Origin of the sequence: Microbulbifer taiwanensis (genome assembly GCF_014904815.1) — a bacterium.
Classification (GTDB): Bacteria; Pseudomonadota; Gammaproteobacteria; order Pseudomonadales; family Cellvibrionaceae; genus Microbulbifer; species Microbulbifer taiwanensis.
The window spans coordinates 1-57105 of sequence record NZ_JACZFR010000052.1 but is presented as its reverse complement, the minus strand read 5'-3'; the positions used below and the strand labels follow the sequence as shown (position 1 = coordinate 57105).

54 protein-coding genes and 1 tRNA gene (1 of these 55 only partly in view) are annotated in these 57105 nt (G+C 59.9%); 39 read left to right on the top strand and 16 right to left on the bottom strand.

Going from position 1 to position 57105, the window contains the following annotated elements; all coding sequences use genetic code 11:
* The 5 genes from IG627_RS17410 to IG627_RS17390 all read right to left on the bottom strand — a co-directional run.
* A protein-coding gene (locus IG627_RS17410) for a Bax inhibitor-1/YccA family protein (RefSeq protein WP_193193978.1) crosses the window boundary here: on the bottom strand, positions 1-616 show its 5' portion. The gene continues 62 nt to the left of window position 1, outside the view; 616 of the gene's 678 nt are visible here — the first part of the coding sequence; it begins with the start codon at positions 614-616; the stop codon falls past the left edge of the window.
* A gap of 61 nt (positions 617-677) precedes the next feature.
* Positions 678-3128, bottom strand: a complete 2451-nt coding sequence (locus IG627_RS17405) for an endonuclease/exonuclease/phosphatase family protein (RefSeq protein ID WP_193193976.1) — start codon at positions 3126-3128, stop codon at positions 678-680.
* A 10-nt stretch (positions 3129-3138) separates the two neighbouring features.
* On the bottom strand, positions 3139-4413 hold the full coding sequence (locus tag IG627_RS17400; protein WP_193193974.1) for a glycosyltransferase: 1275 nt from the start codon (positions 4411-4413) through the stop codon (positions 3139-3141).
* Positions 4413-6653 (bottom strand): glucosidase family protein, encoded by a 2241-nt coding sequence (locus tag IG627_RS17395; protein WP_193193972.1) that lies wholly within the window; start codon positions 6651-6653, stop codon positions 4413-4415. The genes IG627_RS17400 and IG627_RS17395 overlap by 1 nt, the downstream gene beginning before the upstream one ends.
* Entirely contained in the window at positions 6653-7360 is a 708-nt protein-coding gene (locus tag IG627_RS17390) for a TVP38/TMEM64 family protein (protein ID WP_193193970.1), read from the bottom strand. Before IG627_RS17390 ends, IG627_RS17395 begins: the two co-directional genes overlap by 1 nt.
* 245 nt (positions 7361-7605) lie before the next feature.
* Between IG627_RS17390 and IG627_RS17385 the strand changes: the two genes are divergently transcribed.
* Entirely contained in the window at positions 7606-8352 is a 747-nt protein-coding gene (locus IG627_RS17385; protein WP_193193968.1) for a TorF family putative porin, read from the top strand.
* Positions 8353-8415: 63 nt separating this feature from the next.
* Here IG627_RS17385 and IG627_RS17380 read toward each other — a convergent pair whose 3' ends face one another.
* Positions 8416-8823, bottom strand: coding sequence for a YybH family protein (locus tag IG627_RS17380; protein WP_193193967.1), 408 nt, complete (start codon positions 8821-8823; stop codon positions 8416-8418).
* A 158-nt stretch (positions 8824-8981) separates the two neighbouring features.
* Between IG627_RS17380 and IG627_RS17375 the strand changes: the two genes are divergently transcribed.
* The 10 genes from IG627_RS17375 (at position 8982) to IG627_RS17330 (ending at position 17563) form a co-directional block, all read left to right on the top strand.
* Positions 8982-9266, top strand: coding sequence for a hypothetical protein (locus IG627_RS17375; protein WP_193193965.1), 285 nt, complete (start codon positions 8982-8984; stop codon positions 9264-9266).
* 551 nt (positions 9267-9817) lie between these two features.
* The gene (locus IG627_RS17370; protein ID WP_193193963.1) at positions 9818-10396 is read left to right on the top strand and encodes a hypothetical protein; all 579 of its coding nucleotides are present in this window, start codon (positions 9818-9820) and stop codon (positions 10394-10396) included.
* 610 nt (positions 10397-11006) lie between these two features.
* Positions 11007-12281 carry a tyrosine-type recombinase/integrase gene (locus IG627_RS17365; RefSeq protein ID WP_193193961.1) on the top strand — a complete coding sequence of 425 codons (1275 nt, stop codon included), beginning with the start codon at positions 11007-11009 and terminating at the stop codon, positions 12279-12281.
* A complete protein-coding gene (locus IG627_RS17360; RefSeq protein ID WP_193193959.1) occupies positions 12278-12796 on the top strand; it encodes a hypothetical protein in 519 nt (172 codons plus the stop codon). The genes IG627_RS17365 and IG627_RS17360 overlap by 4 nt, the downstream gene beginning before the upstream one ends.
* A 119-nt stretch (positions 12797-12915) precedes the next feature.
* Positions 12916-13119, top strand: a complete 204-nt coding sequence (locus tag IG627_RS17355; protein WP_319024595.1) for an AlpA family transcriptional regulator — start codon at positions 12916-12918, stop codon at positions 13117-13119.
* A gap of 83 nt (positions 13120-13202) precedes the next feature.
* On the top strand, positions 13203-14078 hold the full coding sequence (locus IG627_RS17350) for a phage NrS-1 polymerase family protein (RefSeq protein ID WP_193193957.1): 876 nt from the start codon (positions 13203-13205) through the stop codon (positions 14076-14078).
* 1 nt (position 14079) lies between these two features.
* Complete coding sequence (locus IG627_RS17345) at positions 14080-15579, top strand: DNA primase family protein (RefSeq protein ID WP_193193955.1); 1500 nt, start codon at positions 14080-14082, stop codon at positions 15577-15579.
* Positions 15580-15992: 413 nt separating this feature from the next.
* The gene (locus IG627_RS17340; protein ID WP_193193953.1) at positions 15993-16838 is read left to right on the top strand and encodes a hypothetical protein; all 846 of its coding nucleotides are present in this window, start codon (positions 15993-15995) and stop codon (positions 16836-16838) included.
* A 178-nt stretch (positions 16839-17016) separates the two neighbouring features.
* Positions 17017-17208: a hypothetical protein gene (locus IG627_RS17335; protein ID WP_193193951.1), complete on the top strand. Its 192-nt coding sequence runs from the start codon at positions 17017-17019 to the stop codon at positions 17206-17208.
* A complete protein-coding gene (locus IG627_RS17330; protein WP_193193950.1) occupies positions 17198-17563 on the top strand; it encodes a hypothetical protein in 366 nt (121 codons plus the stop codon). The genes IG627_RS17335 and IG627_RS17330 overlap by 11 nt, the downstream gene beginning before the upstream one ends.
* A gap of 1006 nt (positions 17564-18569) precedes the next feature.
* Here the strand turns inward: IG627_RS17330 and IG627_RS17325 are convergent.
* The 4 genes from IG627_RS17325 to rne form a co-directional block, all read right to left on the bottom strand.
* A complete protein-coding gene (locus IG627_RS17325; RefSeq protein ID WP_193193948.1) occupies positions 18570-18812 on the bottom strand; it encodes a hypothetical protein in 243 nt (80 codons plus the stop codon).
* A complete protein-coding gene (locus tag IG627_RS17320) occupies positions 18809-19405 on the bottom strand; it encodes a hypothetical protein (RefSeq protein ID WP_226865370.1) in 597 nt (198 codons plus the stop codon). Before IG627_RS17320 ends, IG627_RS17325 begins: the two co-directional genes overlap by 4 nt.
* A gap of 572 nt (positions 19406-19977) precedes the next feature.
* Positions 19978-20065, bottom strand: a tRNA-Ser gene (locus tag IG627_RS17315).
* Between the two features lie 118 nt (positions 20066-20183).
* Positions 20184-23087: a ribonuclease E gene (gene rne, locus IG627_RS17310; RefSeq protein WP_193193945.1), complete on the bottom strand. Its 2904-nt coding sequence runs from the start codon at positions 23085-23087 to the stop codon at positions 20184-20186.
* An 842-nt stretch (positions 23088-23929) separates the two neighbouring features.
* Here rne and rluC point away from each other — a divergent pair.
* Positions 23930-24955, top strand: a complete 1026-nt coding sequence (gene rluC, locus IG627_RS17305; RefSeq protein ID WP_377484215.1) for a 23S rRNA pseudouridine(955/2504/2580) synthase RluC — start codon at positions 23930-23932, stop codon at positions 24953-24955.
* 8 nt (positions 24956-24963) lie between these two features.
* Positions 24964-25608 carry an HAD-IA family hydrolase gene (locus tag IG627_RS17300; RefSeq protein WP_193193942.1) on the top strand — a complete coding sequence of 215 codons (645 nt, stop codon included), beginning with the start codon at positions 24964-24966 and terminating at the stop codon, positions 25606-25608.
* Between the two features lie 18 nt (positions 25609-25626).
* Here IG627_RS17300 and IG627_RS17295 read toward each other — a convergent pair whose 3' ends face one another.
* Positions 25627-26313 (bottom strand): Maf family protein, encoded by a 687-nt coding sequence (locus IG627_RS17295; RefSeq protein ID WP_319024594.1) that lies wholly within the window; start codon positions 26311-26313, stop codon positions 25627-25629.
* 14 nt (positions 26314-26327) lie between these two features.
* On the opposite strand from IG627_RS17295, the gene IG627_RS17290 reads away from it, so the two are divergent.
* The 21 genes from IG627_RS17290 to IG627_RS17190 all read left to right on the top strand — a co-directional run bounded on the left by IG627_RS17290 (position 26328) and on the right by IG627_RS17190 (position 44116).
* Positions 26328-26870, top strand: coding sequence for a YceD family protein (locus IG627_RS17290; protein WP_193193939.1), 543 nt, complete (start codon positions 26328-26330; stop codon positions 26868-26870).
* Positions 26871-26945: 75 nt separating this feature from the next.
* Complete coding sequence (rpmF, locus tag IG627_RS17285; protein WP_069947959.1) at positions 26946-27137, top strand: 50S ribosomal protein L32; 192 nt, start codon at positions 26946-26948, stop codon at positions 27135-27137.
* A 3-nt stretch (positions 27138-27140) separates the two neighbouring features.
* A complete protein-coding gene (gene plsX / locus IG627_RS17280) occupies positions 27141-28154 on the top strand; it encodes a phosphate acyltransferase PlsX (protein WP_193193938.1) in 1014 nt (337 codons plus the stop codon).
* A 43-nt stretch (positions 28155-28197) separates the two neighbouring features.
* A complete protein-coding gene (gene fabD / locus IG627_RS17275; protein ID WP_193193936.1) occupies positions 28198-29142 on the top strand; it encodes an ACP S-malonyltransferase in 945 nt (314 codons plus the stop codon).
* Positions 29143-29183: 41 nt separating this feature from the next.
* Positions 29184-29939: a 3-oxoacyl-ACP reductase FabG gene (fabG, locus tag IG627_RS17270; RefSeq protein WP_193193934.1), complete on the top strand. Its 756-nt coding sequence runs from the start codon at positions 29184-29186 to the stop codon at positions 29937-29939.
* Between the two features lie 225 nt (positions 29940-30164).
* Positions 30165-30401 (top strand): acyl carrier protein, encoded by a 237-nt coding sequence (gene acpP, locus IG627_RS17265; RefSeq protein ID WP_067080870.1) that lies wholly within the window; start codon positions 30165-30167, stop codon positions 30399-30401.
* A 196-nt stretch (positions 30402-30597) separates the two neighbouring features.
* Positions 30598-31839: a beta-ketoacyl-ACP synthase II gene (gene fabF / locus IG627_RS17260; protein WP_193193932.1), complete on the top strand. Its 1242-nt coding sequence runs from the start codon at positions 30598-30600 to the stop codon at positions 31837-31839.
* A gap of 61 nt (positions 31840-31900) precedes the next feature.
* Complete coding sequence (locus IG627_RS17255) at positions 31901-32671, top strand: aminotransferase class IV (protein WP_193193930.1); 771 nt, start codon at positions 31901-31903, stop codon at positions 32669-32671.
* Positions 32668-33750, top strand: a complete 1083-nt coding sequence (gene mltG, locus IG627_RS17250) for an endolytic transglycosylase MltG (RefSeq protein WP_319024593.1) — start codon at positions 32668-32670, stop codon at positions 33748-33750. The genes IG627_RS17255 and mltG overlap by 4 nt, the downstream gene beginning before the upstream one ends.
* A gap of 14 nt (positions 33751-33764) precedes the next feature.
* Positions 33765-34388, top strand: coding sequence for a dTMP kinase (gene tmk, locus IG627_RS17245; RefSeq protein ID WP_193193928.1), 624 nt, complete (start codon positions 33765-33767; stop codon positions 34386-34388).
* Positions 34389-34440: 52 nt separating this feature from the next.
* Positions 34441-35457, top strand: coding sequence for a DNA polymerase III subunit delta' (locus tag IG627_RS17240; RefSeq protein ID WP_193193926.1), 1017 nt, complete (start codon positions 34441-34443; stop codon positions 35455-35457).
* 136 nt (positions 35458-35593) lie between these two features.
* Entirely contained in the window at positions 35594-35947 is a 354-nt protein-coding gene (locus IG627_RS17235; RefSeq protein WP_193193924.1) for a PilZ domain-containing protein, read from the top strand.
* A 22-nt stretch (positions 35948-35969) separates the two neighbouring features.
* Positions 35970-36746 (top strand): TatD family hydrolase, encoded by a 777-nt coding sequence (locus IG627_RS17230; RefSeq protein ID WP_193193922.1) that lies wholly within the window; start codon positions 35970-35972, stop codon positions 36744-36746.
* Between the two features lie 30 nt (positions 36747-36776).
* Positions 36777-37400, top strand: a complete 624-nt coding sequence (locus IG627_RS17225; protein ID WP_193194012.1) for a dUTP diphosphatase — start codon at positions 36777-36779, stop codon at positions 37398-37400.
* A 133-nt stretch (positions 37401-37533) separates the two neighbouring features.
* Positions 37534-38514 (top strand): malate dehydrogenase, encoded by a 981-nt coding sequence (locus IG627_RS17220; RefSeq protein ID WP_193193920.1) that lies wholly within the window; start codon positions 37534-37536, stop codon positions 38512-38514.
* Positions 38515-38718: 204 nt separating this feature from the next.
* Complete coding sequence (locus IG627_RS17215) at positions 38719-39240, top strand: DUF2244 domain-containing protein (RefSeq protein WP_193193918.1); 522 nt, start codon at positions 38719-38721, stop codon at positions 39238-39240.
* An 82-nt stretch (positions 39241-39322) separates the two neighbouring features.
* On the top strand, positions 39323-39799 hold the full coding sequence (gene bcp, locus IG627_RS17210; protein WP_193193916.1) for a thioredoxin-dependent thiol peroxidase: 477 nt from the start codon (positions 39323-39325) through the stop codon (positions 39797-39799).
* 440 nt (positions 39800-40239) lie between these two features.
* On the top strand, positions 40240-40686 hold the full coding sequence (locus IG627_RS17205; RefSeq protein WP_073270827.1) for a helix-turn-helix domain-containing protein: 447 nt from the start codon (positions 40240-40242) through the stop codon (positions 40684-40686).
* 110 nt (positions 40687-40796) lie between these two features.
* Positions 40797-41129, top strand: coding sequence for a preprotein translocase subunit YajC (yajC, locus tag IG627_RS17200; protein WP_193193914.1), 333 nt, complete (start codon positions 40797-40799; stop codon positions 41127-41129).
* A gap of 65 nt (positions 41130-41194) precedes the next feature.
* The gene (locus IG627_RS17195; protein WP_193193911.1) at positions 41195-42205 is read left to right on the top strand and encodes a D-cysteine desulfhydrase family protein; all 1011 of its coding nucleotides are present in this window, start codon (positions 41195-41197) and stop codon (positions 42203-42205) included.
* Between the two features lie 252 nt (positions 42206-42457).
* Entirely contained in the window at positions 42458-44116 is a 1659-nt protein-coding gene (locus IG627_RS17190; protein ID WP_193193909.1) for an alanine/glycine:cation symporter family protein, read from the top strand.
* A 67-nt stretch (positions 44117-44183) separates the two neighbouring features.
* Here IG627_RS17190 and IG627_RS17185 read toward each other — a convergent pair whose 3' ends face one another.
* A complete protein-coding gene (locus tag IG627_RS17185) occupies positions 44184-46316 on the bottom strand; it encodes a M4 family metallopeptidase (protein WP_193193907.1) in 2133 nt (710 codons plus the stop codon).
* Between the two features lie 554 nt (positions 46317-46870).
* Positions 46871-48205 (bottom strand): glutamine synthetase family protein, encoded by a 1335-nt coding sequence (locus IG627_RS17180; RefSeq protein WP_193193905.1) that lies wholly within the window; start codon positions 48203-48205, stop codon positions 46871-46873.
* Positions 48206-48464: 259 nt separating this feature from the next.
* Here IG627_RS17180 and IG627_RS17175 point away from each other — a divergent pair, with 259 nt between their 5' ends.
* From IG627_RS17175 to IG627_RS17160, 4 genes are all read left to right on the top strand, one after another.
* Positions 48465-49772 carry an NAD(P)/FAD-dependent oxidoreductase gene (locus IG627_RS17175; RefSeq protein ID WP_193193903.1) on the top strand — a complete coding sequence of 436 codons (1308 nt, stop codon included), beginning with the start codon at positions 48465-48467 and terminating at the stop codon, positions 49770-49772.
* 169 nt (positions 49773-49941) lie between these two features.
* Positions 49942-52275: a TonB-dependent receptor gene (locus tag IG627_RS17170; RefSeq protein WP_193193901.1), complete on the top strand. Its 2334-nt coding sequence runs from the start codon at positions 49942-49944 to the stop codon at positions 52273-52275.
* A gap of 128 nt (positions 52276-52403) precedes the next feature.
* Entirely contained in the window at positions 52404-53084 is a 681-nt protein-coding gene (locus tag IG627_RS17165; protein WP_226865362.1) for a TetR/AcrR family transcriptional regulator, read from the top strand.
* The gene (locus IG627_RS17160) at positions 53084-53986 is read left to right on the top strand and encodes a 5'-nucleotidase (protein WP_193193897.1); all 903 of its coding nucleotides are present in this window, start codon (positions 53084-53086) and stop codon (positions 53984-53986) included. The genes IG627_RS17165 and IG627_RS17160 overlap by 1 nt, the downstream gene beginning before the upstream one ends.
* Before the next feature lie 115 nt (positions 53987-54101).
* On the opposite strand, the gene IG627_RS17155 is transcribed toward IG627_RS17160, so the two are convergent.
* Positions 54102-54809 carry a helix-turn-helix transcriptional regulator gene (locus tag IG627_RS17155; protein ID WP_193193895.1) on the bottom strand — a complete coding sequence of 236 codons (708 nt, stop codon included), beginning with the start codon at positions 54807-54809 and terminating at the stop codon, positions 54102-54104.
* A 67-nt stretch (positions 54810-54876) separates the two neighbouring features.
* Positions 54877-55296 (bottom strand): VOC family protein, encoded by a 420-nt coding sequence (locus IG627_RS17150; RefSeq protein WP_193193893.1) that lies wholly within the window; start codon positions 55294-55296, stop codon positions 54877-54879.
* 222 nt (positions 55297-55518) lie between these two features.
* Between IG627_RS17150 and cysB the strand changes: the two genes are divergently transcribed.
* On the top strand, positions 55519-56490 hold the full coding sequence (cysB, locus tag IG627_RS17145) for an HTH-type transcriptional regulator CysB (RefSeq protein ID WP_193193891.1): 972 nt from the start codon (positions 55519-55521) through the stop codon (positions 56488-56490).
* A 92-nt stretch (positions 56491-56582) separates the two neighbouring features.
* Here cysB and IG627_RS17140 read toward each other — a convergent pair whose 3' ends face one another.
* Complete coding sequence (locus IG627_RS17140; protein ID WP_193193889.1) at positions 56583-56855, bottom strand: hypothetical protein; 273 nt, start codon at positions 56853-56855, stop codon at positions 56583-56585.
* Positions 56856-57105: the final 250 nt, after the last annotated feature.

The following is a 57105-nucleotide window of genomic DNA, read 5'->3' as shown; positions in this document are numbered from 1 at the left end:
GGTAGAGACGGGTGGTGGCCATCAGGTAGTTGGTCTCACCGCCGTGAATGATCGCGCTGGTGTCATACAGGATGAAGCCCGAGAACAGCAGGGCGATAACACCGCTCAGTACCACGCTGGCCAGCGGCATATGAACGCCGAAGAAGCTCGCAATCATCATGCCCAGGGCGCAGACCAGTACCGCGATCAGGCCCACGAACAGGAAGCCGCCCATAAAGCTGAAGTCCTTGCGGGTGGTCAGCACATAGGCGGACAGGGCGAAGAAGATCAGCGCGGTGGTACCCAGTGCCTGCATGACTACCTGGCCACTGCCGGCGGAAATATAGTAATTCAGCACGGGGCCAAGGGAGGCGCCCAGCAGACCGGTGAAGGCGAAGACCACGCCGATACCGGCGGCAGAGTTGGCGGTGCGCGGCAGAACGAACCAGACCAGCACTATGGCAGCGATGGAGCAGATCAGGCCCATGCCGCGACCCATACCCAGCGCCAGCGCGATGCCAGCGGTTACGGCACTGAAAAGTACGGTCATTGCCAGTAGGGCGTAGGTATTGCGCAGTACCTTGGCCGTTTCCAGGCGGTCCAGCGCTCCGGATTGTGAATAGACTTGCGGCTGCATTAGCGACTCCTGCTAGTGAATAGTTGGATGAATCATATAGGTGGGGGACGGGACCATCAAGTCATTGGCTGGATGCTCCGGTCTTCTTCCATTTCCCGATCCTCGGCAGCTGGATATCTGCAATGAGCGGCAGGTGATCCGAGGTGACTCGGGTCAGCTCGTTGCGCGGTACCAGGATTCTTTTCACCTTCAGGTGCCGCTCGGCGAAGATGTAGTCGATACGCACCTGGGTCATGCGGCTGGGAAAGGTGCCCTGGGGCTTGTGTCGCGGCGCGTGCAACTGCACGTCGTGCAGCCGGCCGCACAGGCGTTTGTACTCGGCGGAGCTGGGCAGGGCGTTGAAATCTCCCAGTAGTATCTTGGGGCCGCTGCACTCTGTGTGTGACAGCCACTCGGGGCCGAGCAGGGCGTCCACCTGGCGCAACCGCTCGGCCTTGTCGAGACCCAGGTGGGTATTGAGAATCTGTATCTTCTCGCCGTTCAGCTCCACTTCGATCCAGATGGCGCCGCGGGGCTCGTCCACCGTGGGTACCAGGCGGACGCCGCTGCGCGGCGGCGGCCCGGGGAGAATGTCCTTTTTGACCAGGCGCATCGGCAGGCGCGTGAGAATGGCGTCGCCGTAGAGTTCTTCTTCCATATGAATGGCCGGGTGGAACTGGTATTCCATGGCCAGGTACCTGGCGATCTGCTCCGCCTGGTCCACACCGCCGCTGCGCGGCCGGGTCACGTCGAGCTCCTGCAGTGCGACCACATCCGGCTGGTAGCGGGCGATGATGCGGGCGACGCGGCGCGGCGAGTATTTACCGTCGAGGCCCAGGCAGCTGTGCACGTTGTAGGTCATCACCCGCAGGGTTCTGGAGCTCTGCGGGCGCGGCATTGGCGGTGCCGGTTCCATCTCCTGCAGGAAGCGCTGGGCGGCGAGCCTGAGGTCCTCGGCGCGCCAGTGGCCCTGTTCCGGTGGCGGGAAATCCGCCGGTAGCAGGGCAAAGGCGTGGGTCTCATTGGGGCCGGGACCGCCGTGGCTGCCGTTTTCCACGGCAAAGGTCATGGGCTTCTCGCCGGCGCACCAGCCGCACATCACGAACTCACCAGCGTCCGGGTGCCGGCACAGGCGCGCCAGGTCTATCGCCGTCTCCTCGATGAAAGGGTGGTCTTCGCCCAACAGACGCGGGCCGTCTTCCGGCAGCCGCACCGGGCCCTCCTTGCACCAGCCGAGAACCGACGCATCTGTTTCCGGTCCGGATCGGTACAGGACCAGTGGAATCCTGGCTTTCTCCACGATCAACCGCGCCACGTCGGCCGGCGGCGTTCCGTTCAGATCCAGGTTGTAGAGCATGGCCACCGGACCCAGACCGGTCAGGGCCAGGGGCGACTGGCTGTGCGGATGATCCGGGGAGTCGCCGGGAATAAATTTCCCGATCCACTCGGCGCCGAACATGCGCGCGGGTTCCAGCTGCACGCCGCGGCGGCCGGCGGAGCGGTAGTCGCTGAGGCGGTTGGGCAATTCCGCCAGGGCTTCTGCCAGAGCGTCGCCGAGGCTGCGACCATGGCGGCTTTCGTAGGCCTCCGTGTGCTCCTGGCCGTGGTCGGAGAAGATCCACACATCGTAGTGGCGTCGCTCGGATCGGTGCGCGGCGCGCCAGATGCGCCCTATGGCGTCGTCGATGCCTTTCAGGGTCCAGTGGGCGAAGGCGGAGTCGGGGCCACGGCGGTGGGACTGCTCGTCGTAGCCGAGCAGGTTAATGTAAATCACCGGCAGACCGCGGGCGATATCTATCTTGACACCAAAGGTGCACAGCTCGCGCATCAGTATGGTCACCGCCACGCGGGTGGGCACGAACATCAACTCGCGCCAGAAATCCTGACCCTGGATAACCCCACGCACCAGGTCCACCAGCGCCAACACCGTCTCCACCACCAGCAGGCCGAGGGTGCGCAGCAGGCCCCAGATATTGCTGAGCAGCAACAGCAGCACCTTCCAGGGGCTGGCCTCACGCAGGGACGGCCCCCAGCCCTGGGAGGCGGGGCAGAAGTGGGCCTCGCCGTCCTCGGTGCCGGCGCGGAACAGGCTCAGGTAGCAGCTGCCGCCCTTCAGCAGTGGATCGGAGACGATCTTCTTCAGGCGCTCTTCCACCAGCGTGGCCGCCTCGGGATCGTACATGCGCACCAGCTGTTGGGTGTCGCGCACCATAAAGGCGAAGGCCGGCACCACGGCGCGCTGGCCGTAGAAGAGTTCCGCCTGCACTGCCGGAGTAGTGGAGGGCACGCCGGGAAACAGGTGTTCCAGGTGGTAGTGCTCCTTGCGGATCAGTCGGCGCAGGAAGGGCATGCGCTTTTTCGCCAGCGCTTTCTGCAGCTGCGGATAGGCGAGACCGTCCACCTGGATCAGCACCAGGCCGTGGGCGCTGGGGTGGCTCTCGCTGGTGGGCAGCTTGAGCAGTCGCGCCATCCACTCGCTGCGGCTGAAGCGGCGGCGCCAGCGGCGCAGGGCTGTCTCAATGCGCGTCAGCATGGCCGGAGGCTCACCGCGGTGTCGTATTCTGGAAGGCGGCTCCGGCGGCGGCGCCCACGCCCTCGAGGATTTCCCACTGGGCGCCGATCAGCTTGCCGAGGCGCTGCCACTGGGCGTAGAGGGAGTCGTCCAGGGGCCAGTTGTGCTTGAGCAGGGGTTCGTAGAGTTCCAGCGCGCGCCCGGCGCAGTTTTCCATGGAAAAGTCCTCGGCGGTGCGCCGCGCCTCGACGGTGAGTTGGCGACGGCGCGACTGTGGCAGTTTGTAGAGCCATTGCAGCGCGGCGGCAAAATCGGCGCGATCCTCACGCTTGAGCAGACGGCCGTTGCCGCCGTCGCGCACCACTTCGCGGGTGCCGTTGGCGTCCAGGGCGATCACGGGCACGCCGGCGGCCATGGCCTCGGTCAACACCATGCCCTGGGTCTCGCTGGTGGAGGCAAATACAAAGCCGTCCATGGCGCAGTAGGCGTCGCGCTGCTCTTCGCCCCGCAGTGTGCCCGACATATGGAGGCGCGCGCCCAGGCCGCGGCTGGCAAAGAGATTGCCGATCTGCGTCCCTGTGGGCCCGCTACCCACAAGGAGGAAATGTACATCGGGGTGCCCCTGCATGAACTCCGCCACCGCGGCGGCGAGAAACTCCAGGTTTTTCTCCGGTGCCAGCCGGCCCAGGTGGCCGAGCACAAAAGACGATTCCGGGATGCGGTACTTTTCGCGCGCCTTTTTGCCGTTGCCGCCGCTGAATTTCTCCAGCTGGACCCCGGTGGGGACTTCGGCAATAGGCGTTTTCACGCCCCGTTCGCGCAGCAGTTCGGCGATGCTGGTGCTTGGCGCAAATACCAGGCTGGCCAGATTCGCGTAGCGGCTGGCCAGCTCGATGACAAATCGTTTCAGTGCCTCTGAGTCGGCCGGCACATAGTGTGTGTAGCGTTCGTAGAGGGTGTGGTGGGTGAACACCAGCGGCAACTCCCGCGAGCGCGCTATGCGCAGTGCGGTCATGCCGAGCAGGAAGGGATGGTGTGCGTGAACGATATCCGGACGGAACTCGTCGAGCCGCTCACTCAGGTGACCGGAAAAGGGCAGGGCCACGGAGAAGTCACTGCCGTTGAAATTCTGGATTGCGTGAATACGCACCACGTCTTTTTCGTCGCTGATCTTTTCGGCAAATTCCGGCGCGACTATCAGTACCCGGTGCCCGCGCCGGCGGTATTCATCGCTAAAAGCCGCCACAGAGCGCGCTACGCCGCCCACGTGGGGCAGGTAGGTATTGGTGAGCATGACGATATTCACTATGCCGACAGCTCCACATGGTCCAACTCCGGCACGGCAGTAGCCGGCTTGAAGCCGAGTGCACGCACCTCGATCGGCGGCGCATCCCGGTACCAGTCCGCGCTCCAGGCCACCCTGGGACTGGCGCCGGGGGTGATCTCCAGGGTGATCTTGCCGAAGCGGGTGAGTGCGGGGCCGAAGCGGATTGGCTCCTGTGCCGCCTCGTCTGCCAGCCACTGCGGTGGCAGTCCGGATGCCAGCACCAGGGTGTCTCCCTCCTCGCGCACAAAGCAGTTGCGCTGCATGGCCACCCACTCGGCCGCGGCCCAGGCGTGCTGGCCGTCGCCCATACAACCGCCGAGGGAGTGCGGGTGTATGGCTTCGGGCCACTGGCCGGTGGGGGATGCGAGCCGTGCCACGCTGCGCATCAGATCCAGGCAGCGGGGATCGCCGGCGCGCAGGAGTACCTGGGCGATATGCAGCGTCAGGTAGGCGTTGATGCCGGAGTGGATCATGTCCTGGAAAAAGCCCCCGCTGACGAAACAGTTGTCGATCAGATAGTTCGCCAGGTCGGTGAGGCGCGGGTCATCCGGTGGATACAGCTGCAACGGGTAGCCGGCGGTGATGGACCCTATGGCACCGGCATCGAGGCGCCGGTTGGGGGAGGCGGGCATCGCCGGCCTGCCCAGGCGCTCCATGGCCGCGGCCAGGCTCTCGTCAATGGTCTGCTGGAAATCGTTGGCCTGGGCGTTAAAGGTGTGGGCGTCGTTGGCGAGGCCCTCGCGTTCGCAGATATTTGAAGCGGCGTGCAGACCGGCGACGCCCCAGAAGTCGTCCCAGTAGTAGCAATCGTTGGGCCCCAGGTGCTCGGCGCTGAAACCCGCCGGCAGCAGGCCGCCGCAGCGGCTGCCGTCCTTGGGCAACCGCTTGCCGGTGATCCAGCTGGCGCCGCGCAATATCGGGTCGCGCCAGGCAGTTTTCAGCGGTCGGTTGGTGAGTTGGCAGTAGAGATCGAAAATCCACAGTGCCTCGCCGTTGGAGTCCCACTCGCCATCCTGGGAGTGGAAGAAGCCGTCGCGCTTCTGCCGGTGGGGGAACTGGTCCAGCGCCCGCTCGGCCCGCTCCACCAGGCCGGCCTGCAGCAGCGACTGGATCATAAAGGCGGCGTCCCTGAACCAGAAGCGCTTGTAGGTGTAAGGGCCCGGGTAGACATCCCTGGGTGAGTGCAGCACCAGGGTGCGAATAGCGGCGTCATACAGGAACTGGAACTGCTCGTCCGGCACCGACATGGCACAGTGGTGTTGCAGGCTGTCCGGCCAACCAACGGGCTTGTGGCTGCCTCGCCTGTCGCTGTGCAGCGGAATCCTGACGCCGATATGCACCGGCTCACCGGCCTCGATACGGAACAGCGCCGCCGCCGAGGCCATGCCCACTTCGCATTCGCCGTGCACGCGGCCGCCCTTGTCCTGCAGGTGCAGGTAGATGTCACCGTGACGGTAGTCGGAGGCCAGGTGTTTATCCACCGGCCGCTCGAAATCCACTGCGAGCTTGTCTTCGACCAGCCAGTGGCGACGGTTGTCGTCCAGGCGCACCTTGTGTACGAAAGCGACACCCTCGGGGTTACAGGGGCGCAGTGCCACTGCCAGCCAGCCGCCGTCGGTGCTCTCGGCTTTCAGGTCCAGTAAACAGTGGGCACCGGCGCTGTCCCTTTCCACCCGCGCGCAGTTGTGCAGCTTAAGGTTGCCCTGTGCCGATTCGGTGACGACGGAAATATTCTCGTCCATTTCCAGGCGCTGATCACAGTCTTTCAGCTTTGACGGAATCAGCTGCTCGCCGTTCGCGCCTATCACCCAGGCGTCAATCGACCAGCCGTCGTAGTGAGGGGTCAACATGCCGCGGGGATCCACCACCGGCATCTCCTCGCAGTCCGGCACACCCACGGCCGTCCAGTTGCGGTGGCTGAGATTGCAATGGGTAATGGAAAAGGCGCGCGGAATAAAGGACTCGTCGCGGGGGTCGAACTGACGCTCTATCCAGTAGGGCCATACCCAGTCGAGATTGTGCTGAATGACCTTGCTGTTGATCAGCGCGCGAGCGTGGAAGATGGCGCCGGCACGCAGCAATTCGATCGGCTCGCTCACTTCCGAGGGCTCGGCGAAACGCTGCAGGCGTGCCATTAGCGCTAGCGGGTCCAGGAATCCGTGCGAGGTGGCAAACCTGCGCACGAAGAATCGCCAGGGGAGCCATTTCATCCAGGGCATCACAGATCCTCGCTTTCTATTTTTTCCTTGAGCGCACGGCGCGCCATTCGCGTCAAGCCGATAACCGCTATCACCGCCAGTACGAATCCCACTCCGTAGAATGCCCACTGTGCCGGTGTTCGTTCATCCAGTTGCCCCATTGTAGTGAGGTCGGCGGCAATGGAGCCGAGGTAAACATTGTGCAGTGTGATCGGAATAATCCCCAGAGCGTTGCCGAGCACGAAGTCCCACAGGCGCACCGGAGTCAACCCGAAAAAGTAGTTGGAGAGCTTGAACGGAAACAGTGGCACCAGGCGTGTCAGCATGACCATTCTCCAACCCTCCCGACGTATGACCTCACCGATTGTCGGCGGCTTGATGTGGGACATCAGCCAGCGGGAGGGGCGCTCACCGAACAGGTAGCGGGCAATCAGGAAGGCGAGGGTGGCGCCCAGTACCGTGCCGGCAATCACCAGCAGGGTGCCCTTGACCACGCCGAACACAAAGCCCGCCCCCATGGTGAAAATCACCCCGGGCGCCAGCACCACTATGGCCACCGCGATAATCAGGATAAACAGCAGGCTGGCCTGCCAGCCACGCGCCTCCAGCCACTGGAGCACCTCGATGATGCGGTCATCGAGATCGAAGTAGAACAGCAATCCGACGGCGACGGACACCGCCAGGGTGCAAGCCAGGATGAGCCATACCGCTGAATACTTTGCCGTCATGCCACCGCTCGCAATCGATTCGAATGCGCATAAATGGTTATTGCCAATTTATAGACTAGCCAACCGCGACAGATTGCGGGTATGAACGCCATTGACGACTGGACCGACCGGTCCCGGCGACAGGGACGACACTTTGGGGGCGGGATCTTGAATATTGCAGCCCAGTGACTATACGCATTGCAGGGAAAAGAAGGACTGCCGCAACTTATCCCGCCAATGGAATGGCGATATTGAAGGACCATTGTATGAAGTGTCCGAATTTAAAGGCGTTGGCACCGGGCTGTTTTGCCCTGGTCGTTGGCGGCGGGTCGGCCTACGGTGCCGAGGAAAACGGAAACGGTTTCCTGGACAATGTCAGCGGCAGTCTGCTGTTCACCACCGACTATATGTTCCGCAGCATTTCCAACTCCAACAATCGCCCCGCGGTCCAGGGGGACATGAACTGGTCCCACGACAACGGTATCTATATAGGGCTCTGGTTATCCAATACCGATTTCGGTGGCACGGGCAACAGTATGGAGTTGGACCCCTATATCGGCATAGCCCGGGATATCGGCGAGACGAACTTCAGCTTTGATCTTGGCTACTGGTCCTACAATTACCCGGGCTCCAAGTCCAATCTCGACTACGCCGAAATTTACCTGACGCCGAGCTATTCGAAGGACAAATTAAGCATCAGTCCCAGCTTCTGGTACGCAGATAACTATTTCGGTGAGGACTTTCTCGATGAAGTGTCCGCCTTCGCCTATGAGGTTACCTTGGGCTACGATCTGCCGCGCAATTTTTCCATTTCCGGCCGTATCGGTGAGCAGACCTTTGAAGGCAGATTCGACTTCCTGAACTTCGCTTACTACGACGTAGGAGTTACCCAGACCTGCGGCGACTTCTCTTTCGACCTGCGCTGGTACGATACTGACGGCGTGGATTCATTTTTTGCGAGTCCAAAGTTGACTGATGGGCGTTGGGTGTTTGGCGTGACACGCAATTTCTAGAGAGCATGGTGGTTTTCCGCCGCCCGGCTACCTGGTCTTTGCGCCGGTAGCCGGGTCACAGCTTCAGCGTGGAAGGAGGGCGTCGGCGTGATGTGCCACAATTTTCCACTGGCCAGAATCCCTGTGTAAAACGGAGGTTTCGCGCACCTGGTGTTCCCCCTCGGCGCCGGTGTCCTCCTTCAGCAATGCACGCCCCAGACTATGGATCACTGCGACATCACCGATCATATGAATGTGACTTTCAATTTCCTCGGTAAATCCGCCGCGGGAGTCCCTGGCCTGTTGCTGCCAGTCTTTCCAGATATTGTTCCAGCCAATGCATATGCTTCCCATTGCCGATAGATAGGTGGCATCCTCAGCGTGGGAGTAGATCTCCGAAAATGGCCCGGGATCACCTTCCAGCATCGCGTTCAGTGCGGCATACCATGCATCTTTCATTCCGAGAATTTCCGCTTCCTGTTTGGCGTCCATAGATCCTTCCTGAAAATTTACATCTGTGTGCAATCTTAGAGGAAGAATCTGATGTGGTCCTCCAAATCTCTCCTCTTAATTGTCTCCAGAATCAGCAACAGATCAAAATACCTGTCTATGGTTGGACGCAACGAGTTACCCACTTTTGAGGAGGAGTCATGCGACTGATGATGCAAGTCTTGATACCGGTGGATAAGGGGAATGCCGGGGTGGCCGATGGATCCCTGCCGGCGGCTATCGAGGAGTTTGTTAAGGCGGCCAATCCGGAAGCCGCCTATTTTCACCTTTCGGATGGGAAGCGGGCGGCAACATTCATTTTTGAAGAGAAAGAGCAGGCAAAGCTGGTGGAATACAACGAGACATTTTTCGAGGTTATGAACGCGGAAATCTGCATACAGCCTGTGCTCCTTCTCGAGGAATTGCGGGGGAATCTGGCGCGTTGAGATGGACGTAAACAGAGGGGCGGGGGTGGAAAATAGCTGCCATCGAAGTGGGCGAGATGTTGAATTAATTTTGAGTGAGACTTGTTCTGCGCCAACTGCCGGTGGCTTCATGCATCAGTGCTATCCTTACCCGCAGCTTGAGGAGGCGGCCTGTAATTTGAACGCTCTTCTCTGGCGGCTTCTTCGATCAATGTACTGCTGATTGAGGAAATCTACAACTGTGTCGGCCCATGAATAAATACCTTGCGGGATGATTCATTAATCTGTCATAAAAAGTAGATAGAGGGGATTATTTTGCTTGATAGAGCGTCAGGTGATATTCGGTGTGTGAGAAGACTTCAAGTCTTGAGTAATGAAAACATGCCGAATTCGTTGCAGAAAGGTGTGTTGAGGAGCTGGTGAACTCGTCAGAAGTTGCAAGGGAGGTGCCAGGAATAAAACGCGGAAAGGAGGTTGAAAATTCAGAGTGACTTTGCAGGATCGTGCAGGTATAGCGGCCTGCACTTTGGGGTATGTCGATAGGTTTCAGGGTAAAAGTAAGGATGTTGACAATGAAGAAGGGTTTTTTGTTTCTGCTGGTCGCGCTCATTTCAGGTTGTACCAGCGTTCTCGAAGGATGGTATGGTGAAACTAAACCTATGATGTCGTTCTCTGAATTGAGTCCAGCGGGCAGTGATGGGAAATCTCCAAGTTCAAGGCTTTTCGTATGGAGCCCAAAAAATAGCGTCGCATTTGTAAACCAGGACGGAAGTGGGTGTATTCAGGGCGCTGAGGTATTCCATGAGAAAAGTGGGAATGTGAATGTCAGCAATGAACTCTTGGGGGTTCTAAAGGGGCTCGATGTCTCAAATAAAAGTTCAGAAGAAGAGAAGGCTTTAGCACTTACTATTACAAATGAAATAGTGTCGCTCCGAAACAATACGGAAAGAAATACCTATTTGGGTATTGGCATGTTTGGACTGTGCCAGCTTCAAGCCAATGGCGGCCTCGATACAGCCGAAGTAATGGAGTTGACGGGGCTCCTGATCAATAACGCCATTGATATAAGGACACCTACAACGCCCTCAGTGCCCAACCAGGATTTGTCACCAGATAGAGGGAATGGCGAAGTCATGGCGGGCGTTGAATAGTTTGGTCTCCAAGCTGCGCCCTCTGGCTCGAACGGGGGTTCTCATTCAGACCTGCCTCACTGCCATACGAGGAAACCCGGCATAAAGCCGGGTTTCCTCGTATGGCGGCGGGAGCAGGGATTGGCTTCGCTGCGCTCGCTGGTCTCCGGGCTGCGCCCTTCGGCTCGAACGGGGGTTCTCATCCAAATCCTGCCCCACCGCCATACAAAAAAACCGGTATAAAGGCGGCTTTCCTTGTATGACAGTTGGGGCAGGGATTAGCTTCGCTGCGCTCGCTGGTCTCCGGGCTGCGCCCTCCGGCTCGAACGGGGCTCCCCACCCACTTCCTCCCCCACCCCCATAAAAAAAAACCCGGCAAAAGGCCGGTTTTTTTTGTATGGCGGTGGGGCAGTCCTCCAAATTAGTTTCTGGTAAGTTCCAACAAAATCCAGCAATGCAAAGCAATCACGGGGCCTGTAGACTATCTTGAATCCAAGGACGTCTAAGGCCTTCCGCCTGTTTCTGACTCAAAGTGGGGGAACAGGTGGGGGAACAGAGAGTTAGGCGGAGTAATTCAGAAACACCCCGAGAAGTGGGGGCGAACCCAACCAGCGGAGGAGTGGGGGAACAGATGGCCAAACTGAAACCCAAGCAGGTCGAAAATTTATCCACACCGGGTACCTATGAAGATGGCGACGGGTTGCGCCTGGTCGTTAAGGCCAACGGCAGTCGTAGTTGGGTTTTTCGTTACCAGCTGAACGGGAAACGCCGGGAAATGGGCCTTGGCTCTGTTCCGGCCGTCAGCCTCAAGCAGGCCCGTGTGTCCGCGGCGGCGCAGCGCGGGCTGATCCTGAACGGCGTTGATCCAGTTGAGGAGCGAAGAGCGCAGCGGGCCGCGATGCTGCGGGCATCGAAGGAGAAGACACAGCCGAGCTTTTCGGAGCTGGCTCGCGCCTATATCGAGGCGCAGCGGCCGGGCTGGAAGAGCGCCAAGCATGCCCAGCAGTGGGAGAACACCCTCGAGAAATTCGCCTTCCCCGTGATCGGACGGAAGCAGGCCGCCGAGATAACCACAGAGGATGTTCTCGCCGTACTCACGCCGATCTGGCATAGCAAGCCGGAAACCGCGCGCCGAGTGCGAAACCGAATAGAGATCATCCTGAACGCCGCGAAGGCACAGGGACTGCGCCAGGGCGAGAATGTCGCCGCTTGGCGTGGGCACCTGGAGCTGCTATTGACCCGGCAGAAGCAGGGCACCCGCGGCCACCATGCCGCTCTCCCGTGGAAACAGGCCCCGGAATTCTGGAGCGCGATAGCCACGCATGAAGACCTGAGCGCGGCGGCGGTGCGGTTGACGATATTGACCACGCTGCGAACTGCCGAGGTGCTTGGGGCTACGTGGAAAGAGATTAACCTCGAGGGCAAAATCTGGATGGTTCCCGGTGAGCGCATGAAAGCCGGCAAGAACCATCGGGTCCCGCTTTCGCCAGCCGCGGTAGCTGAACTAAAGCGCCTCCCCCGTGTGGAATCCTGTGATTACTTATTCCCCGGCGCCAGGGCAGGGCGGCCACTTTCCAACATGGCCATGCTAATGAAAATTCGAGGCCTGGACGAAATAAAACATGCTGAAGACAGCATTGGGTGGCGTGACGAAAACGGCAGCGTGATCACCATGCACGGATTTCGCTCCGCATTTCGGGATTGGGCAGCGGAATGTAGCAAAGCGCCGAATCATGTTTGCGAAATGGCCTTGGCGCATACCATCGGCGATGACGTGGAAGCGGCCTACCGTCGTGGCGATCTGCTGGAACTGCGGCGGCAGCTAATGCGGGAATGGGCTGATTTTGTAACGGCTAGCCGGAAAGGAAAAATTTTGGAATTCCACACAAGGGAGGTAACGGCGTGAGAGAGAATATAAAAGAGCTTTTAATCAAATTTGATTCAGTCGCTTTGGACGCTGATTCTGCATTAGAGCGGATTAAGGAGGCTGGATTGGCTGAGGAGTTTGAGACGATACGCGGCTATATGCACGCGGCCGTAGTCTTAATTAATAACCAATCGTTTCTGCTGGCGTCCGCAGTCGAGGAGATAGATAAACACCGGGACCCTGAAAACCCAAATGGGAATTTCCGTCTGCTAATTGAGCGCCTCGCAACGCAGCTTTCAATTGACGCGAGTGCCGCGCGCGCGCGCACATGTGGCGCCGAAGGTGGACGGAAAGGGAGGCAGTATGATCAGTTCCGTGAGTTCGCACGTAGAGAAGTGCGGGATTGTGGGGATTTAGATAAACGGGGGGCCAGGGCTGAAATTGTCAGAAGAGCACTCGCTAGGTGCGGCGAAGGGCCGAAACCGACACCGAGGCAGGCAGAGAATATAGTTTCCGGGTTGGTTGCCGCGCATTTGGATGCTGTGTCGCAGTAGCCCGCCCTTTCCGAAATAAGGCCCCTAACTTCCGAAATAAGGCCCCTCCGTGCGTTGTTTGAGGCCGCTCCTCCCACCATAGTGCTAGCGTTCTTTCTCGGAAATCCTCGGAGCTAGCCGTGACTACTGAAACAATCTCTCCCCGAATCCTTCGCCTGCCGGAAGTGCAGAGCAAAACAGGGCTTCCCCGGTCCGCTGTTTACGAGCTAATGAGCAAAGGCGACTTTCCCAAAAATGTGAAGCTTGGGCCTCGTGCCGTTGGCTGGGACAGTCGTGAAATTGACGCCTGGATACGGGGCAAGCTTTCCCAACGCCGCGCATAAAAGAAAAAGCCCCTGAGTGGCGAGACTGCAGGGGCTTGAGCGATGGAATTTGTCACCCGATCCGAAGCAAGAAGCAGGTGCCCATGAATCATACCACATCCGAGGCGTCAACACCCAACCGCCACCTAGTGTGGAGACGTGTCCCCGGCACACCTAAGGTCAAGAAAATACCGATCGACCCCCGCACCGGGACGCCCTTTCTCAAGGGCGGCGACTGGCAGGGCTCCCCGGACGAGCACTGCACAGATTACGCGACGGCTGCGACGGTTGCCCGCGCGTTAGGTCCTGAGTACGGCGTGGGGCTGTTTTTCTACGAAAATGACGGTCGTTTTCTGATCGACCTGGACCACTGCCGCGACCCGCAGACCGGCGCACTATCTGAAGAAGCTGGCGAGATTATCGCTCGCTTTCCTGGCTGCTATTACGAAGTCAGCACCAGTGGAACCGGTATCCACATTATCGGGACTGGGCGCCCCAGTCGGCCCCATCGCAATCGCCGCGGCAACGTGGAATTTTATACAGGCGGCCGCTTCGTAGCTCTGACGGGCACCAACGCCAGCGGGGATATTTCGACGCTCGCGCCCCCTGAGGCCCTCGACTGGCTGGTTGAAACTTATCTACATCTAGACCACGACTCCGCGCCCAACGGCGCCGAATGGACAACCGAGCCAGACCCGGCATGGACACCCCTGACGGATGAGGAAATCATCGAAAAAGCCTGCAGCGCTACGAGTGGCGGTGCCGTATTCGGTGGCCGGGCGACTTTCTGGGATCTGTGGACAGCCAACGAAGACGCACTGGCCCGCGCCTATCCCAGCGCTACAGGGGATATATACGACCGGAGCAGCGCAGACGCCGCTCTTGCCCAACACCTTGCGTTCTGGACCGGCCGCAACTGCGAGGCTGTGCACCGGCTGATGTGGCAATCGGCCCTGGTGCGGGACAAGTGGAATCGCTGATATGGAATACCTACGCCGCACAATTTCAAACGCCGTGGCCCGACAGCAGACGGTTTATTCCGTCCAGCAGCAGTCCCCCAGTGTGGAATCATCGCCTGCCCCCATCGTACTTGGTGAACCACTCCCGCTACTACCTTTTCCGGAAGTCGCCCCCGCGCCCACCCACAATAGCGGCGACCATTTAACAAATGCGCTACAACTGCTTTCCGGCACGTTTGGGAATCGCCTTGGAATTCTGGGCGGTGCGCTTCATTGGTTCAACGGGTGCGCCTGGGAGCCGGTACCAGATAGCGACTTGCGGGCGGTTATGGCCCGTGCACTTTCCAGCGGCCCGAAAGCGGTAACGCACAATCTACTGAGCGGCACTTTGCAAGTGCTGAAGGATCAAGCCCCACGGATCGGAACCCCAGACCCTACGGAACCTGTGGCGTTTTTCTTGAATGGCGCCCTGGAATTAAGTACCGGTTCTTTACGCCCGATTTGCCCCGCGGATCGGAATACCCGCACCCTATCCGTGAACTATGATCCCGCTGCGATCGCGCCTCGGTTTTCGGCGTGGGTCGCCGAAATATTCTCCAACGAGCCCGCACGTATCGCGCTGGCACAGGAGATTTTCGGTTGGACCTTTTGCCGGGCGAGCCTCGGGCTACACAAAGCCGTTCTTCTGATCGGTCCGCAGCGCGCAGGCAAAGGGGTTTTACTGGCCATTCTCGAAGCGCTGCACGGTGGGGCGCCTGGCGCTGCGGCTTTCACACTGGGGGAACTGGATAACCCTAAAGTTCTGTCGAGCCTTGCCCGTGCGCACGTCGGCATTGATTCAGATGCGGTAGGTCCAGCGCCTCGCAATGCGCGCGCCGTCCTCGGCCTATTCAAACGAATCACCGCCGGGGAAAGCGTGGATATTCCACAGCTCTACCAGCAACACGCCCTGAGCGCTCCGATTCCGACGAAACTGTTTTTCGCGTGCAACTCGGCCCCCACCCTGTGGGATGACAGCGCCGCCGCGGCCCACCGCTTCGTGCCGCTCGTATTCGATCAAAGTTTTATCGGCCGCGAGGATCCCACGCTGGTGCAGCGCCTGCAGGGGGAACTCCCGGGCATTGCCGCGTGGGCGGTCGAAGGCTGGAAACGCCTTGCCGCGCGTGGCCGATTCGAGCTGCCGCAATCTTCCCTCGATGAACTGGCCACCCTGGCGGCTCCCGACGGCAGCATGGCTGAGTTTATCGATACGGTATTGATCTGCGGACCCGATCACAGAGCCAGCGACGAGACGCTCTGGGGGGCATACCGCCTGTGGGCAGCTGGGAACGGCTACCAGCAAATGCCGCGGCGGCGCATGCTGACCGCCCTGGCTGATGCGCTGCGCTGGAAGGGTGCGCGGCGGGCTGCATCGGTGCTGGTAGATGGAAAACGGATGCGTGGCTTTTACGGCGTGGGGGTGACGGAATCCACGGGGGGAGCTGTCGGAAATGTGGCCCCATTTCCTGGGCCGAGCCGGTGAGAAACGCGCAGCAGGTATGCTGCAAAACTGCTGCAAAAACTGCTGCGTCTCCAAAAATCGAAAATTTTGGGAATTTTTAAAATCCCTGAAAATTTTCAAGGCGCGTTTTTCCACAGAGCCTTGCTGCAACTGCTGCATATTTTGGCCGTTTTGCTGCGTAACTGCTGCGTAATCCTGGAACGCTTTAGACAGTATCAGACAGATATGGATTATCTACGCAGCAGATGCAGCAGTTTTTCTATAGGAAGTAACGTACAGAGAAATATGTATGTGCATATACAAAGTATCCAACATATTAAGAAAAACTGCTGCATTCGCTGCAACTGCTCCCCTGTGAATTTCCCAGTGGGGGGATGAGGTTTTCAAAACGGTCAATTGTGACCACAACACTAGCGCTACGGAGGCGCAAATCAATGGACGACAAGTTAACCGAAATTCGGCAGCGAAAAGCCGAGACCGAAGTGGAGTTACAGGCTCTGGCGCCGGCCCCGGACCTTTCGGATATCGACCAGATAGCCAGCAAGCGCGCACAACTGCGTGAGAAACTCACCATACTGGAGCGGGCCGAGAAGCTGGAGCAGGAGCGCCTGGCCGCCGAGGCCGCTGCAGACCGTGCCAAAAGCCGCAAGACGCTGTTAGAGGGCATCGCCGACGCAGCCGACCAAGCCCTCGAGGAGTACAACAAGCTCACGAATAAAGCCGTCAAACTGATCGACCAACTGGCCAGAACGCTGGCGGACCGCGAGGATGCTCTTACCCCCGCTTCTATCGGCCTCGATACTCCCGATATTGTGGGCTTGCTATCCACTGACGATAGGCACAGCTTGCGCGAAAGCTTGAAACGCTCCGTTGTGCCTGTGGGTGACCGGGCGATCTCTGCAACCTGGGTGCAGGCGGTAATGAGCGCTACTGAAGATATGCACCTGAGGCGGCAGCTCTTGGGCTTGATCCCGTCGCCGGGGCCACACGGCAAGTCCCTAAGCGCGGGCAGCGCCATACTGGCCGAGACAGCCCGCGGTATGGCTAGCAGGACCACCGAAGAGCAGCCTGCAACCACGGCCGACGGGGACCAATCGCAGCAGGCGCCGGCCGCGCCAGTACCCGGGGCGGTCCACCAGCAGGCCGATTTGAGGGCACCGGCACCCCGCAAGCTCGCTTTCGATGAGCGGACAGGGATGGCGGTTCCTGCGGATGGCGAACTATCGAAGCCCGCCGCCCGGCCTGAGCCGCTCCGCCAGCGCATAGACCCCCGCGGATAACATTGAATGGTGCCGGTCACTAAACCTGCCGGCGCCGAACCTGGTTCATAGCGGCCCAGACTTGCCGCGAGACCGGCGGCGCACGCGAATAACCTGCGACTACACTGTGGATTCGGCAGCTTCGCCGAAACCCCGCCCTATTGTGAGCGGGGCACTACCCATCTAAGAGGATGCACCCATGAACCATGACGAGCTTGATAAATTCAGAGCCGAAAACCCTGAGTTGGCCGAGGCAATCCGCGGCATCGGCATCGCTACGGAAAGAACCCGCCTCATTCAAGGCGCCGCAGCTGCTGCTAGCCCGGCAGAAAAACTTGATATTTATCGACAGCTAACCAATACAGAGAAGGACCTCCCCTATGGACATTAGAGCGCTGAAGCAACAGAGCCCCGCTCTTTATGCAGACCTCCTCCTTCAAGGAATCAATGCGGAGCGCCAGAGAGTCACTGCTATATTGAACGCTGCTCGAGAGTATGGAGCTGTAGAGGAAGCTATCATCGCTGTCGAAGGTGGCCTAGTCCTAGACAATCAGACTCACGACTTGCTTATTGCCATTGGCGACGCCAATGACGTCTTTCAGAGCGCGCTCGAGCGAGAAGAGGCTAACGGCTACACAAATTCCCAAGCCCTGGGGCGCCCCCGTGTGGAAGAAGCCAACCGCCGCTACCAGAAAGCAGTTAAGCGGCTCGAAGAAACTATCGCGTCGAGAAGATCATTAACTTAAGCGCCGTTATGCTTAATTTTGGCGCGTTTTCATAGATTTTGGCGTCAAAATATCACTTTCTGGCGCGAAAAGGTACTGCGGAGCCCCCCACCCCGGCCGGAGTTTTCATTGTGACCGACCGGTCCTCGCACAAAAGTTAAGTTTCCTTAACACATTAAGTACCTGGCCTTAATAGTTTTTAGCAATTTGGAGCGAAATTTACCCGGATGGGGAGGGCTCCCGACGACGCACCACTGTGGGCACGCTGCCGACCACCCGGGGGGGGGCCATCGCTCCGACGGCGACCCGGCTTCGCGCCGGGATCGCCACATTGCCGGGAACCAGGCGGCCCCGCGGCCTGACGGCGGGCACCCCCCGTGGCGACGCTGACCGCGGCTGGGCGGCCGGGCCCCCCTCCGTTAGCGGTGACCGCGCCCGACCCCCAAAACCCGCTCCGGGAGCTGCCGGCCGCGGGCCGCTCCGACTGAAATCGCAGGACCACGGGCCAACGCGAGCCGCTGTTATCCACCGAGCCAAGTAGCACACCCGCTACGGTTTTCGATTTTCTCGTTACTGCAAAAATTTAGGAATGCTGTATGGAAGTACAGCGCTGTGTAGAAATTGAGGTAAATATAAGAATATTAGGCGGCTATCTATAGGTCCGGATAGATCGGCAGAAATAGCCGATAACGAAATAAAATCCCTGGATTCTAACGCTTAGAATCTGTATAACATTTCGTTATTCGTGCAAAATTCTATTAAATTACCACACATGTGGATTTATTCACATGTGGGATTATTTAAAGACTGAATTAAAATCCATGCCTGAAAGTATCCACAGGTTTGGCTCGCCGCACCGCGTGATTGCGGTCTAGCCTCTGTGGCCGGGCGCCACCTCGGCGGCGGCGTTCCGCTCGGCTCGAATATCAATCTGGGACGGCGTTAGTGCCGGCGCATTTTGGCGGCCGTGCAGGCGAGGGCGGCCGATGCCGGGAGGGTACACGGAAGCGTCGAGGATGCGACAGGCTCAGTCTTTTTTCTTCTTCGGAACTAGCCGCGGCTTTCTCTCCTCCGGGCGGTACTCTTCCAACTCGTCCGGGAATGCCTCGGCGTCGGTGGACGTTAGAGACTCCTCGCTTCCGGAGATTGCTCCGCGCTCATCGAAATCAGCCGGGCCATTCTTGAATAGCTCTTTACTTCTGGCCTCGGCGCGCTCGAGGAGCCAATCATCAAACTCTTTGGTGCCGGGTTTCGGTCGATGCTGTTTCATGCCAGATCCTTGAAGCAGTAATTGCCCCGCCGGTCATAGGTAAAGCCGCGCCCCTTTGCCAAGTAGTGCGCCCGCACCTTGTCATTGATCGGGTTCATAATTCGCAACTGTACCACCCCTATCACATCCGCGTAGGCTTCGGCGGCTGCGATTGTGATATCGGTAATCAAGCCGGTAAGCGGCGTCTCTTCTGGGCTGGCTTCGATAAAGTCCAGTCGCAATTTATTGTCGCTCCATGTGGGTCTGCCAATGGAAAGGCCGCACAGGAACAGGTCGCGGTACCAGACGGCAAGCTCGAAGCGCTTTGGGTGGAGCCGGACATAATCTGAAACCAAATCCGACCAATCCCAAGTCACTTGCCTGAATGGTGAATCGTCCCAGCTCTTCGCTTTCAGCCGTGTGTGGAGGTCTATTCCGGCGAGCCGGACAGACTCACGCAAGCTTATAGCCTGCCCCTTACCGTTCGACATGATGCGCGGCAGTGTCGTTGCCGCAAGGTTCCGCGCGCTGTCTCTCAATGTTTCGTATTTATCTTCTGCGAATTTATGAGTCGCTTTCATCCTTGTAAGCCCTTGGTCTGATTTTTTCGCCATTACAGCAAAGCAGGCACCCATAGTAAATAAGCGAGAAGAGGGCGCGATCGTAGGCCCAAGAAATCCACGGGGGAGCTTGGGGGCTCAGTCCAATTGTGGGAAGGCTGGGGGAGATTGCCGCTAGTGCGCTGAACGGGTCCACCGACCAGTTACGGCTTTCCTCTGCGACCGAGGGGTGCCCTCGGCACTTCTCCAGCAGTCCGGACGAAATGCAGCACAGACGAGGCGTCCGGGTGTCCCTGGGCGGTCGGCTTGCGGTCTGCTTTTTCTCCCGGGAATTCAGTTCCTACGCCCCTGGCACAATATGGGTACTGAGCACAGACGCGTGTGCCGGGGCGAGCTGAAGCGTCCATGGGAGGAAGGCACTGTGCCGCAATGCCGGGTCCCCCGCGGTGCTTTCTGCGGTCGGGCTGGCCATACGGCGCCGGCAGCCTACACCCCCACTGTGAAATTCCAGCTACTCGTTCCCCCACATACTGGCAAGGAGTTTTACAGTGGTGGGGGAACAGATGGGGGAGCAAACACAGCAGGCATAAAAAAGCCCTGAAAAATCAGGGCCTTACGTTCAGAAATGGCGGTGGGGCAGGGATTCGAACCCTGGGACCTGTTACAGTCAACGGTTTTCAAGACCGCCGCTTTCGACCACTCAGCCACCCCACCAGATTGTCCGGCGCATTATACCGGGCGAGTTTTCCGGTACAAGGGTGCGGACGATTTTTTTAGCTAGTTCAATGAGTTAGCTGGTTAATAAACCAGCTAACTCACTTGAAAACCCGCTTTAACTAGCCTCCGCCGAGTTGTTGTCGACGCTATCGTTCGCCTGCACTGGCTGACGGGCGACGCGGGGGTCGTTGGTCGGGCGGGACAGCGGGCGCGGTTTGTGCTCGATGGCTGCGGGCTGGGCAGTGTCCAGGGGTTGCAGCTGGCCGAGATCCCGGTGCTCAGTGACGATTGCGAGTTCGCGCAGCGGCTGCGGGTTCACCCGCGGGTCGTTGCCGGCGCGTCCGCGGGGTGCTTCGGCTACCGGTTCCGACGTGACTGCAGTTTCCACTTCCACTGCGGCTACCTCTTCCTTCTCTGCGGCAGTTTCGGTCACTTGGGCAACTTCCGCTTCGGCCGCTGTCTCTGCCGGAGAGGCTTCCTCTGCGACTTCTGCGACTTCGGATTTCACTTCCTCGGGCGTGGCCGCCTCTTCCGCTACCGGCTGCAGTTCGGGCTTTTCAGTTGCAGCTACAGGTGCCTTCTCTTCTGCAACCTCAACCGCCGGCTGCTCTGCCGGAGTTTCCGAGGGCAGGGGCGCTTCGGTGATCTCAGCTGCCTTTGCGGCTTCCGCAATCGGCTGCTCGGGCTTTTCGGCCTCGACAGCTTTCTCAGGCTTCTGCTCGGCGGGTGTCGGAGCTATTACCTGTGGCTCGCGGGTCGCAGCGATTTTGGCTTCGGACTTTTTGCTTTCGCCCTCGGCTTCATCTATGGCTTCATTGACCTCGCGCTCCAGTTCCTCCTGGCTCTGGGCCACAGCTGCTGCAGCGGCATTGTCTCCGCGGCGGCCGCGACGGCGGGCCTGGGGACGACCGCGCACATTGCTGGGGCGGCGGGCAGGGCGCTGTTCGCTGGTTTCCTCTACCTGTTCGGTGCTCTCAGCAGTGACTTCGGTTTCTACAGCTGGAGTCTTGCCTTCTTCGCGTCGACGCCTGCCCTCACCGCCACGGCGGCGGCGCCTGCGGCGCTGGCCTTCACCGGTCGCGCGCTCCTGTCCGGTTTCGCGGCTCTCTTCGGCTTTGGCCTCGCGTATAGGGGAGCGTTTCTCTTCCTTGCGCTCTTCACGGCGAGCGTCGCGCTTGCCTTCCTGTTTGCCTTCGTCGCGCCGATCCTCGCGGCGGCGGGAGGGGCGACTGCCGCGAGCACCGCGACCGCTGCGCTGGCCGCGGCTGCGCTGCTTCTGGTAGTCCTTGCCGCGGCCCTTGGTCTTCTTGTGCTTCCTGGTCTTGTCGCCTTCGCCCTCAAACAGTCCGGCGATGGCGCTGATCAGGCGACTGAACAGACCCGGCTCGGGTTTTTTCTCCGGTGCCGGTGTGGGGGCCGGAGCCGTGTGTGCAATCTGCTGGACGGCCGGTTGCGTTGGAGCGCGAGTCGGCTCCTCTTCCTTCTTGGCGATGGTTTCTTCAACGGTGCCGGAAATCTTGTAGGAGGTTTCCACGGTACCGGTCTCGTCGTCGCGCAGGCGCTGGACTTCGAAGTGTGGTGTCTCCATCTCGGCATTGGGCACAACGACCACGCGGGTGTTGTTGCGGGACTCGATCTGGGAGATGGTCTTGCGCTTTTCGTTCAGCAGGTAGGTGGCGACGTTCACGGGAGTGATCGCGCGGATCTCTGCGCTGCGCTCCTTCTTCGCCTCTTCTTCCACCAGGCGCAGTATGGACAGGGCCAGGGACTTGGTGCCGCGAATGGTGCCCTGGCCGCTACAGCGCGGGCAGACACGGAAGGTGGTTTCACCCAGGGAGGGGCGCAGGCGCTGGCGGGACATTTCCAGCAGGCCAAAGCGGGAGATGCGGCCTATCTGTACACGGGCGCGATCCATGCTCAGCGCCTTCTCCATGCGCTTTTCCACTTCGCGCTGGTTGCCCTTGTTCTGCATGTCGATAAAGTCGATGACCACCAGGCCGCCCATATCGCGCAGGCGCAGCTGGCGGGCGATCTCGTCCGCAGCTTCCAGGTTGATATTGCGCGCCGTCTCCTCGATGTCGCCGCCTTTGGTGGCGCGGGAGGAGTTGATGTCGATGGATACCAGGGCTTCGGTCACGTCGATCACGATGGAGCCGCCGGAGGGCAGTTTCACTTCGCGCTCGAAGGCGGTCTCTATCTGGCTCTCGATCTGGTAGCGATTGAAGAGCGGAATGGCGTCTTCGTAGTACTTCACCTTGTTGGCGTAGTGGGGCATCACCTGGCGCGCAAACTCCGCAGCCAGCTGGTAGGCACCCTTGTCGTCGACGATGACTTCGCCGATATCGTCGCGCATATAGTCGCGAATCGCGCGGATGATGACGTTGCTCTCCTGGAACAGGAAGTGCGGCGCCTTGGAGGTGTCAGCTTCCGTCTTGATTGCATCCCAGAGCTGCAGCAGATAGTTGAGGTCCCATTGGAGCTCTTCGCCGCTGCGGCCGACGCCCGCAGTGCGCACGATAATGCCCATACCGGAAGGTACTTCTACGGCGGAAAGGGCGTCGCGCAGATCGGAGCGCTCGTCGCCCTCGATGCGACGGGAGATGCCGCCGGCGCGCGGGTTGTTCGGCATCAGCACCAGGTAGCGGCCAGCGAGACTGATAAAAGTGGTCAAAGCTGCGCCCTTGTTGCCGCGCTCTTCCTTGTCCACCTGCACAATGACTTCCATGCCCTCCTTGACCACATCCTTGATCTTGATGCGGCCCTCGATGTCCTTGGGCTGCTTCATGAAATATTCGCGGGAGATCTCTTTCAGCGGCAGGAAGCCGTGGCGCTCTTCACCGTAATCGACAAAGGCAGCTTCCAGGGAGGGTTCTACGCGGGTGATCTTGCCCTTGTAGATATTGGCTTTTTTCTGCTGGCGGGTGCGGTTTTCGATATCCAGGTCGTAGAGCCACTGGCCGTCGACCAGGGCTACGCGCAACTCTTCGGGCTGAGTTGCATTGATCAGCATTCTCTTCATGCGTGTCTTGTTTCCTTGCGTTGCGCAAAGGCAGGACACCGAAGTTCGCAGGCTTGTTGATTGGCTGCCTCACGGACAGGACCGTGGGGCCGCAGGGACTCCGGGAGGCGCTGCCCACAGCCGACAGCAAAACCTATACGGGTGGGGCAGGGCGGGGTTCAGCCCGGTTGTCACACTGCTTTAACTCTGGATACGCGCAAATGGCGCAGTATCTGTTGGTACTTTCTAGTTTTAGTACCTGTACCTTTAGTACCTTTTATTGCGTACTACCCAGTTCTGGCTTGGCGCCTTTTGCAATAGCATTCAGGCTCTTTCCGGCTGGGCGCCGCCCTCTGGTTGTTGCGGGCGGCGAGGTTTGCGTCTTTCGTTCGGCTCTGTCAGGTCGGCTTGTGGCCGAACCCCCTCGGTTCTGTGTGTTGTATCGCCGGGTGGGTGTAACCGTCGTCACCCGGGTTGCCAGTGCGGTCGCTGGCGGCTTCTACAGAGCGGGACGCAAGTATCTGAGTCGTCCTTTCAAGCGCTGCGGGCTACGGCCCGTCTTACCTTCGCGATAAATACCCGCACATTGGCGGGCTGTTGTAGCCGGCGAGGCGCCCGGAAACTGTATAGGCGGGGCAAACCTAGTCGGCGAAGTTTTGTCAATGACGCGGCTCAGCTCAGTATTGCCGGGCGCGCACCGGCCGATTGGCGGTATTTTCTCTGGAACGATGCCTGTGGCTTGTAATGTGAAAGCCGCGCACCGCCGAAAACCAGCCCAATTCAGGCCGGCCGAATATAGCACGCCCCGCGGGCGGCTTCAATTGCACGCGCCTCGGCGCTTCTATTGAATATGAGGGGGCGCTATCATGCGCCCCATGCGAAGTAACCCTCCTCCCAAGTCGGCCCCGGCGGCCGATCCGGCCTCTTCGGCCACCCCGACCGATAGCTGGAGCCCGTCCGGCGGCGTGCAGTTGCTGACTGTGCCCGACGAGCTGGCCGGTCAGCGCATTGACAACTTTCTCCAGGCGCGCCTCAAGGGCGTACCGCGCTCGCGTATCTACCGCATCCTGCGCAAGGGCGAGGTGCGGGTAAATAAAGGGAGGGTGAAGGCGGAGTACAAGCTGCAGGCCGGTGACCTGGTGCGGGTGCCGCCGATCCGTGCTGCCGAGCAGGCGCCGGCCCCGGTTGCCGGCGAGCAGCTGCGCAAGCTGGTGGAAGAATCCATACTTTATGATGCCGGGGGCCTGCTGGTGATCAACAAGCCCGCGGGGCTCGCAGTGCACGGTGGCAGCGGTGTGCGCCTGGGGCTGATCGAGGTGTTGCGGCAGATGTACCCGCAGAGTCGTTTTATCGAGCTGGTGCATCGCTTAGACAGGGATACCAGCGGTGCCATTATGGTCGCGCGCAAGCGCTCGGTGCTGCAGCACGTTCAGGCGGAGCTGCGCGCCGGGCGGGTCGGCAAATCCTACCTGGCGCTGGCGGCGGGCAAGTGGCCGCGCGGTCGCCGGGTAGTTGAGGTGCCGCTGCGCAAGAACACCCTGAAAAGTGGCGAGCGCATGGTTTCGGTCGACCCGGAGGGTAAGCCGTCGGAGACACGCTTCCAGGTGCTGGAGCGCTTCAGGGGGGCGACCCTGGTCGCCGCTGAGCCGGTGACCGGCCGCACGCACCAGATTCGCGTGCATGCGCAGTTTGTCGGCTGCCCGCTGGCTGGGGATGCAAAGTACACCGCGGATGCCGTCAATCGGGAGTTTCGCGAGCTGGGATTGAAGCGCCTGTTCCTGCATTCGGCACTGGTGCGCAGTACTCTGCCCGGCGGGGAGCTTGTTGAAGTGAAGGCGCCGATTCCGGCGGAGTTAGAGGTGGTCTTGGCGGCACTGCGGGATCTGTAGGAGCAGTTATGTTGGTAATCCTCGATTGGGATGGCACCGTATGCAATTCGGAGGCGCGCATTGTGTCCTGTATGCTGCGCGCCGCCGACAGGGTGGGGTTGCCGGTGCTGGCACCGGAGGCCATTGGCAATATCATCGGCCTGGGTTTGCCGGAGGCGATAGGATCCCTGTTTCCGGAAGCTGCCGCTATACAGCGACAGCAGCTGCGCGACTTCTACTCCGAGGAGTGGCTGGCCGCCCGGGCGGAGCCTTTACCGCTGTTTGATGGTGTGCTGGAGACCCTGGATCAGCTGCTCGGGGCGGGTCACCAGCTCGCAGTGGCCACAGGCAAGAGTCGCCACGGCTTGAGCCGGGAGTTTGAAGAGCACGGGCTGGAAGCGCTGTTTGTCGCCAGTCGCTGTGCCGATGAGACGGCATCCAAGCCGGATCCGCGAATGTTGCGCGAGCTGCTCGAAGAAACCGGTTGCGCGACGGGAGAGGCAGTCATGGTTGGCGACACGGTCTACGACCTGGAGATGGCGGCTGCGGCGGGTATGGACTCTATCGGCGTGAGTTACGGCGTGCATCACCCGGAGCGCCTGGCCGCATTCAAGCCGAAGGTGATCATCGATCATTTCTCCGAATTGCTCCAATGGCCGCCCCTGGTTCCCTGAGGGGCCTCGATGAGCGCCTTATTCCATGGGTGCGAGCGGGTCGATTCCGAACTCCTGCAGCATCGTAACTAATCGAATTAATGGAAGACCGATCAAGGAATTCATATCCGAACCTTCCATTTTTTCGAATAGTGCTATCCCCAGACCTTCCACCTTGAACGAACCTGCGCAGTCGAGCGGCAACTCCAGTTCTACGTAGCGTTGAATCTGGCTTTCACTGAGTTGCCTGAAATGCACACTGAAAGTCTCCGCTTCGGTGCGCTGGATCCCGCTCGCCGCGTCCAGCAGGCTGATACCGGTATGGAAATGCACTTGCCGGCCGCGGCAGGCCCGCAGTTGCGCCATGGCCCTTTCGCAGCTGCCCGGCTTGCCGAGTGCCTGTCCATCGCACTCGGCGACCTGGTCAGAGCCGATGATCAGGGCGTCCGGGTGCCGGAGCGCCAGTGCGCATGCCTTTTGCCGTGCCAGGCGCAGGGCCAGTTGTCTCGGTGTCTCTCCAGGTAATGCTTCTTCATCTATATGTGGAGATTCGCACTCGAAGGGGATTCGCAGCTGCTCGAGCAGCGCTCTCCGGTAGGGGGAGCTGGAAGCTAGAATCAAGGGGCGGGCCATAAGCGAGGGTGTCCACTGGAGCTGACTGAAATCGTTTGTGATGCCCGATACTGCGGCGGTTGAATTGTTTTGACAAGGGTAGGGCTTGTCCATAGAATTGCGCGCTTATGTCGATACCCCCCTCTACAGCAGCGCTTCCCAAGAGCGTCGATGCACGCAAACTGGTGCAGCGCGAGCAGCATCTGGTCGGCATACTGCCGCAGGAGTCGCTGGAGCGGCTGTGCGCTGCGGTGGAGTCGATCGATGGGAATGTCCGTGCTGACCTTGAGTTCGGGCGAGATCTTCAGCGGCACCAGGTGGTGAGTGGCAAATTGAACTGCAGCGTGCAACTGCAGTGTCAGCGTTGTCTGCAGCCGGTGGCCGAGGAAGTCCGGGCGGAGTTCCGCTGGGGGATAGTGTGGTCCGAAGAGCAGGGCAATGCGCTGCCCCGGGATTTGGATCCGGTGATACAGGATGGCGATGAGCTGAACCTGTATCAGGTTTTGGAAGATGAGATTTTGCTCAACCTGCCCATGGTGGCCTATCACGAAGAGGAGTGCATCGCTCGCGATCGCTTCCACTGCGGGGAGGAGACCGATGAGGCTGGTGAGCAGCGGGAAAACCCCTTTAAAGTGCTGGAACAGTTGAAGGGTTCATCGAACAAGTCCTGAGGGCGGTTGGATGAGTTTGGGCTCGCCGGTAGGCGCCCCGGTTCCAGTGTAATTTGTTTATTTTAGGAGCAAGCCATGGCTGTTCAACAAAACAAGAAGACTCGTTCCCGTCGCGGTATGCGTCGCTCCCACGACGCCCTGGGCGCCGGCGCGACCCTGTCCGTTGACCCGACTACCGGTGAGAAGCACCGTCGTCACCACGTGACCAAAGACGGTTTCTACCGCGGTCGCAAGGTGATCGAAGTCGGCGGCTCTGAAGAAGAGTAAACTTTGTCCAGCCAATTGCGATTGGCCGTGGATGCGATGGGCGGGGACTTAGGTCCCCGCTCTGTCGTTCCGGCCTGTATCAGGTTCCTGCAAAGATTCCCCCAGGCGGAACTGAAGATTTTCGGTCCCCGCACCCAACTCCAAGACCTCATCGATGAAGCCCGGCCGCAGCAACTCGGCAACCGGCTGCAAATCGTCTCCTGCGAGCAGGTTATCACCCAGAGCTGTAATCCCCGCCAGGCGTTGCGCCACAAGCGTGAATCCTCCATGGCTATGGCGCTGCAGGCGGTGTCCGGTGGCGAGGTGCAGGCGATGGTTACCTCGGGTAATACCGGCGCATTGCTGGCGCTGAGCCGCAGTATCCTTGGCAATATTGAGGGCGTGCGCAAACCCGCGTTGGGCAAATCCGTGCCGACCGAGCGGGGGTCCTGCTTTCTGCTCGACCTGGGTGCTAACATCGACTGCAGTGCCGAGGACCTGCTGCAATTCGCCCGCATGGGGGTAGAGGCGCAACGGGTGCACACCGGCAGGCGGGATCTCGAAGTGGCACTGCTGAACATCGGTGCCGAGGCGCATAAAGGGACGGAAGAGATCCGCCGCGCCGCGGGGCTGCTGGAGGCGGATCCGGGGATTCATTACGCCGGTTTCGTTGAGGGGCATGACATCTTTACCGGCGTCGTGGATGTGGTCGTCTGCGATGGCCTGATGGGGAATGTGGCCATGAAATCCGCCGAGGGCGTGATCCGACTGATGGGTCAAAAAGCGTTCACCATCGAGAAAAAGGGGTATTTCAAGCGTTTTTTTGGCCAGTTAGCCATAAAGCTGTTGCGAAAATGGCGTACACAGGTGGAGCCCTCCCGCTATAATGGCGCCAGCTTTTTAGGGGTGAAAGGCAATGTGATCAAGAGTCACGGTGGTGCCAGCAGTGAGGCATTCTTCCGGGCCATGATCACTGCCAAAGAGTGCGCCGAGGCCGATTTGGCCACGAGGCTCGGTCGGGCTCTGGCACAGCCATAGATCTCCCTTTCGAAATACTGCCAAACAGGTTTAAGGATGTTCCATGACCAATGCAAGGCTCGCATTTGTCTTTCCCGGCCAGGGCTCCCAGCAGATAGGTATGCTGGCGGAAGCCGCGGCTGAGTTTCCCGAAATACACGCGACTTTTGCCGAGGCTTCCGACGTCCTCGGCTACGACCTCTGGGACCTGTGCCAGACCGGCGAACAGGCCGATATCAATCTGACCGAACGCACCCAGCCACTGTTGCTGACAGCCAGTGTTGCGCTGTATCGCGCCTGGTGCGCCAAAGGCGGGGTGCATCCCGCGCGCATGGCAGGCCACAGCCTGGGCGAGTGGTCAGCACTGGTCTGCGCCGGCACTCTGGCGTTCACCGACGCCGTGCAACTGGTGCGCGAACGCGGCCGCCTGATGCAGGAGGCCGTGCCGGCAGGCGAGGGCGCCATGGCCGCTGTCATCGGCCTCGACGATGCCGCGGTGGAGAGGGCCTGTGAGGATGCGGCTCAGGGCGAAGTGGTTGCCGCGGTCAATTACAATTCGCCCGGTCAGGTGGTGATCGCCGGCAGCAGTGCCGCCGTAGGGCGCGCCATCGAAGCCTGTAAGGCTGCCGGCGCCAAGCGCGCCATGCCGCTACCGGTCAGTGCGCCTTTCCATACCGAGTTGATGCGGCCGGCGGCGGAAAAGCTGGCACCGCAGATCGAGGCCACGGTCTTTCACGCGCCGGAAATCCCGGTTATTCACAATGTGCATGCCAGGCCGGAATCTGATCCGCAGGCGATCAAGGCACTGATGGTTGAGCAGATCTACAGCCCGGTGCGCTGGACTTCCTGTGTGCAGGCCATGGCCGCCGACGGTACCGAACAACTGCTGGAATGCGGTTCCGGCAAAGTGCTGGCCGGGTTGGCAAAGCGCATAGATCGTGGCCTCGGCAGTCACAATATCGATACGCCGGCGCAGTTTAATGAGGCGTTGCTGGCCGTCGCCGAGTAAAGGCGCCAATTGATGTATCACCGAATCACCCTGGAGTGACAATGACACTAACAAACTCTCTGAATGAAAAGGTAGCGCTGGTCACTGGCGCCAGCCGCGGTATAGGCGCTGCCATTGCCGACACCCTGGGCGCACTGGGCGCCACTGTTATCGGTACTGCCACCAGTGCCGCGGGCGCGGAAAAGATCAGTGCGCGCTTTGCAGAGAAGGGTATCGCCGGCGCCGGCAGGGTGCTGGATGTCACCAGTGCCGAGAGCCTCGCCGAGCTGCTCGCCGCAACCAAAAGTGAATTTGGCGCGCCGACCATACTGGTCAACAATGCCGGCATCACCAAGGATAACCTGTTGATGCGCATGAAGGACGACGAGTGGGATTCGGTCATCGATACCAATCTCTCCGCCGTCTACCGCGTCACCAAGGCCTGCCTGCGCGATATGACCAAGGCACGCTGGGGGCGCATCGTCAATATCAGCTCGGTAGTGGGCAGCATGGGCAACGCCGGTCAGAGCAACTACGCGGCGACCAAAGCCGGCGTGGCAGGTTTTGCGCGTTCGCTTGCGGCGGAAGTCGGCTCCCGCGGTATTACCGTAAACACTGTTGCACCGGGTTTTATCGATACCGATATGACCAAGGTGCTGCCGGAGGCGCAGCGCGAAGCCCTGATGAGCAAGATTCCGCTGGGCCGTCTCGGTGCGCCGGAAGAGATCGCCTCGGTTGTCGCATTTTTGGCCAGCGACGCCGGCGGATATGTCACCGGAGAGACGATCCACGTCAATGGCGGCATGTATATGGCGTGAGCCTTTTCCTCAAAAATCCTCTATAACTAGTTGATTTTTAAGGATTTTGCATTCAGTCTGACGGCGGTGAAAGGCGGCGCATTACATCCCTAAAAAGTTGGGGTACAATGCCGCCTCGCATTTACCAGAAGCTGTGTGAGCCGGTCGTTATCTCCGCAACTCATTGCGGTGCAAGAACAATAACGGCTAAAACAGATTTTTATCCACTAGGAGTTAAATTGAATCATGAGCAGCATTGAAGAGCGCGTTAAAAAGATCGTTGCTGAACAACTGGGCGTGAAGGAAGAAGACGTTAAGCCTGAAGCCTCTTTTGTTGAAGATCTGGGCGCTGACTCCCTCGACACAGTTGAGTTGGTCATGGCTCTGGAAGAGGAATTCGAAACAGAAATTCCCGACGAAGAAGCCGAGAAAATTACCACTGTTCAGCTGGCTATCGATTACATCAAGGAAAACCTTGGTTAATCCCCGCTGGGCAGTTTAGGGTTTCGTTAGCCGCTTGCTATTCGAGACCGAGTGTATTGTGAGAGCCGTTCTATGTTGCATAGTACGGCTCTCCTTTTATTAGCACTGAGAAATTGTGACTGCTGTATCCGATTTTGTTCGGCGGCCCCACAAGGGTATTTACGGTAGTGCAATAGAGAATTTCGGGGGAACACGAGTGTCGCGTAGAAGAGTTGTCGTAACCGGAATAGGTATGGTCAGTCCGCTGGGTAATACTGTGGACGATACCTGGTCTGCCGTTCTCGCAGGCACCAGCGGTGCTGCGCCGATTGAAACTTTTGATGTTTCGGCATTTTCTACCCGCTTTGCGGCCACAGTAAAGAACTTCGATCCGACGCCCTATATGCCGGCCAAGGAAGCGCGCAAAATGGACGTGTTTCTGCAGTTCGGTATGGTCGCGGGTATTCAGGCCATCGAAGACAGCGGCCTGGAGGTGAGTATCGATGACGCCCCGCGGATTGGGGCCTGCATCGGTTCCGGTATGGGCGGTATCCAGGCCATCGAAGACAATGCAATGCTGATCGCGGAAAAAGGTCCGCGCCGTGTATCCCCCTTCTTTGTGCCGGGCGCCATCATCAATATGGTCGCCGGCAACCTGTCGATCAAATACGGTTTGAAAGGGCCAAACCTGTCCACTACGACTGCCTGCACCACCGGTACCCACGCGATAGGTCTGGGTATGCGCACCATCCAATACGGCGATGCCGACGTGATGGTGTGCGGTGGTGCGGAAATGGTGACCACTCCGGTTGGCCTGGGAGGCTTCTGTGCTGCGCGCGCGCTATCCACCCGCAATGATGACCCGCAGGCCGCCAGCCGCCCCTGGGACAGGGATCGCGACGGCTTTGTGCTGGGCGAGGGCGCCGGCGTGTTGGTACTGGAAGAGTACGAGCGGGCCAAGGCGCGCGGAGCCAAAATCTACGCGGAACTGAGCGGTTTCGGTATGAGTGGCGACGCCCACCATATGACGTCGCCGCCGGAGGACGGTGCCGGCGCGGCCCTGTCGATGCAGAATGCCCTCAATGATGCGGGCCTGGCGGCGGACGCTATCCAGTACATCAATGCTCACGGCACCTCTACGCCGCTGGGCGACAAGGCGGAAATCCAGGCGGTGCACTCGATCTTCGGCAGTGCAGCGGACAAGATTGCGGTCAGTTCGACCAAGTCTATGACCGGGCACCTGCTCGGCGCCGCCGGCGCGATAGAGGCGATCTTCTCGGTGCTGGCGCTCCGCGACCAGGTGGGCCCGCCCACCATCAACCTCGACAACCCGGATGAGGCCTGCAACAACATCAACCTGGTGCCCCTGGAGGCCCAGCAGATGGCCATCGATGCCGCCCTTTCCAACTCCTTTGGATTCGGCGGTACCAACGGTTCGCTGATCTTCAAGCGCGCCTGATTCGCTGCGCCCGCCGCCAGGTCATTCACCTGGGCGGGCGCAATTCTCCCGGGGGGGAAGCATGCCCCAGCTCCCGCAACTCTATTCCCTAGGCCGTGCCGTCAACGCCCTGCCGGAGGACTGCGTCTACCGCGACGGGCTCCTCGAGACCATGCGCTGCCAGCGTGGGTGCCTGCCCCTGTGGGCGCTGCACCGCCAGCGCCTGCAACGCAGTGGCCGGGTAAACGCAGTGGATCTGGACCGGATTGAGGCGTTTTTACTGGCCGTTGCAGCAAATTGCCCTGAAGATGCGGCGAAAATGCGACTTCGTTGCGGCGCAGTCGAGGGGCGCTGGCAGTGGGATCTCAGCCTGCTGTCCCTGGAGTCGACCCCGGAGTTGGAGCAGGGCGTGATGCTGTTTCCCTGCAGTACGCGGCTGCGGACACTCAATACTGCCAACCCGGGCTGCAAATCACTGCTGCGCACAGGATATAATCGCGCCAAAGACGAACTGCCGGTGATCGGGCTGTGCGACGGCCTGATGCGGGATACCGCGGGGCGGGTTATCGAAAGCCTGCGCTGCAACCTGCTGGTCTGGCTGGGCGACGGCTGGGTCACGCCGAATCTGGGGCGCTGCGGCGTCCGCGGCGTGATGCGCGACTGGTTGGCCGACCGCGTCCCGTTGCAGGAGGTGGATATGGATCTCGAGAGCCTGTGCGCCGGGATGGAGGTAGCCCTGTGCAACAGCGTGCGTGGGGTAATGCCGGTGCGAGAACTGATCGGCCACTGTCGTTGGTCCATAGGCCCGGAGACGCGGCGATTGCAGCAGTTGATAACGGAACGGTTGTGGTGAAGAAAAAACAGACAAAGACCTCATCGAAACCAGGAAAGCGGCTCTGGCGCGCGTTCTTTGGCGCCACATTCCTGTTACTGCTGGCGGCAGCGGCGGCACTCTGGGCGTTGAGGACAGCCCTGGTAGAGCCCCTGGCGGTTGACGAGGATGGCCTGCGTTTCGAGGTGACCAGCGGCAGCAACCTGTCGCGCGCCCTGCGGGATCTGCAGAAAGAGGGTGTAGTCAGGTGGCCGCGGCTGGTGCTGGCCTATGCCTACTGGCAGGGGGAAACCGGCATACACGCCGGGGAATATCTTTTGCCCAGGGGCACTAATGCAATGGACCTGGTGGCCCGCCTCAATCGCGGTGACGTCACCCGCTATCGCCTTACCCTGGTAGAGGGCTGGACCTTCCGTCAGGCCCTGGATCAGGTGCGTTCGGGGCGCAATATCGTCCAGTCGGAGGCCGGCTCGACAGCAGATGCCGCCGCCCGGGCCCTGGGTTTCGACGATGCCAACAATGAGAGCCCAGAGGGCTGGATTTTCCCGGATACCTACATCTACCGTTCCGGCACTACGGATATCGACCTGTTGCAACAGGCCTACCAGCGGATGCAGCAGGTATTGAAGGAGGAGTGGCAGGCGCGCGGGGACAATCTGCCCTACAGCTCCCCCTACGATGCACTGATCATGGCGTCGCTGATTGAGAAGGAAACCGGCCAGCCTTCGGAGCGCAGTGAGATTGCCGGCGTCTTTGTGCGCAGGCTGAACATGGGCATGCGCCTACAGACGGACCCGACAGTGATTTACGGTCTGGGCGACGATTTCGACGGCAACCTGACCCGTGCCCACCTGCGCCAGGCCACCCCCTATAACACCTATGTAATCAATGGCCTGCCGCCGACACCCATTGCGCTGCCCGGGCGCGAGGCAATTCGCGCGGCCCTGAATCCGAAAGCCGGCGACAGTCTCTACTTCGTCGGCAAGGGCGACGGCTCGCACCACTTCTCCGCTACCCTCGCCGAGCACAACAGGGCAGTGCGCGAATTCCAACTGAAGCGCCGCGCCGACTATCGTTCCAGCCCGGCCAAGGAAAACTGAAAAGGATAGTGAGAGTGCAGCGAGGAAAATTCATCACCCTCGAGGGCGGCGAAGGGGTGGGCAAATCCACCAATTTGCAGTTCGTAACCGAATGGCTGCGGGAGAAGGGCATTGCGTTTGTGCAGACCCGCGAGCCCGGCGGTACGCCCCTGGCGGAGGAGCTGCGTGAGCTCCTGCTCAGCCGGCGCGAGGAGGCCGTGGATCCAACGGCGGAGCTGCTGATGGTATTCGCCGCGCGGGCGCAGCACCTGGCCCAGGTGATCAAACCGGCGCTCGAACGCGGAGACTGGGTAATCTGCGATCGTTTCACCGATGCCACTTATGCCTACCAGGGGGGCGGCCGCCAGCTGGATCGCGCCCTGATCGCGCAGCTGGAGGAGACGGTGCAGGGTGATCTGCGTCCAGACAGGGTCTTGCTGCTGGACCTGGATCCGCAAGTAGGCCTCGAGCGCGCTGCCAGTACCGGTGCGGCAGACCGCTTCGAAAGCGAGCAACTGGCATTTTTCCAGCGCGTGCGCGCCGCTTATCGAGAGCGCGCCGAGGCCGCTCCTGAACGCTATGCGGTGGTCGATGCGAGCCGGCCGCTGGAGCAGGTGCAGCAGCAGCTGCAGTCAGAACTCGAAAAACTCCTTAGGTAGGAGCGGCGGGGCGGCCATCCGTTCCTACAAGAAAATTGAAAGATAGAACCCAGTGTCTGAAACCGAACAATCGACAGTCCCTTCGCCACTGCCCTGGCAGACAGAGCAGTGGCAGCGCCTCGGCGCCCAGTGGCGCGCCGGCCGCTGCCCGCACGCGCTGTTGCTCAGTGGCCAGGCGGGGCTGGGCAAGCGGCGTTTCGCCGAGGCCTTCGCCGCGCTGACACTGTGCGAGCAGCCGCGCGATGGCCTCGCCTGCGGCCAGTGCCGCGGCTGCCGCCTGTGGCAGGCCGGCTCTCACCCTGACTTCCTGCGTGTCGAGCCGGAGAAGCCCGGCGGACCACTCAAGGTGGAGCAGATTCGCCAACTGGGCAGCTTTGTCGGCCGCACCAGTGGGCGGGAGGGAGCCAGGGTAGTGTGGCTGGCGCCGGCGGAAGCGATGAATGTCAATGCGGCCAACGCACTGCTGAAAAACCTGGAAGAGCCGGCGGCTTCGGTCATATTCCTGTTGATCACCGACTCCCCTTCGGGCCTGCTGCCGACCATTCGCAGTCGCTGCCAGTCGGTGGCCTTCCCCGCGCCGGGCGAGGAGGCGGCGTTGCGCTGGTTACACGAGGGCGGGCTCGATGGCCAGGCGGCGCGGCGCGCGCTGGTTCTGTCCGGTGGGGCGCCGCTGTTGGCGCTGGAGCTGGCGGAACCGGAATCCCGCGAGGCGCGGGAGCAGTTTCTGTCCGATCTCACCGCATTGGCCCAGGGGAACAGCAGTGCCGTCTCCCTGGCTGGGCGCTGGGAGAGTCCTCCGGAAGGCGTGGAGTTAAGCCAGCTTTTACAATTCTGGTTGCAGTGGCTGGCACAGATGCTGCGCGCGCGCAGCTGCGATCTGACGGCCGATGAGCAGGTCATGGGGCTGTTACAGCGTCTGCCGGGCACCGGCGAAGAGTGCCTGCGCCCCCTGTTCACTTTCTATGACCAGCTATTGCAGGCGCGCCAGGCCCTGATCGGTGGCGCCAACCCGAACAAACGTCTGCTGGTCGAAGAGCTGGCGGTCCGTTGGGCAAAACTGTACAGGTAGGGTGCGCCGCGCGCACCAATTGACTCTGATGGTGCGCACGGCGCACCCTACGGTGAGTCCCGAGCCCCGCAATTCTGGACACAACCGGCACGCTCAGATAAGTTACCGTCACAATGAAGAACAACGAGGTCCGGCTATGAAAGCCATGGGGGGCGGTGCCCGCAACGGTATCCTATCGCTGAAGATCCAGGACAAGTCCGTGCTCTACGCGGCCTATATGCCGTTCGTGAAGAATGGCGGCCTGTTTATCAGCACCGATAAGTCCTACAGCCTTGGCGACGAGGTATTCCTGCTGTTGAGCCTGATGGATGAGCCGGAGAAGGTTCCGGTGGCCGGCAAGGTGGTGTGGATCACGCCAGGCGGCGCTCAGGGCAACCGCACACCGGGGATCGGCGTGCAGTTCAGTGACAAGGACAATATCGCCCAGAACAAGATCGAAACCTACCTGGCGGGATCCCTGGAATCCAGCCGGCCCACCCACACGCTGTAACCCCGTCACGCTATAGGAAGTCATGCTTGTAGACAGCCACTGTCATCTCGACAGACTCAAACTGGATCAATTCGAGGGCGACCTGGACGCGGTGCTGGACCTGGCGCGCAGCCGCGGCGTGGGCAAGTTCCTGTGCGTGGGGATCAGCCTGGATAACGTCGACCGGGTAGTGGACCTGGCCGGAAAATACGACGATGTGGTCTGCTCCGTGGGCGTGCACCCGCTGGATGTGGATTCCGGTCTCGCCGATGTGGACAGGCTGCTGGAGATGGCGCGGAAGCCCAATGTCGTGGCTCTTGGCGAAACCGGTCTCGACTACTACTACAGCACCGAGACCCGGGAAGTTCAGCAGCAGAGCTTTGTCGCCCACCTGCAGGCGGCCGGCCGGGCGGAACTGCCGGTGATAGTCCACACCCGCGACGCCCGCGAGGACACCATCGAGCTGATTCGCGAGCACGGAGACCCGGAGCACGCCGGGGTGCTGCACTGCTTTACCGAAAGCTGGGAAATGGCCAGGGCCGCACTGGATCTCAATTACTACATTTCGCTGTCCGGTATTGTGACCTTCAAGAATGCCGAGGCACTGCGCGATGTCGCGCGAAAGGTACCGCTGGATCGATTGCTGGTGGAGACGGATTCCCCCTACCTGGCTCCGGTCCCCTACCGCGGCAAGCCAAATATACCCGCCTATGTGCGCGAGGTTGCGGAATTTATCGCGGAGCTGCGCGGCATCCCCTTCGAGCAGCTGGCCGCAATCACTACCGAAAACTTTTATCGATTATTTCCCCGGGCCGCCTGAGCCCGACGCAACTGGATGTAAGCCCCGATGATGAAACAGCAATTGCAGACCATGCTGGCGCTGCAGGACGAAATCAATACGCTGGTCAACGACAACTGGCGCGCACAGAATTTCGCCTGGTATCGGGCCATCTGGGTTGAGAGCGCGGAGCTGCTGGACCACTACGGCTGGAAGTGGTGGAAGAAGCAGGAGCCGGATATGGATCAGGTGAAACTGGAGCTGGTGGATATCTGGCATTTCGGTCTCAGCCTGGAATTACAGCAGGGCAGCCCGGAGCAGGTGGCCGAGCACATGCTGGAAGAACTGGGGGCAGGGCGGTGCAGCGCGGGGGACTTCCGTACAAACCTCGAGACCTTCACCCTGAATACCCTGGCTAGCAGGCAGTTTGACCTGGTCGGCTTTACGCAGTTGCTGGCGGATGCCGAAATGGCTTTCGACGAACTCTACCAGCGTTACGTGGGCAAGAACGTGCTGAACCGTTTCCGCCAGGACAACGGCTACAAGGACGGCACTTACGTAAAGAACTGGTCCGGGCGAGAGGACAATGAGCATCTCGCCGAAATTGCCGGCGAATTGAACACTTCTGCCGCAGATTACAGCGATCAGGTCTACAGGGCGCTGCAGGAGCGCTACCGCGATCTGGCCGTCGCCTGAGCCGCGCCTGTGCATCGATCAATTATTGCGCATGCACCATCCTACGACCTAGGTCTGGAATATCTCCGCGCGAGATGAAATTTGCTCGCAAGGCTCTATAATGCGGGCCGCTTACAAACGAGGGAGAACTATCGTGAAAGCACCTGTTCGTGTTGCTGTTACCGGCGCCGCCGGTCAGATCAGCTATTCGCTGCTGTTCCGTATCGCTTCCGGCGAAATGCTGGGCAAAGATCAACCGGTTATCCTGCAGCTGCTGGAAATCACCCCGGCCCTGGAAGCGCTGAAAGGCGTGGCCATGGAGCTGGAAGACTGCGCCTTCCCGCTGCTGGCGGGCATAGTCCAGTCCGACGACGCCACCGTGGCCTTCAAGGATGCCGAATACGCTCTGCTGGTTGGTGCGCGCCCGCGCGGTCCCGGCATGGAGCGCAAGGACCTGCTGGAAGCCAATGCCGCAATCTTCTCTGCCCAGGGCAAGGCGCTGAACGACGTCGCCTCGCGCAATGTGAAAGTGCTGGTTGTCGGCAACCCGGCCAATACCAACGCGCTGATCGCCCAACGCAATGCACCGGACCTGGATCCGCGCAACTTCACTGCGATGACCCGCCTGGACCACAACCGCGCGCTGTCACAGCTGGCAAACAAGACCGAGTCCAGCGTCAACGACATCACCCATATGACCATCTGGGGCAATCACTCCTCCACCCAGTACCCGGACCTGCACCAGGCGAAGGTCAGTGGTGAAAGTGCGATGGATAAAGTGGCTCAGGACTGGTACGAGAGCGACTTTATCCCCACCGTACAGCAGCGTGGTGCCGCCATCATCAAGGCCCGCGGCGCTTCCTCCGCCGCCTCCGCCGCTAACGCCGCCATCGACCATATGCGCGACTGGGCCCTTGGCACCGCCGATGGCGACTGGACCAGCATGGGCGTGTATAGCGATGGTTCCTACGGTATCCAGGAAGGCCTGATCTACTCCTTCCCCTGCACCTGCAAGAACGGTGACTGGGAAATTGTCCAGGGCGTCGATATCAATGAATTCTCCCGCGGGAAGATGACTGCCACCGAGCAGGAATTGGCGGAAGAGCGCGATGCAGTAGCGCACCTGCTGCCGTAACAATCGCGCGCCGCAAGACATGCGGCCTGTCGACAGGAAACCCGCATCTCGGTGCGGGTTTTTTTGTGCCCTCAAAAAGACGGAAACGCCCCTGACTCCATGCTCCCCGATGTAACTCGAGTGATCTCGCCATAAATGGCCTGGATGTGTGGGCGACCGGCATCCGCACTACACTGAAAAAAAGCACTTCCCGGAACCTTTGTCATGGTCACCGAAGTCGGCCGCACCTCGTATCGCAGTGCCTGCATCCTGCTACAGCCCAACCAATCCCTGTCCCTCTCCGGCAATTTGTGGGTGTTCATCTCGCTGGTCGCCGTATCCTTGGGGATCAGCATTGCTTTCGCACTGGCTGGGGCCTGGATGATTCTGCCATTTGCGAGCCTGGAGCTTCTGCTGTTGGCGGTGCTTTTCGGCTACGTCTACCTGGAGGGCACTCGCCGCGAGGTGATCCGGATCAGCGGTGAACGGGTGGTCCTCGACTGCTGCAGGGGGCATCGGCAGCAGAGTGTGTATCACCGGGAGTTTGCCCGCGACAGCCTGGCGGTGCTGGTACGCATGGGGGGCAGCGCAAGCGAGCCCGCCTCGGTAAGTTTCAGCGGTCCGGAGGGATGTCTGGAGGTGGGAGATTTCCTGACCGATGCCGAGCGGGCCAGCCTGGTGCAGAAGCTCAACGAGTGCGGTATCTGCGCGCGACGGGAGAGGGGCTATCGATTGCAGGAGTTTTGATTCCGGCTATCAGATCCGATAGTGGCGCGAAGTTTTCGCTATAATACGCCGCTCATTTCAGCAGCAGTTTACGGGGGTATCCATGGCCTTTCCCAAGATCGGCAACCTGGCGCCGGTATTTACTCTTAGCAACCAGAATGGCGACAAGGTCTCGCTCAAAGACTTTCGCGACAAGCGCAATGTGGTGCTCTACTTCTATCCCAAAGCACTTACACCCGGTTGTACCACCCAGGCCTGCGGCATTCGCGACAGCGCCGTTGACTTCGACAAGCTGGATACCGTAGTGCTGGGCGTGAGCCCGGACCCGGAAGCCAGGCTGCAGAAGTTTATCGACAAACACGAATTGAATTTTGACCTGCTCGCCGACGAAGAGCACAAAATTGCCGACAAGTATGGCTGTTGGGGCCTGAAGAAATTTATGGGCAAAGAGTATATGGGGCTGCTGCGCACCACCTTCATCATCGACAAGAGTGGTCGCCTGCAGCACATCATCGACAAGGTGAAGACCAAATCCCACCACGACGATGTGTTGAGCTGGATTTCCGAAAACCTGGCCTGATCGCGGTTCAGTCTTCCCAACAGGGGGCGGCAGTGGAGTCGCTCCCGGCACCATTTCCCTCCATTCTTGCGTAAAAATCATCATTTTGTTGCGATAATGGGTACATTCGTACTTATATGGCGCTGAACTGTCTTTTGTGACAGGATCTAAAAAAACTTGCTGTCGCCCCTTGCATTCTTATTTCTTGGTCTATACTGGCTGATGTGAAGGAAAGGTGCGCCGGCGCCAGAGTGGTATCCCTTCGGGACGATGCCGGGGCAGTTAGTGTAAAAAATGTACAGCTCTGTGAAGGATTCGATGTCAGTTTCAGGTGCATCCCCGCACCCGGGTAGTAGCCCGTCCCCCTAGGCTGTGTTGGGGGCAGGTTGAGGCAATAGGGATTCGCAGGAGGCGGACTAGAAAAATAACTGCGGCTCACGGAACTCAAAAGGAGCAGCTCGATGAACCATATTCAACCCGACCAGACTTCGCTCTCAGAAGACAAGCCACTTCAGCAGGCCAGGATATCCGGAGATCCCAATATCCTTGACCAGCTGCTGGCCCCGCCGGAGGCTACCAGCTTTGGTATCGCCGCGCGGGTGATCGATGTACTGGAGCAACGTATCGGCAAGGCGTCCCTGGCCATTCGCCCGGTGGCCTCCGATCTCAGCATGTCCACCCGCACTCTGCAGCGGCGCCTGCAGGAGCACAACCTCAGCTTTGCCTCGTTGCGCGATCATGTCCGTTTCCGCCACGCGGTGCATTTCCTGAAGGACACGGCGCTCAGTGTGGATGGGATTTCGCGAATCCTGGACTTCTCCGACAGAACCAGCTTTACCAGTGCTTTCAAACGCTGGACCGGTATGTCGCCAACCGGATACCGCCGCCAGGTTCGTCAGCGTTTCTGACAGGTTAGATGCGGCTGGCCCCGTTTGGGGCCGGCGCGATGCGTTGCCTCGGCAGGGCAAACCCGTTAGAGTTGGCGGCAATTTTACAAGCTGACTCTTTGAGGATTTGCATGAGCTTTTTTATTCCCTCTGCTGTGGCACAACAGGCTGCTCCTGCGCCGCAGGGTAATCCGATGATAACCCTGCTGATGTTCGCAGGCCTTTTTGCGTTTATGTGGTTCTTTATTATCCGTCCGCAACGCAAGCGCCAGAAGGAGCACCAGGAACTGGTCGGTGCGCTGAAAAAAGGCGATGAAGTGGTCATGACCAGCGGTATGCTGGGGCGGGTGGACAAGGTCGACGACGACTATATCGTGCTGGAGGTCGCCGACAATATGTCGCTCAAGTTCCAGAAGGTGGCGGTTCACGCAATTCTGCCCAAGGGCACCATCAAGAAAATCTGAAGCGCAGCAGCGCTTCGATTAGCGAAAACCCGGCAAACTGCCGGGTTTTTTGTATCGGGATCAATATGGAAATTTCCTATCCACCGCGTATTCAGCTGGCCCGATTGCCGACACCATTGCAGCCCCTTGACCGCATTACGGAGAAATTCTCCACGCCCCACGGTGGGCCGCGTATATGGGTGAAGCGCGATGATCTGACCGAGACAGCCATGTCCGGTAACAAGCTGCGCAAACTGGAATTTGTTGCGGGACAGGCTGTGGCCCAGGGCTGCGACACCCTGATCACCTGTGGTGGCGTGCAGTCCAATCACTGTCGTACCACCGCCCTGGTCGGTGCCCGTCTGGGTATGCGGGTGCAGCTGATCCTGCGCGGTGAGCTGGACGGCATTCCGGACGGCAACCTGCTGGTAGATCAGCTGGCGGGAGCCTCTACCGCTTTTTACCCGCCGCGCCAGTATTTCGAAGAACTGCCGGAGCTCTTCAGCCACTGGCAGGAATTCTATGCCCAGCGCGGCCACAAGGCTTTTCCAATTCCCACCGGTGCCAGCGATGGACTGGGTATCTGGGGCTACATAGCCGCATCAGAAGAGCTGCTGGCGGATTGCAGTGCGCGCGGTTTCGTGCCTGAACATATAGTCTGTGCAACCGGGAGTGGTGGCACCCAGGCCGGGTTGACGTTGGGGTGCCAATTGCTCGCTTCTACCGCGCGGGTCACCGGCTATGCGGTGTGCGATAACGCAGACTACTTCCAGAGCAAGGTGCGCGCGGATGTTCGCCATTGGTCAGCCTTGACCAAAAGTGACATTGATGAAAATACGCTCAATATCAACGTCAACGCCGACTATATTGGCCCCGGTTACGCACTGGCGGAAGAGCCTGTCTACCGAGCCATCGCGGACATCGCCAGCCTGGAAGGGCTACTGCTGGATCCGGTATACACCGGCAAGGCCTTTTTTGGGTTGCTGCAGGAGCTCCACCGGGGCAGTTACCGAGACTGTAAAAACCTGGTATTCGTGCATACCGGCGGTCAATTCGGATTGTTCCCGCACAGGGAAAAGTTCCCTTTTCTTTTGTGAGTGGGGCTATTACTGTTCTACAGTTGCTGAAGCTGCTAACCTGCGCAGCAAATTACAGCAGTAGCTGTATAGAAAACAATCAAACGGGCACCTCTATAAATCGTAGCGAACGGGTGGCTGGTGGGGTCGCCGGAGCGCAGCAAGCGGAGTGTACTTTAGTACATGAGCATGCAAGCACCGCCGGACGCCGCCAGGCGCGCACAGTAGATTTATAGCGGCGCCCAGAAATAATGCAAAGTAGTGGGGGTTAGTTTGGAATCCTTTAATCAACTGCTGTTGTCGCTGGACGGCATGCTCGGCTCAGCACCCTGGTTTCCCTGGGTGTTGTTGGGTGTCGGCTTCTTTTTCACCCTTTACCTGGGCTTTCCGCAATTCCGCTATTTCGGCCACGCGATTAAGATAGTACAGGGCAAATATGACAAGCCCGGCGACCCCGGCGATACCTCCCACTTCCAGGCGCTCTCGACTGCGCTGTCCGGCACTGTGGGTACCGGCAACATCGGCGGTGTGGGTCTGGCGATCTTCCTCGGTGGTCCAGCTGCGCTCTTCTGGATGTGGATGACAGCCTTCCTCGGTATGACGACCAAATTCGTCGAGGTGACCCTCTCGCACAAATACCGTATCAAGGCCGCCGACGGCTATTACGCGGGTGGCCCCATGTTCTATATGGAGCGTCGCCTCAATATGAAATGGCTGGCGGTGCTCTTCGCTATTGCCACGGTGATCAGTTCCTTCGGCACCGGCAGCCTGCCGCAGGTAAACAATATTGCCCAGGCCATGCACGATACCTTCGGCTTGAACAAGGCGCTGACTGGCGGCGTGCTAGCGATCCTGCTGGGCATGGTGATTATTGGTGGTATTACCCGTATCGCCAAGGTTACCTCGACGATAGTCCCGGTCATGGCGGTGCTCTATATCATCGGTGCACTGGCAGTGATCCTCTATAACTACCAGAACATCATTCCTTCTTTCCTCGCTGTATTTGAAAATGCCTTTACCGGTAGTGCTGCGGCCGGTGGATTCCTCGGTGCCAGCTTCGCCTACGCCTTTAACCGCGGCGTCAACCGCGGCCTCTTCTCCAACGAGGCGGGGCAGGGTTCGGCGCCTATTGCGCACGCCGCGGCGCGCGCCGACGAGCCGGTGTCGGAGGGTATGGTCTCCCTGCTCGAGCCGTTTATCGACACCATCATTATCTGCACCCTGACCGGCCTGGTGATTCTGTCCTCCGGTGTCTGGACAGAAAAGCACATGAACAAGTTCGAGCGTGCCGATATGATTGCGGTGGCTGGTAGCTATAACGACCAGCAACCGGAGGATGTGGATGAGCTTTTCAACTTCCTGAGCGGCGGCGAGAGCAGTGTGCAGCCCTACAGCGGATCAGTGGTCGTAGCTGATGGCCAGGCGCTGAACCAGAAGGAATTCACCCTGATTCACGCACGCTCTGTAGCCGAGGATCTCCAGTTCCGTGTGGGCGACGACAATTTCAGTGGCGTGCTGACAGTGGTAGACGGCAACTTTGCCAACCCCAATGTGGATATCTGGGGCAATTCCCTGGTGCACTCGGTCGCACTGACCAACAAGGCCTTCCAGCGTGGTTTCTTTGGTGATTACGGCAGCCTGATTGTTACTCTGGGGATACTGCTGTTCGCCTTTTCCACGGCGATCGCCTGGTCCTATTATGGCGACCGTTCGATGATCTACCTGTTCGGCCCGAGGGCGGTGATGCCCTACCGGTTGGTCTATGTCGTGGCCTTTTTCTGGGCGGCCATTGAGGACACCACAATCATCTGGAACCTGTCTGCTGTGGCGATTGTGATCATGACGCTGCCCAACCTGTTCGGCATTTCCGTGCTGGCGCGGGAGATGAAGGATACGGTGAAGGAGTACTGGAAGGATCCAAGCCATAAGTAAATATGAGCGAGGATTAAAAAAAGGGGCAGCCGATTGGCTGCCCCTTTTTAGTTACTTCAGTTTAAAGTCACGGATTCGCCTGGGCTTCCAGGGTAACTCCAGAGTAAGAGGAGTAACCGCGGATGCTGATATACCAGGTGCCGGACTGGGGGTTGCTGAAGCTGCAGCTTTCATCGTTGCCCCAGCGGTAAGGGCGGCAGTCGTAGTTGCCTGTGGTGGGCTGGGCGCCGTGGCGCACATAGAGATCGCCATCGCCGCTGCCGCCGGACATCTGCACCTCCAGGGAGGACATACCGGAGGATACGTCCAGGGTGAAGTGCTGCCAGGAGCCCTGGCTGCCGGAAAGATTGGTTTCTTCCCAGCCACTGCCGCTGCCACCGCCGTCTTCATCGAAGCTGCCTACCAGGCTGACGCCGGAAAAGCTGCTGTAGGCGCGCACCATGACATAGTAGGTGCCGGCCTGCACGTTGGAGATATCACAGGTCTCACTGTTGCCGCTGCGGTATGGACGGCAGTCGTAGCTGGAAGTGGTCGGCGCGGAACCGAAACGCACATAGAGATCCGCGTCACCGCTGCCACCGGAGATCTGGAAGCTCAGGTTGCTGGCGCCGGCGGGCACCTCCAGGGTGTAGTGGATTTCATCGCCGGTGCTGCCAGACAGGCCGGTTTCAGCCACGCCGTTCTCCAGTTCACCGCCACCGGGATTGCCGCCTCCGTCACAGTTGGCAGTGGATACGCCCACTGTGTCGAAGGCCGAGGTTACTGCGGCCAGGTCGTAGCTCAGGTCTTCGGTGGCTGAAACCACGCCGCAGGCGCCGTGGGTAAAGTTCGAAGTCGAGTTCCAATACATCTGGTTCGCGAGCACGAAGATATCGAAGGCCTTGTGAGTGTCCCAGCCGCTGCTATTGGCGATCAGGTAGAAGGCGCGATTGAAGACGCCGGAGCTGTAGTGCACGTCCATGCCCGAGTAGTAGTCAGAGGCGTGGCCGATGGACCTGCCGTCGAGAGTCGGATCCTCCATATAGCGCAGGGCGCCGCTGGCCTTGTAGATATCCGCACCTACCAGCCAGTCGTTGCTGCCGCGCATATAGAATTCGGCCGCCTCACCGGCGATATCAGAGAAGGCCTCATTGATACCGCCGGACTGACCGGAGTACTGGAGATTGGAGTTCTGCTCGGTGAAGCCGTGGCTGACTTCGTGGGAAGAGACATCCAGGCTGACCAGTGGGTGGAAGGTGCTGCCGCCATCGCCGAAAGTCATCTGGCTGCCATCCCAGAAGGCATTTTCGTAGTTGTTGCTGTAGTGCACACGCATGCGCAGCTTCTGCGTCAGGGGCGCCGTGCTGTACCAGTCGTTGTACATGTTGAAGACGACATTGCCGAAGAAGTGGGCGTCATTCAGCGGTGAGTAGGCACCGTTGATCGTCTTGTGGTCGTTGTACGGGCAGGTGAACTGGAAAACACTGCCGCCGCTGGTGCCGTGGTTCAGGTTCACCGTTTCCACGTTGGCGGTGTCCATACGGCAGTTGTTGTCGACAGTCATTGCCGGGTAGTCGGTGCCGTACTCGTAGCGGCCGGTCTTCTGGTTGCCGCCGGGGCCCGTGGCGTCCTGGGCGTGGGCGATGCCATCCCAGTGCTCCAGTACCTCGCCGGTCATGGCGTCGATAAAGTAGAAGGGGCGGGACGGCTCGTCGCCGTACTCGACCCAGTTCACCAGGTAGGCCAGGCGCGCGCGGTCCTGCTTATCCACATGGATGTAGAGTTGCTGCTGCTGGTTCTTCGCCGCCAGTTTCAGGGCGGGAAGCGAGAGGGCGCCGCTAATCAGTCCCTGTTGGGCGCGCTGGTTGACCAGATGGCCCATGGCCCTGTCGAGGGCGTTGTCGGCTTTTATGGAGGCGCGAATTGATGGCACCTCGAGGGTGAGGCCCGTCAGTACATCCCCCTGTACCTGGGCGGCTACCCCCTGGCCCCTGCTGGTAATTGTCTCTCCCCAGACCGGAATACCCTTATGGGTCTGCCGGTAGCGCGAGATGACCTTGCCGTTCGGCAGGGTGCGCGAGCGCACCTGCTCCAGTGCGATATCCGATCCCGCGACCGCGGTGAGTGCCTGGGGCGAAAGCATGTCCGGGGTCGCCGGAACGCGATCTGCCGCCTGGGCACTGACCGCCACAGCCAGTGTAAGTCCTACTAGATGCTTCATTGCATTTGATTCCTTTATTGCTTTTATGAAATGCCGACCGCGTATCGACGAGGGATCGCCTCTACACAGGGGCCGCGACAATGGCGGCAACCGTGTCGGTACAGGCCGGTAATTGCTTTGAATGGTCAGACTGCAGAAGATCACCGGAGCGCCCGGGAGGGACCGTTGATACGGAATGGGCGCGCCGCTTTCTCAAACCGGATGTCCGGGGTTACCGGACGTATTTGAGAGTACAGGCTGTACTCATACAGGCAATAAAGTGGGGATGGAAAACTTTATTAATTGAATTATTTTGATTGAGTTTGCGCTATTTATCACAAAGATAAGATGCGCATCCTAATCAACTGGTACCTTTGAGTGAGTTTGGTAACGCTTTACGGACACAAAAAAGCCCCGATAGCGGGGCCGAAACTTGCGTTTGCAAAGCGTCACTTTGCACGTGGACCGCCGACCCGCCGGGGCCGGGGCCGGGGACAGATTGAATGCAATGGTGTGGCGCCAGGGATGGCGAGTAGAGAGTCAATTACCCGCAATCGTGAGGCCGGCAACACAGTCTATACATTCAGCAACAGGTACTCCCGTTCCCAGGAGCTGATTACCCGGTTGAACTCCTCGTATTCGTCGCGCTTGATGGCGCTCCAGGCGCGTACAAACTTCTCGCCAAACATCTCTGCGGCCTCGTCACATTCCAGCAGCAGGCTGAGTGCGTGTTCCTGGGTGCGGGGCAGGGTGATTGGCTCCTCCGAGCAGTCCCCTTTATAGGGCTCGCTGGGTTTTATCTTGTTGACTATGCCCAGGTAACCGCAGGCGAGGGAGGTGGCGATTGCCAGATAGGGGTTGCAATCGGCTCCCGGAAAGCGGTTCTCCAGGCGCTTCGCCTGTGGGGAGCTGTCCGGTACGCGCAATCCTGTAGTGCGGTTGTCGTAGCCCCAGTGCAGGCTCGTCGGTGCGGCAATTTCCGGCGTAAAACGGCGATAGGAGTTTACATTCGGGGCAAAGAAACTGATGAAACCCGGAATATATTCCTGCATGCCGCCAATAAAATGCATGAAGGTCTCATTCTCGCGCCCGTCGTCATCGACAAAAATATTCTTGCCGGTTTTCGCATCGACGACGCTCTGGTGAATATGCAGCGCGCTGCCCGGCTCGTCTTCCATCGGCTTGGCCATAAAGGTGGCGTAGATGCCGTGGCGCAGCGCCGTTTCGCGCACGGTGCGCTTGAAGGTAAACACCTGATCGGCGAGCTTGAGCGGATCACCGTGCAGGAAGTTGATTTCCATCTGCGCAGTACCCGACTCGTGAATCAGCGTGTCCACGTCCAGGCCCTGGGCTTCGCTGAAATCGTACATATCCTCGATGATCGGCTCGTACTCGTTGGCTGCATCGATACTGTAGGATTGGCGTGTTTTCTCCGTGCGCCCGGAGCGGCCGACAGGAGCGGAAAGTTTCTCGTCCGGATCCAGGTTGCGCTTGACCAGGTAGAACTCCACTTCCGGCGCCACAATCGGCTTCCAGCCCATGGCTTCGTACTTTTCCAGCACAAACTTGAGGATGTTGCGCGTGCTGATCGGGTGGGGCTTGCCGTCGCGGGTATAGCAGTCGTGGATGATCTGCGCCGTGGGTTCGTTGGCCCAGGGGTTCAGCCGTATGGAGTCAGGGTCGGGCACCAGCAGCATGTCGGTATCGGCCGGATCCACCAGCTCATTGTGTTCGTCGACATAGTCACCGGTCACCGTCTGCACCAGAATACTCTCGGGCAGGCGACTGTCCTCGGTCAGGAACTTGTCCGTGGGGGTAAATTTGCCCCGCGCATTGCCGGACATATCGGGCACCAGACACTCCACTTCGGAAATATCGTGTTCTGCGAGCCACTTTGTAATCTTGTCCATTTTGCACCTTGATCGGATGATCTTCCCCGTTTGGGTTGCATTAGTATACGCCCGGAGCCAACGCCGATGAGGCTGTGCCGTGCGATCGCGCTCAGTGCGGATCGCCCAGCTGCGCCGGGCCGAGTAGCGATCGAGTGCGCTCACTCGATCGCGGGCTTTGATTATGGCAAGAAACCGAATTATCATTCAATATAAATTGAATAATCGTTCGGTTTTTTCCGAGCCGTCGGCCCCCGAGGGCTTATCTGGAGAAGAATCTATGACTGCCAATGGCACTGTAAATAAACTGAAGGGCCACATCGACTCCTACTATGCGGCGAGCGCAAACCCGGCGCCCGTATACCCGGTGCTCGAGGGCTCGGTCGAGGCGGATGTCTGCGTGATCGGCGCCGGCTATACGGGACTGTCCTCGGCGCTGCACCTGGCCGAGCGTGGCTACAAGGTGGTGGTGCTGGAGGCGGAACGGGTCGGCTGGGGTGCCTCGGGCCGCAACGGCGGCCACGTCGGGGTAGGGCAGCGCAAGGGGCAGGAGGATCTGGAAAAGATGCTCGGCCTGGATACCGCAAAGCAGCTCTGGGATATGGGCGTAGAGGCGGTACAGCTGGTCGAGGACCTGATCCGCAAGCACGATATCCAGTGCGATTTGAAGCGCGGCATCATGCACCTGGCGGCCAAGCGCAGCCACAATGCCGACCTCAGGGAGGAGGCCGAATTGCTGCGGGATCGCTATGGATACGAGGAAATCCGCTACGCAGAGGAGGATGAAGTCCGGAGTCTGGTCGGGTCCGAGCGCTATTTCGGTGCGCAGAAAGACAGCGCCCCGCTGCACCTGCATCCATTGAACTTCGCCCTGGGGCCCGCCGCGGCCGCGGCCGCGGCCGGTGTCGAGTTTTTCGAGTACAGTCGCGTCACCAGGTACAGCGGTGGCTCTCCCTGTGTCGTCGAGACGGCAAAGGGGGAGGTGAAGGCCAGGAATGTCGTGCTCGCCTGCAATGGCTACCTGGGGAATCTGGAGCCGCGTATGGCGGGCAAGATAATGCCCATCAACAACTTTGTGCTGGCCACTGAGCCGCTGCCTGATGCCCTGGCAAAAGAACTGATCGCCAATGACTACGCGCTGCAGGACACCCTGTTCGTAATCGACTATTGGAAGCTGTCCGGCGACAACCGCCTGATCTTCGGCGGCGGTGAAAACTACACTTCGCGCTTCCCCCAGGATATCCGCAGTTTCGTGCGCAAATACATGCTTCGTGTCTACCCCCAACTGGCGGACACGCGGATCGAGTACGGGTGGGGCGGCACCCTCGCCATCACCATGAACCGCATGCCGCACCTGGGGCGCCTGGAGCCCAATGTCTTCTATAGCCAGGGCTACTCCGGCCACGGTGTGCCCACCGCCACCTTTGCCGGCAAGCTGATTGCGGAGGTGGTTTCCGGCACCGAAGAGCGTTTCGATATACTGGCGCAAATTCCGACGCCGACATTCCCCGGTGGCACACTGCTGCGCTGGCCCGGCCTGGTGACGGGCATGCTCTACTACAGCCTCAAGGACAAGCTGGGCAGCTGATTGCTGCCCCTGTCAGGAGGGGTGTAACGGCAGGAATTAGGAGAAGAATTTCATATTTGAATAATTGTTCGGTTTGTGGGATAACTGATCTACCAGTTCACTCGCTGGGGTGATGCCATCAGCCGTATCGGATGAGCAACCTCGATAAAAATAAACGACGGGGGCGACCATGCCTGGATCAACGAAAACACTGCATAGCAACAGACACGCGCTGGCCTCGGCCATAGGGGCGGCGGTTATCGCCGTCAGCACCGGTGCTTCGGCAGCGGAAATCGAAGAGGTGACGGTGACCGCGCAGATGCGGGCCGAATCCCTCAAGGACGTGCCCATGGCCGTGAGCGCTTTTACCGGCGATACGGTCAAGAACAGTAACCTGAACGATTTCAAGGACCTGTTCGCGCTCACACCGGGCGTTTCCGGCGAGACCAGCGACTCATTCTTCGATTCTGTCTCCGTGCGCGGCGTCAACAACAACAGCTTCGGTAGCGGCAGCGACCCGGCCCTGGGGGTCTTCCTGGACGGCGTCTACCAGAGTCGCGCCGGCGCCACGCCGAGCATGTACGACCTGGAGCGAGTCGAGGTGGTCAAAGGGCCGCAGGGCACCCTGTTCGGTCGCAACACCGCCTCCGGCGCCATCTCCATGGTCTCCCGCAAACCCGGCGACAGCTTCGCCGGTGAAGTTTCCGTGGGCGCCGGCCAGTTCGGTCGCCAGGACTTCGAGGGCAGCCTGGATATGCCCCTGAGTGAGAATCTGGCGGTGCGCATCGCCGGCATACACCAGCGGGAAGACGGCCGTGTGGAGAACCTGGCCGGCGGCCGCGACCTGGGTGCCAGCGAGTCCGATGCCATGCGCTTCACCGCCGTTTACGATGGCTTCGAGAGCACCACTGTCACCCTGATGGCCCAGTATGAGGACCGGGTCAGCGACGGCACCATCTACCGGGCGCTGGATACCGATGGTGATTACGATCAGGTATACAACGACGTGCAGGGGCTGGATGAGTCCGAGATAGGCGACGTCATCCTGACCGTTGAACACGACTTGGCCGGCGGCAGCACCCTGACCTCCATCACCGGCTACAAGACCCACAACTACACCTATATCGAGGATTTCGACGGTACCGCGAACCCGGTCGACGTTTTTGTGCGCGATCAGTCCGGTGACTTCTTCAGCCAGGAGTTCCGCCTGACTTCCAACAACAGCGGCATGTTCAACTATGTCCTCGGCGCCTCCTACTACCAGGAGGATATCGATGCCTTCTTTGCCGGTATCGATGACGAGAACTTTATTTGCTCCGGTGTGATGGCGGTGGACTACGAGCTGGATGTGAACCCAGCGGCCAGCTGTGCCGAGCTGGCGCTGGCCTATCCGGACGATATGGATGACGCCTTCGGCACCGGCGGGGATCCCTGGGAGTATGCACCGGGCCAGCTGTCCATTGAGGCGGCGGATACCATTGGCGAATACTCCGGCTGGGGCGTCTTCGCCAATACCACCTTCGACTTTACCGATTCCACCAGCCTGGGCCTGGGCATTCGCTACACCCAGGACAATAAGACCTATACGGTCGATTCCCCCTGGCCGGATACCTGGACAGCAGGCTGGAACTACCAGGCGATGTTCACCGATGGCCCCATCACCGGTGACGATACCTGGAGCAATGTCTCCGGTCGCGCGACCCTGACCCATCACTTCAACGACGCCATTACCGGTTACGCCAGCGTCGCCACCGGCTATAAGTCCGGTGGCTTCGACTACTTGACTTACCGGGTTACCGACCCCGCCTTTGGCGAGGACAGTGAAGCCTGGCTGGAGGAGTACGAGTGGACAGTGGATGCCAGCAACGGCGAGCCCAACAGCTTTGACGAAGAGAGTGTGCTCTCCTACGAGCTGGGCCTGAAGGCGCGCCTGCTGGACAATCGCCTGGCACTGAACGCAGCCGCTTTCCAGTACACCTACGAGGACCTGCAGCAGGCTTTCTTTATCGGTGCTGCCGCGGTAACCCGCAACGTGGGCGAGTCCCAGGGCCAGGGTCTGGAGCTGGACGCCCGCTGGCTGATCACCGACAACCTGGATCTGTATCTGGGCATGGCCTGGCTGGATACCGAGTTCACCGGCGCGCCGGCGGAGCTGTGCGAGGCCTGCGACGGCAATGAGATGGCATTTTCGCCGAATTTCTCCTCCGCCACAGTGCTGACCTATCACCAGGCTACCGGACTGGGTGAACTCACTTACTCGGCCGAATACACCTTTACCGGTGAGCAGTTCTCCGAATTGGAAAATTCTGAGGACGTAAAGCTGGGCAGCCGCGATGTCGTCAACCTGCGGGTTGCGCTGACATCTGCCGACGACAGCTGGACCGCCGGTGTCTATGCGGAAAACCTGTTCAACGAGGAGTACTACAGCTGGGGTTACACCGAGGCGCTGTACAACCTGCCGGCCACGAAAACGGATCCGTCCCGCGGTCGCGTGCGGGGTGACAACCTGAGCTATCGTTTCTGATTTCGACCACCTCACAGGATGGACCCTGGAAGCCGGCGCCCTGCGCCGGTTTTTTGTATCTGAAGGCGGAAGCCGTCGTGCGCCCAATTGGTGGTAAACTGGCGCCAGATCAAAATAGGGAAGTGACCTTGTCCAACGCCGAACAGAGAAAACGCAAAAGCCAGCTGACCCCGCGCCGCGAGCCGGTGCAGGCCCGCGCCCGGGAGCGGGCGCGGCAGATTCTCGATACCACCGGGCGCCTGCTCGAGGAAGTGGGCCTCAACGACCTGACCACCATCCTGATTGCCAAGGAGCTGGGGGTTTCGGTGGGATCCCTGTACCACTATTTTCCCAACAAACACGCCATCCTTTACGCGATGGGCGAGCAGTGGCTGTCCAGCATGACTGTCGCACTGGAGGAGCTGGAGCAGCAGGACCTGGAAAATCTTGACCTGCAGCAGTTTCTCGCCGAACTGCTGGATCGCCTGGTGGCGGTCTACCGCGAACAGCGCGGCCTGCTGCCCCTGGTGCAGGCAATGTGGGGCATCCCGGAATTGCACGAGCTGGATGAGCGCCATGACGAGCTGCTTATCAGCCACCTGAGCGCCATGTACAAGCGCCTTGGCTTCGTCTGCCCCCCCAATGAAATGAACCGCCTGGCCCGCGCTACCCTGGAGACCTGCCATGCGCTCTTCCTGGTCATCGTGAACCAGGCCGGCGTGCGCTCCGACCGTACCCGCGAGGACCTGCAGCAGATGCTGTTCACCATGCTGAACGCGCATCGGGGCGAGGCGCGCCCCGCCGGTCTCGACGATGTGGAGGCCCCCTGATGGCCGGTCGTCAGGACAGGCTGGTGATCGCCATCTCCTCGCGGGCGCTGTTCAACCTGCAGGACAGCCACCGTGTTTTCGAGGAGCAGGGGCTGGAGGCCTTTTCCAGCTACCAGGTAGAGCGCGAAAACGACGTGTTGGAGAAAGGCGATGCTTTCCCGCTGGTGGAGAAATTCCTGCAGATCAATCAGCGTCTCGAGGGCGATCCGCGGGTCGAAGTCATCCTGCTGTCCCGCAACAGCGCCGACACCGGCCTGCGGGTGTTCAACTCCATCGAGCACTACGGTCTGGATATTTCCCGTGCGGCCTTCTGCAACGGCGATAGCCCCTACCGTTATATTGCGCCCTTCGGCTGCCATCTGTTCCTGTCCACCGACGGGCTGGACGTGCGCCGCGCGCTGGAGCAGGGGATCGCCGCAGCGACCCTGGTCGCGGGCGGCGCCAGGCAGCGCGATGACGACACCCTGCGTTTCGCCTTTGACGGCGATGCGGTGATCTTCTCCGACGAGGCGGAACAAATCTTCAAGCGCGACGGCCTGGCCGCCTTTGCCGCCGCCGAGCGCGCCTCGGCCCAGAAACCCCTCGGCGGCGGTCCATTCAAGGGGTTTCTCGAGGCCCTGCAAAAACTGCAGGCGGAATTCGGCGCGGACAGCTGCCCGATTCGCACGGCCCTGGTGACCGCGCGTTCGGCGCCTGCCCACGAGCGCGTGATCCGCACCCTGCGCGCTTGGAATATCCGTATCGATGAATCGGTTTTCCTGGGCGGCCTGCCCAAGGGCGAGTTCCTGCGTGCCTTCGGTGCCGATGTCTTCTTCGACGACCAGCCCAGCCACTGTGCCTCCGCGGCCGAGCATGTGGCTACCGGTCATGTGCCGCACGGGGTGGCCAACGAGGTGGAGTAGGGCTCGTTAACGACGGCTCTGTTAAGTTGTTCTTCCCTCGTAGGGTGGGCAAAGGAGCGCAGCGACGAGCCCATCTTCCGCGGCGCCTTGATGGGCTCGCTGCGCTTTGCCCAGCCTACAAAAATGCCCTGTCGACAAACTCCGGATCGTACTGCCGGATATAGGCTTCCAGGGTCTGGTGGCTTTCCAGCTGGAATTGCTGTCCTGTCGGTTTCAGGTCGAGAATACGGTCGAGGCGGAACATCCGGTGGTCGTCGCGCAGTCGGCACCAGGCCACCAGTGTCCAGGCCGCGCCCCAGTAGATAAGCCCCAGGGGGTTTCCCTCCCGCTGGGTCGGATTTCCCTGTTCGTCGCGGTAATCCAGCCACAGTGTCTGGCGGTCCTTGATGGCACGGCGAATTATTCCGCTGTACCTGGCCTTCTCCCGGCGCTGTGTGTCCGGCACCAGGAAGGTGGCCCGCTGCCGCTCCTGCTCCTGCAGCATCTTGTCCGGCAGTACAGAGCGTATCTTGTGCAGTGCCGAATCCGCGGCGCTGCCCATATCCTCGTCGCCCCAGCCCTGCACCATGCGCACGCCCAACAGCAGGGCCTCGATCTCATCTTCGGTAAACATCAGGGGCGGGACAAAGGACCCCCTGCCGAGCCGGTAGCCGACACCGGCCTCGCCGTCGATGGGTACGCCGGAAAGGGTCAGGGACTGGATATCCCGGTAGAGAGTGCGCTCGGATACGCCCAGGCGCTCTGCCAGGGCGCGGGCAGTAACCGCCGTGCGGCGGGCGCGGAGCAGCGTCAGTAGTTGTAGCAGTCGTTCGGATTTATTCATTGCAGTGGCGGCTGGTGTTTTCCCGGGACCATACCGGAACGGCGGGTCCCGGGGTAGCCATAAGGAGTCAGGCGGGGTGGCCGGCCATACTCTCGTCCCAATGCATGACCTCTATCTTGTGCCCGTCCAGGTCGCGCACAAAGCAACCGTAGTAGGCATCGCCGTACAGGGGGCGCGGACCCGGCTCGCCATCGGGCAGGGCGCCGGCGCGAATGGCCGCGCTGTAAAATTCATCCACCAGCCCGGTGCTCTCGGCCAGGAAGGCAAAATGGGTGCCATTGCCAGCGCTCGCCTGCTTGCCGTCGCAGGGCGGGTGCACCCAGAACTCCGGGAATGCCTTGCCGTAGGCGACGGCCTCTGGCCAATCGAGCAGCCGCTTTACGCCAAGGGTGGCGAGCACCTGGTCGTAGAAGGCGATGGCCTCGTCGAAACGATTGGTGCCGATGGATACGTGGCTCATGATCGAAGGATTTTCATTGTGCGACATATTGCCGTCTCCGGTAGTGAATCAATGGAGCCAGATTAGCCGCGGATGCTGTCAGTTTGTGTCAGGAGGAAGCGGGCAGGTGAATTAATTTTCTTCCGGTTGGCTCCCCGATGGTTTCACTGCTATTCTTTTCCCGCATAAACTTAGACGGTTTTTATAACTATCGGGGTATCCGCGGAGCTTGTGTCGCGGGCACAGCACTCTAGGGAGCAGGGAGAATCTATGAAGCTGCAGCAGTTGCGCTATATCTGGGAAGTGGCCCATCACGACCTCAATGTTTCTGCAACAGCACAGAGTCTCTATACCTCGCAGCCGGGAATCAGCAAGCAGATCCGCCTGCTGGAAGACGAGCTGGGTGTGGAAATCTTCGCCCGTAGCGGCAAGCACCTGACACGGGTGACACCCGCCGGGGAGGCGATTCTCAAGACCGCCGGCGAAATTATGCGCAAGGTGGAGAATATCAAGCAGGTTGCGCAGGAGTTCAGCAACGACAAGAAGGGCAGCCTGGCCATCGCCACCACCCACACCCAGGCGCGCTACGCGCTGCCACCGGTGATCAAGTCCTTTATTGCCCGCTACCCGGAGGTGTCCCTGCATATGCACCAGGGCACACCGATGCAGATTTCCGAGATGGCCGCCGACGGCACCGCGGATTTCGCTATTGCCACCGAGGCGCTGGAGCTGTTCAGTGACCTGGTGATGATGCCGGTGTACCGCTGGAACCGCTGCCTGCTGGTGCCCAGGGATCACCCTCTGTGCCAGATGAGCAAGCTGGAACTGGAAGAGGTGGCCAAATACCCGATTGTCACCTATGTGTTTGGTTTTACCGGGCGCTCCAAGCTGGACGAGGCCTTCCTGGAAAAGGGCCTGTCGCCGAAAGTGGTGTTCACCGCTGCGGATGCGGATGTGATCAAGACCTATGTGCGCCTGGGGCTGGGTATCGGCATTGTCGCGGATATGGCCGTCGACGAAGAGGACGAGGACCTGGTGGCCCTGGATGCCAGCGAGCTGTTCGAGTCCAGTGTAACCAAGATCGGCTTCCGCAAGGGTATCTTCCTGCGCGGCTTCATGTATGAGTTTATTCAGCAGTTTGCCCCGCACCTGACCCGCGAGCTGGTGGACCAGGCGGCCCATGCGGCGTCCCGGGCGGAGGTGGATGAGCTGTTTGCCGGGCTGGAGCTGCCGGTCTACTGAGGCGAAACCCCACCTCAATAAAAAACGCGGCCCGGAGCTGCGTTTTTTTAATTTTTGCAGGAAGAACAGATCACCTGTTCCGACTCGCTGATTTACTTCTGCAGTACTTCCTTGACGAACTTGAAATAGACGGTGTAGATCTCCGGGGCCTGCCCCTCACGCTCCACCAGGAAGAAGGGCGCGCGCTCGACATTGAACTCGCGGGCTATCTGCATTCCCGGACTGTCGTCGTCGCGCACATCGGCGATCAGAGTCTGGTCGATAAAGCGCAGCTGATCGTTGTCCTCCAGCTTCTGCTGTACGTCGCGGCATTTGGCACAGGGGGAGCCGTCGGCGAGTATCTTCTTGACCAGAGTAATTTTCACAGCAAATCCCTATCTCTATTCCATCGGAGAACCTGAGGGCTCTCCCGAATGGCGCAGAATCTACCAAAGTGCCTAATAACTTTGAAATATCAATAGCGGATAGGTTTATAACTATTTAACAGAGAGTTGCCTTTTGTAGGAGCGGCGGGGCGGCCATCCGCTCCTACAGGGTGCAGTCGTCATTCCGGGGGAGGCCGGGATCCAGGTGCCACCGCACTGGATAGCGGGCTTCGCCGGTATGACGGGACAA

What these genes read in the sequence shown, in the direction of transcription:
- IG627_RS17405 (WP_193193976.1), bottom strand. Translation starts at nt 3,128, where the DNA reads ATGCTGACGCGCATTGAGACAGCCCTGCGCCGCTGGCGCCGCCGCTTC.
- IG627_RS17395 (WP_193193972.1), bottom strand. Translation starts at nt 6,653, where the DNA reads ATGCCCTGGATGAAATGGCTCCCCTGGCGATTCTTCGTGCGCAGGTTT.
- IG627_RS17390 (WP_193193970.1), bottom strand. Translation starts at nt 7,360, where the DNA reads ATGACGGCAAAGTATTCAGCGGTATGGCTCATCCTGGCTTGCACCCTG.
- IG627_RS17385 (WP_193193968.1), top strand. Translation starts at nt 7,606, where the DNA reads ATGAAGTGTCCGAATTTAAAGGCGTTGGCACCGGGCTGTTTTGCCCTG.
- IG627_RS17380 (WP_193193967.1), bottom strand. Translation starts at nt 8,823, where the DNA reads ATGGACGCCAAACAGGAAGCGGAAATTCTCGGAATGAAAGATGCATGG.
- IG627_RS17375 (WP_193193965.1), top strand. Translation starts at nt 8,982, where the DNA reads ATGCGACTGATGATGCAAGTCTTGATACCGGTGGATAAGGGGAATGCC.
- IG627_RS17370 (WP_193193963.1), top strand. Translation starts at nt 9,818, where the DNA reads ATGAAGAAGGGTTTTTTGTTTCTGCTGGTCGCGCTCATTTCAGGTTGT.
- IG627_RS17365 (WP_193193961.1), top strand. Translation starts at nt 11,007, where the DNA reads ATGGCCAAACTGAAACCCAAGCAGGTCGAAAATTTATCCACACCGGGT.
- IG627_RS17350 (WP_193193957.1), top strand. Translation starts at nt 13,203, where the DNA reads ATGAATCATACCACATCCGAGGCGTCAACACCCAACCGCCACCTAGTG.
- IG627_RS17345 (WP_193193955.1), top strand. Translation starts at nt 14,080, where the DNA reads ATGGAATACCTACGCCGCACAATTTCAAACGCCGTGGCCCGACAGCAG.
- IG627_RS17340 (WP_193193953.1), top strand. Translation starts at nt 15,993, where the DNA reads ATGGACGACAAGTTAACCGAAATTCGGCAGCGAAAAGCCGAGACCGAA.
- IG627_RS17335 (WP_193193951.1), top strand. Translation starts at nt 17,017, where the DNA reads ATGAACCATGACGAGCTTGATAAATTCAGAGCCGAAAACCCTGAGTTG.
- IG627_RS17330 (WP_193193950.1), top strand. Translation starts at nt 17,198, where the DNA reads ATGGACATTAGAGCGCTGAAGCAACAGAGCCCCGCTCTTTATGCAGAC.
- IG627_RS17325 (WP_193193948.1), bottom strand. Translation starts at nt 18,812, where the DNA reads ATGAAACAGCATCGACCGAAACCCGGCACCAAAGAGTTTGATGATTGG.
- IG627_RS17320 (WP_226865370.1), bottom strand. Translation starts at nt 19,405, where the DNA reads ATGGCGAAAAAATCAGACCAAGGGCTTACAAGGATGAAAGCGACTCAT.
- rne (WP_193193945.1), bottom strand. Translation starts at nt 23,087, where the DNA reads ATGAAGAGAATGCTGATCAATGCAACTCAGCCCGAAGAGTTGCGCGTA.
- IG627_RS17300 (WP_193193942.1), top strand. Translation starts at nt 24,964, where the DNA reads ATGTTGGTAATCCTCGATTGGGATGGCACCGTATGCAATTCGGAGGCG.
- IG627_RS17295 (WP_319024594.1), bottom strand. Translation starts at nt 26,313, where the DNA reads ATGGACAAGCCCTACCCTTGTCAAAACAATTCAACCGCCGCAGTATCG.
- IG627_RS17290 (WP_193193939.1), top strand. Translation starts at nt 26,328, where the DNA reads ATGTCGATACCCCCCTCTACAGCAGCGCTTCCCAAGAGCGTCGATGCA.
- rpmF (WP_069947959.1), top strand. Translation starts at nt 26,946, where the DNA reads ATGGCTGTTCAACAAAACAAGAAGACTCGTTCCCGTCGCGGTATGCGT.
- fabD (WP_193193936.1), top strand. Translation starts at nt 28,198, where the DNA reads ATGACCAATGCAAGGCTCGCATTTGTCTTTCCCGGCCAGGGCTCCCAG.
- fabG (WP_193193934.1), top strand. Translation starts at nt 29,184, where the DNA reads ATGACACTAACAAACTCTCTGAATGAAAAGGTAGCGCTGGTCACTGGC.
- acpP (WP_067080870.1), top strand. Translation starts at nt 30,165, where the DNA reads ATGAGCAGCATTGAAGAGCGCGTTAAAAAGATCGTTGCTGAACAACTG.
- IG627_RS17255 (WP_193193930.1), top strand. Translation starts at nt 31,901, where the DNA reads ATGCCCCAGCTCCCGCAACTCTATTCCCTAGGCCGTGCCGTCAACGCC.
- IG627_RS17235 (WP_193193924.1), top strand. Translation starts at nt 35,594, where the DNA reads ATGAAAGCCATGGGGGGCGGTGCCCGCAACGGTATCCTATCGCTGAAG.
- IG627_RS17230 (WP_193193922.1), top strand. Translation starts at nt 35,970, where the DNA reads ATGCTTGTAGACAGCCACTGTCATCTCGACAGACTCAAACTGGATCAA.
- IG627_RS17225 (WP_193194012.1), top strand. Translation starts at nt 36,777, where the DNA reads ATGAAACAGCAATTGCAGACCATGCTGGCGCTGCAGGACGAAATCAAT.
- IG627_RS17215 (WP_193193918.1), top strand. Translation starts at nt 38,719, where the DNA reads ATGGTCACCGAAGTCGGCCGCACCTCGTATCGCAGTGCCTGCATCCTG.
- bcp (WP_193193916.1), top strand. Translation starts at nt 39,323, where the DNA reads ATGGCCTTTCCCAAGATCGGCAACCTGGCGCCGGTATTTACTCTTAGC.
- IG627_RS17205 (WP_073270827.1), top strand. Translation starts at nt 40,240, where the DNA reads ATGAACCATATTCAACCCGACCAGACTTCGCTCTCAGAAGACAAGCCA.
- yajC (WP_193193914.1), top strand. Translation starts at nt 40,797, where the DNA reads ATGAGCTTTTTTATTCCCTCTGCTGTGGCACAACAGGCTGCTCCTGCG.
- IG627_RS17195 (WP_193193911.1), top strand. Translation starts at nt 41,195, where the DNA reads ATGGAAATTTCCTATCCACCGCGTATTCAGCTGGCCCGATTGCCGACA.
- IG627_RS17185 (WP_193193907.1), bottom strand. Translation starts at nt 46,316, where the DNA reads ATGAAGCATCTAGTAGGACTTACACTGGCTGTGGCGGTCAGTGCCCAG.
- IG627_RS17180 (WP_193193905.1), bottom strand. Translation starts at nt 48,205, where the DNA reads ATGGACAAGATTACAAAGTGGCTCGCAGAACACGATATTTCCGAAGTG.
- IG627_RS17175 (WP_193193903.1), top strand. Translation starts at nt 48,465, where the DNA reads ATGACTGCCAATGGCACTGTAAATAAACTGAAGGGCCACATCGACTCC.
- IG627_RS17170 (WP_193193901.1), top strand. Translation starts at nt 49,942, where the DNA reads ATGCCTGGATCAACGAAAACACTGCATAGCAACAGACACGCGCTGGCC.
- IG627_RS17160 (WP_193193897.1), top strand. Translation starts at nt 53,084, where the DNA reads ATGGCCGGTCGTCAGGACAGGCTGGTGATCGCCATCTCCTCGCGGGCG.
- IG627_RS17155 (WP_193193895.1), bottom strand. Translation starts at nt 54,809, where the DNA reads ATGAATAAATCCGAACGACTGCTACAACTACTGACGCTGCTCCGCGCC.
- IG627_RS17150 (WP_193193893.1), bottom strand. Translation starts at nt 55,296, where the DNA reads ATGTCGCACAATGAAAATCCTTCGATCATGAGCCACGTATCCATCGGC.
- cysB (WP_193193891.1), top strand. Translation starts at nt 55,519, where the DNA reads ATGAAGCTGCAGCAGTTGCGCTATATCTGGGAAGTGGCCCATCACGAC.